Source organism: Mycobacterium interjectum (assembly GCF_900078675.2).
Classification (GTDB): Bacteria; Actinomycetota; Actinomycetes; order Mycobacteriales; family Mycobacteriaceae; genus Mycobacterium; species Mycobacterium interjectum.
Genome location: NZ_LT546237.1, coordinates 11,143 through 64,958 on the forward strand (window position 1 = coordinate 11,143; position 53,816 = coordinate 64,958).

Below are 53,816 nucleotides of genomic sequence, written 5' to 3' on the forward strand. Positions count from 1 at the left end.
GCCGGGCCGTCAGCGGCCGCCGCCGGACTGGCGCGCCAACGCCGATGCGGTATCGCCCACAGTGCCGCAACCCCCGCCCACCAAGCCCGCCCCGGCGCGGCGCGTCCCACCGCGGCCTCGCCCCGAGTTGGCGGTCGGCGGGATGGCGCTCGACGGCCTCGACCAGGCGGAGCCTGACGACTCCGCGAGGTTCAACTGGCGCGACCTGATCCGCCGGCTTACCGGGATCAACGTCGGCCCGGGCAAAGCCTCGGCGTACGAACGGGGGTTGCGGGACCGCATCCGCACGCCCGTCGGCGGTGCGTTCCCTATCGCCGTGCTCAACCTCAAGGGCGGTGTCGGCAAGACCGTGGTGGTCGAGGCGCTGGGCTCGACCTTCGCCGCCGTGCGCGACGACCGGGTTGTCGCCGTGGACATCGACGCCGGCGACTTGGCGGAGCGCCACGGTCGCCGGAACCCGCTGAGCATGGCCGATCTGCTCCGAAACGACGCCGCCACGCGGTATTCGGACGTGCGGGCACACACCTACAAGAACAGCTTCGGGCTCGAAGTTCTCGGGCTGCCGGACTATGCGCGCACCGACTGGCGGCTGGAGCGGCACGACGTGGGCAAGGCATTTTCGGTTCTGCGCAAGCACTATTCGGTGTTGTTGGTGGACTGCGTCAAGGCGGTCAACTCGGCCGTGATGGACGCCGTCCTGCCGGAGGCCCGGGCGCTCGTGGTGGTCACCAGCACGTCCATCGACGCGATACGGAAGACCAAGACGACGCTTGACTTGTTGCGCAACAACGGTTATCAGCGATTGTTGAGCTCGACAGTGCTCGCGATCAACCACGTCGAGGCGGGCAGGGTCGGCGTGGTGGCCGCCAAGGAGCTCGATCTGTTGTCCAACCGCGTCGCGGCGACCGTCGTGCTGCCCTTCGACCGGCATGTGCACGACGGCAAGGAGATCGGTTTGGATCGCCTGAGCAAGGACAGCAGGCGCAGCTACCTGGAGATGGCGGCCGCGATCGCCGACATGTTTCCCGACCAAGGCGCGCAGCCAAACCTCCGGTTAGGGGCCCGGCGAGCGCCACACGGGCGCTGAGCGGCGCCCTCGCGATCACCACTACGATCGACGGCATGACTGTTGCCGCCGCGGACCTGATGGAATACGACGAGGTCATCGCGCGCTTCGACCCGGTGCTCGGCCTCGAGGTGCATGTCGAGCTGTCCACCGCGACCAAGATGTTCTGCGGCTGCTCCACCACGTTCGGCGCCGAACCCAATACCCAGGTCTGCCCGGTGTGCCTCGGGCTGCCCGGTTCGCTGCCGGTGCTCAACAGGGCGGCGGTGGAGTCGGCGATCCGGATCGGGCTGGCGCTGAATTGCGAGATCGTGCCCTGGTGCCGCTTCGCGCGGAAGAACTACTTCTACCCGGACATGCCGAAGAACTACCAGATTTCGCAGTACGACGAGCCCATCGCCATCAACGGCTACCTGGAGGCGCCGCTGGAAGACGGCAGCAGCTGGCGGGTGGAGATCGAGCGGGCGCACATGGAAGAGGACACCGGCAAGCTGACCCACATCGGCAGCGAGACCGGCCGCATCCACGGCGCGACGACGTCGCTGATCGACTACAACCGTGCCGGCGTTCCGCTGATCGAGATCGTCACCAAGCCGATCGTGGGTGCCGGTGCGCGGGCCCCGCAGATCGCCCGGGCCTATGTCACCGCGCTGCGAGACCTGTTGCGCGCGTTGGACGTATCGGACGTCCGGATGGATCAGGGCTCGATGCGTTGTGACGCCAACGTGTCGCTGATGCCGACGGGGACAACGGAGTTCGGAACCCGCACCGAAACCAAGAACGTCAACTCGCTCAAAAGCGTCGAGGTCGCGGTGCGCTACGAAATGCAGCGCCAGGGCGCCGTCCTGTCCTCCGGCGGCCGGATCACCCAGGAAACCAGGCACTTTCACGAATCCGGCTACACCAGCCCGGGCCGCACCAAGGAGACCGCCGAGGACTATCGCTACTTTCCCGAGCCCGACCTGGAGCCCGTCGCGCCCAGCCGCGAGCTCGTCGAACAATTGCGGCAGACCATCCCCGAGCTGCCGTGGTTGAGCCGCAAGCGGATCCAGGAGGAGTGGGGCGTGTCCGACGAGGTGATGCGCGACCTCGTCAATGCCGGCGCCGTCGATTTGGTGATCCAGACGGTCAAGCACGGCGCGTCGAGCGAGCAGGCCCGCGCCTGGTGGGGAAACTTCTTGGTGCAGAAGGCCAACGAGGCGAGCGTCGAGTTGGACGAGCTGGCCATCACCCCGGCCCAGGTCGCCGCGGTGATCGCGCTGGTCGACGAGGGCAAGCTGTCGAACAAGTTGGCCCGCCAGGTGGTCGAGGGCGTGCTCGCCGGGGAGGGCGAACCCGAGCAGGTGATGACCGCGCGCGGTCTGGCGCTGGTGCGCGACGACTCGGTGACGCAGGCCGCCGTCGACGAGGCCCTGGCCGCCAATCCTGATGTCGCCGAAAAGATCCGTGGCGGCAAGGTGGCCGCGGCCGGCGCGATCGTCGGCGCGGTGATGAAGGCCACCCGCGGACAGGCCGACGCGGCGCGGGTGCGCGAACTCGTCCTGGCCGCCTGCGGCCAGGGCTGACCGGCACCGCCGCGAGCCGACCCCACGGAAATAGGGGGGGCAAAAAGTGTTTTNGTGCGGACCCATGATGGTGATGTGTTCGACGACCTGATGGCAATACTGGACGGCCCGGTGTTCGTCGTGACCACCCAGACCGAGGGTCAGCCCTCGGGTTGCCTGATCAGTTTCGCCACTCAGACCAGCGTGCGGCCCCCGAGTTTCATGGTGGTGATCCCGCGCAGCAGCGCCACCTGCGACGCGGCGCGCCGATCCGGGCACCTGGCGGTGCACGTGCTGGCCCAACACCAGGTGGCCCTCGCCGAGCTGTTCGACCGCGAGACGGACGAGGGAACCGACAAATTCGGCCACTGCTCGTGGCGCGCCGGCCCCAACGAGATGCCGATCCTCGACGAGGCGATCGCGTGGTTCGTCGGGAGGACCGCGCACTGGATCGATATCGCGGATCACGTGGCCTACATCGTGGAACCCGTCGCCGGATGGGTACCGGAGGCCTACGAAGACGTGCTTTACCTTTCCGACCTGGACGACCTCGAACCCGGCCACGAGGCGCCGGAGCGGTTCGTCCTGCACAGGCCGGCCGCCGAGCCGCGCAAGTACGGCATCAGGTTCACCCTCGACGGGCCCGTCTAGGTCTTGTCGTCGTTGTTCCGCGGGAAGCCGCCGCCCTGCGGGAACAGCGGGAACACCACGTCGTCGAACTTCTCGGCGTCCCCGGCGGTCTTGTTCACCGTTGCGCCCCAGACGTTTCCGTCCGGCGACATCCGCAGCGCCCACGCGTGGGCGTGGGTGTCCTTGCGGACGACGTCGGGTTCGCCGGTGACCGCGCCCGTCGACGGCGCGAGCCGCACCGCGACCGTCAGCTTGGTGTTGATCAGGTTCACCAGCACGGTCCCGTCCATCGCCGCGCAGCCGGCCACGCCGGGCTTGTCCGGCCACGTCCACACCGTGGAGACCTCCGAGGTCTTGGTGATGCGCTGCAAGCGATCCGCGGTGGGGGTGCGGTCGGCGACGTAGAGCGAGCCGTCGACGGGGTCGATGCACATGCCGCCGGCGGAGCCGACGCCGGACAGCGCGGTCGTCGGCGGCGCCTGGCCGATGGTGGTCGGCTGCTCGATGCGCAGCACCTTGCCGGCCAGCGACTTGGGGTCGGCGGCCAGCGCCGGGTTGCCGGCGTCGCCGGTCATCACCACCAGCGTGGTGGGGCTGGTGAAGATCAGGGCACCGGTGTTTCCGGTGGCGCCCTTGGGGATCCCGGTCAGGATGTCCTTCGGGATGTCCCCGTCGGCCACCCGGATCACCCGATTGTCGGTGGGCGTGCTGATGTAGGCGTACATCAGCCGGTCTTGCTGATAGGTCGGCGACAGCACGATGTCCATCAGGCCGCCGTCACCGGAAGGGTCGACCGGGATGACCGTCTTCACCTTCGGCTCGGCGCTGACGGAGATGTCCTTGACGGCGCCGGTGGTGCGCTCGGCGACCAGCGCGGTTTTGCTGTCGGGGCCCATGATCAGGCCGCTGGTGCTCTCCAGGCAGCCCTGCATGACCCCCGGCGCCGGGCAGGCCTTGGGGAACGGCGTCGGCGGCAGCGGCGGGGGCGGGGGCGGCGTGGAGCTCGGCTGGGGCTTGAGTTCTGGGTTGGTCGTGAACGGTTGGGACTGGGCGTCGTTGAACCGCGCGCACCCGCTCGCGACCAGCACCAGCGCGGAGAGCGCGGCCACCACGCCGCGAACCGAGCCCCGTATCCGCATGATCGACAGGCTACGGACTGTGCGCGCACCGCCGCCACACGCCTGCCCGTGTCCGGCTGCGCACGCGCCGCCGGTGGAGCGCCGATTTCACCGTTTTCGCCAGTTGCGCACGCGCGGGAAGGCCATTTTTGACCGATTCGGGCCGATTTGGCGGACTAACCGGCGAAAGCGCCGCTCAAATCCCCGATTCGGGCCCTTTTGCCCTTACCCTGACACCCGTGACCAGTCAATCGAATGACGCACCTTGGCAGCGGCCGGGCGAAGCCCCGGAGCCGATCCCCGGGCGCCCCGCTTCGGCGCGCCTGGTCGACCCCGAGGATGACCTGACGCCGGTCGGGTACCCGGGCGATTTCGGAACCACCACGGTCATCCCCTACCAGGACCCCAACCAGCACGCCGGGCCGGGCGCGGGCGGATACCACCTGCTCGACCAGCAGGAACCCCTGCCGTACGTCCAGCCGGCGGCGGTGGCGCAGGCGGCGCCGATCTCGGCCACCGAGCCGGCCCAGATCGACGCGGAGCCCGACGACGAGCGGCATCGCGAGGTCGGCAGGCGCGGCACCCAACACCTGGGTTTGCTGGTGTTGCGGGTCGGGCTGGGCGTGGTGCTCGGCGCCCACGGGCTGCAGAAGCTGTTCGGCTGGTGGGGCGGCGGGGGATTGACCGGGCTCAAGAATTCGCTGTCCGACGTCGGCTACCAGCACGCCGACATCCTCGCCTACGTGAGCGCGGGCGGTGAGATCGTGGCCGCCGTGCTGCTGATATTGGGACTGTTCACCCCGATAGCCGCGGCGGGCGCGCTGGCGTTCCTGATCAACGAACTGCTGGCCACCGTTTCGGGAGGCTCCCGTTCACACGCGTTCTCGTACTTCCTGCCGCAGGGACACGAATACCAGATCACCCTGATCGTCCTCGCCGCCGCGGTCGTGCTGTGCGGACCGGGCCGCTACGGCCTCGACGCGAACCGGGGTTGGGCGCACCGGCCGTTCATCGGGTCGTTCGTGGCCCTGCTGGCCGGCATCGCCGCCGGCGTCGCGGTGTGGGTGCTGCTCAACGGGGTCAACCCGATCGCCTGACCCTCATCGGTAGGGATTGGGCACCCGCCCCGAGCTGGCCTCGGTCAGCTGCGGCAGCGTCGCGAAGGTGACGGCGGGCAAGCGCAGCTCCGCGCCGCTTTTGAGGCGTGCGCGCGCCCAGGACCCGCGGGAAAAGCGCAGTCCCTCGATCTCTTCCCAGCGCACCGCCCGGCTGCCGAGCAGGGTCCGGACGGTCACGCCCTGCCCGTCGGCGACCGTCCGCAGCCGGATGATCAACGCGGACAACACGACCGGGATGATCAGCAGCGGCGCGCACACCGGCCAGGCCAGCACCGGTATCAGCAGGCCGAGGGTGAAGAACCCGACGGCGAATTGGGCCATCGGCGACACCTTGATCACCACGGGGGAATCGGTAGGCACCCGAGCATCCTTTCACCGGCGGCCCGGGCCGCACACCGGACCCGGATTTGACTCCTGAGCTGTGCGAAGGCTACCGTCGGACGCTATGGACACCGCCGGAAAGCCCGGAATGCTCGTAGTACTTAGTCAGCGCGTTGGTGGCTGACCAGCTCTTCGGCATGTGAAGCTATCCGGCACCAACGCGCAACCCTCGTTCAGCGGCCGAGCTGACGGGGGTTTTTTCTTGCGCGGCAACCAGACATAACGAAGCGTGACCAGACGGGACAAGAGGGCGAGGACGACAGTGAGCGCACCCACCAAGCCACAATCACCGAGGCCGCCTGACGCGGCCAGCGTCGCCACCGACGCCGTGAAACCCGCCGCAAAGGCGCCGGCGGCACAGCCGAAACGCGTTGGGCCGGAGCAACTTACCGGTGCGCAATCGGTGATCCGGTCGTTGGAGGAACTCGACGTCGAGGTGATCTTCGGGATTCCCGGCGGCGCTGTGCTGCCGGTGTACGACCCGCTGTTCGACTCGAAAAAGCTGCGCCACGTGCTGGTTCGCCACGAGCAGGGCGCCGGCCACGCGGCCAGCGGGTACGCGCACGCCACCGGCAAGGTCGGGGTCTGCATGGCGACCTCGGGTCCCGGCGCCACCAATCTGGTGACGCCGCTGGCGGACGCCCAGATGGACTCGATCCCCGTCGTCGCCATCACCGGTCAGGTCGGGCGCGGGCTGATCGGGACCGACGCCTTCCAGGAGGCCGACATCTCGGGCATCACGATGCCGATCACCAAGCACAACTTCCTGGTGCGTTCCGGCGACGACATCCCGCGGGTGCTGGCCGAGGCGTTCCACATCGCCGCCTCGGGCCGTCCCGGAGCGGTGCTCGTCGACATCCCCAAGGACGTGCTGCAGGGCCAGTGCACGTTCAGCTGGCCGCCCCGCATGGACCTGCCCGGCTACAAGCCGAACACCAAGCCGCACAACCGGCAGGTCCGCGAGGCCGCCAAGCTGATCGCGGCCGCGCACAAACCGGTGCTCTACGTCGGCGGCGGGGTCATCCGCGGCGAGGCGACCGAGCAGCTGCGCGAGCTGGCCGAGCTGACCGGCATCCCGGTGGTCACCACGCTGATGGCGCGCGGCGCCTTCCCGGACAGCCATCCGCAGCACATGGGCATGCCCGGCATGCACGGCACGGTGGCCGCGGTGGCGGCCCTGCAGCGCAGCGACCTGCTGATCGCGCTGGGCACCCGATTCGACGACCGGGTGACCGGAAAGCTCGACTCCTTCGCCCCGGAGGCCAAGGTCATCCACGCCGACATCGACCCGGCCGAGATCGGCAAGAACCGGCACGCCGACGTGCCGATCGTCGGCGACGTCAAGGCCGTCATCACCGACCTCATCGGGATGCTGCGCCACCACGACATCCCCGGCAACATCGAGATGACCGACTGGTGGGCCTACCTGAACGGCGTCCAGTCCACCTACCCGTTGAGCTACGGGCCGCAGAGCGACGGCAGCCTCAGCCCCGAGTACGTCATCGAGAAGCTGGGCGAGATCGCCGGCCCGGACGCCGTGTACGTCGCCGGTGTCGGTCAGCACCAGATGTGGGCCGCGCAGTTCATCTCCTACGAGAAGCCGCGCACCTGGCTCAATTCCGGCGGGCTGGGCACCATGGGCTTCGCCATTCCCGCGGCCATGGGCGCCAAGATCGCCCGCCCCGACGCCGAGGTGTGGGCGATCGACGGGGACGGCTGCTTCCAGATGACCAATCAGGAGCTGGCCACCTGCGCGATCGAGGGCGCGCCGATCAAGGTGGCGCTGATCAACAACGGCAACCTGGGCATGGTGCGCCAGTGGCAGACGCTGTTCTATCAGGAGCGCTATTCGCAGACCGACCTGGCGACGCACTCGCACCGCATCCCCGACTTCGTCAAGCTCGCCGAGGCGCTGGGTTGCGTCGGATTGCGTTGCGAGCGTGCGGAAGACGTCGTCGACGTGATCAAGGCGGCGCGCGCGATCAACGACCGCCCGGTGGTGATCGACTTCATCGTCGGTGCCGACGCGCAGGTGTGGCCGATGGTGGCCGCCGGCACCAGCAACGACGAGATCCAGGCCGCCCGCGGCATTCGCCCGCTGTTCGACGACGAAACCGAAGGGCACGCCTGATGCACACCAGAACGCACACGCTGTCGGTGCTGGTCGAGGACAAACCCGGTGTGCTCGCGCGGGTGGCGGCGCTGTTCTCCCGGCGCGGCTTCAACATCGAGTCGCTGGCGGTCGGCGCGACCGAGCAGAAGGACATGTCGCGCATGACGATCGTGGTCTCCGCCGAGGAGACGCCGCTCGAGCAGATCACCAAGCAGCTCAACAAGCTGATCAACGTGATCAAGATCATCGAGCAGGACGACGACAACTCGGTGTCGCGAGAGTTGTCCCTGATCAAGGTGCGCGCCGACGCCGGCAGCCGCAGTCAGGTGATCGAAGCGGTGAACCTGTTCCGCGCCAAGGTGATCGACGTGTCACCGGAATCGCTGACCATCGAGGCCACCGGTGACCGCGGCAAGATCGAGGCGTTCCTGCGCGTGCTGGAGCCGTTCGGCATCCGCGAAATCGCCCAATCCGGAATGGTGTCGCTGTCCCGCGGTCCGCGCGGCATGGGCACCGCCAAGTAGACAAAGGAGATATTCAACCGTGGCATTAGAGATGTTCTACGACGACGACGCGGACCTGACGATCATCCAGGGCCGCAAGGTCGGCGTCATCGGATACGGCAGTCAGGGGCACGCGCACTCGCTGAGCCTGCGCGACTCCGGCGTGCAGGTGCGCGTCGGGCTCAAGGAGGGTTCCAAGTCGCGGCCCAAGGTGTCCGAGCAGGGCCTGGACGTCGACACCCCCGCGGAGGTTGCCAAGTGGGCCGACGTCATCATGCTGTTGGCGCCCGACACCGCTCAGGCCGACATCTTCAAAAACGACATCGAGCCCAACCTGAAGGCCGGCGACGCTTTGTTTTTCGGTCACGGGCTCAACATCCACTTCGGCCTGATCAAGCCGCCCGCCGACGTCACCATCGCGATGGTCGCCCCCAAGGGACCCGGCCACCTGGTGCGCCGCCAGTTCGTCGACGGCAAGGGCGTGCCCTGTCTGATCGCGGTCGAGCAGGACCCGACCGGGCAGGGCGAGGCGCTGGCGCTGTCGTACGCCAAGGCGATCGGCGGCACCCGGGCCGGCGTCATCAAGACCACCTTCAAGGACGAGACCGAAACCGACCTGTTCGGTGAGCAGGCCGTGTTGTGCGGCGGCACAGAGGAACTGGTGAAGGCCGGTTTCGACATCATGGTCGAGGCGGGCTACCCGCCGGAGATGGCGTACTTCGAGGTGCTGCACGAGCTCAAGCTGATCGTCGACCTGATGTACGAGGGCGGCATCGCCCGGATGAACTACTCGGTGTCCGACACCGCCGAGTTCGGCGGCTACCTGTCGGGTCCTCGCGTCATCGACGAAGGCACCAAGGACCGGATGCGGGAGATCCTGCGCGACATCCAGAACGGCGACTTCGTCAAGAAGCTGGTCGCCAACGTCGAGGGCGGCAACAAGCAACTCGAGCAGCTGCGCAAGGAGAACGCCGAGCACCCCATCGAGGTCACCGGCAAGAAGCTGCGCGACCTGATGAGCTGGGTGGACCGCCCGATCACCGAGACGGCGTAAGGGTCAGCCGCCTGCCTCGAAACATAAACCGCTGCTACGGTTTTCGTGTCGTCGCAAACGTTTATGTGTCGCGGAGGCGGCCGGCCGTACGGACCACCCGGCGCGCCAGGTGGTCCAGGGCGTTGTTGGTGGCGTCATCGAATTCGTGGATGTTGTCGTGGGTGGACACCAGGCTCACGCCGTACGGGTTGCCGTCGACGAACTTGACCGGATCGGTGTAACCCGGCGGCACGATGATGCCGCCGAAATGCATCAAGGTGATGTACAGCGCCAGCAGGGTGGTCTCCTGGCCGCCGTGCAGCGTGTTGGACGACGTGAAGGCCGCGTACACCTTGTCCGCGAGCTTGCCCTGCGCCCACAGCCCACCCAGCGAGTCGAGGAAGGCGCGCAATTGCGCTGCGGGCGAACCGAAGCGGGTCGGGGAGCCGAAGATCACCGCGTCCGCCCACACGATGTCGTCGGCGGTGGCCGCCGGGAGGTCCTTGGTCGCTTCGTAGTTAGCGGTCCACGCCGGGTTGTGGGCGAACGATGCCGGGTCGTGGGTTTCGGCGACGTGCCGAAGGCGGACCTCGGCGCCGGCCGACTCGGCCGCCGCGGCGACGCGCTGGGCCATCGAGGTGCCATGACCGGTGGCCGAGTAGTAGATGATCGCGAGTTTGGTCATGGAGCCAGCGTAGGCATGCCCAGGCCGAATTCGCGGCGCAGCATCGTGCGGGCGGCGTAGTAGCCGCACATGCCGTGCACACCGCCGTTGGGTGGGGTCGCTGCCGAGCACAGGTAGACCTTCGGGATCGGGGTGCTCCACGGGTTCAACCGCAGCGTCGGCCCCGCCACGGCGCGCCAGGCGCTGTTGCCGCCGCCGGTGATGTCGCCGCCGACTAGATTGGCGTTGTGCTCGGCCAATCTGGAAGCGGGCACGCACCGAACAGCGGATACGACATCGCGGAACCCGGGTGCGGATCGTTCAACGATCCCCAGCACTGTCTCGGTCTGATCCTGCGATGAATCGTGAGGCACGTGGACGTACGTCCAGAACGGTCTATGCCCTTGTGCGTCAACTCGATTCGGGTCCGCCACGTGGGGCGTCGCCGCCAGGATCATCGGCCATTCGGCATGCCGCCCCGCGGCGACCTCGGCTTCGGCAAGCGCCATCCGTCCGCGCGTCCCGCCGAGGTGGAACATCGCCGTCGCGGACAGGCGATCGTCCGTCCAGGGGATGGCATCGGACAGCACGAAGTCGACCTTGGTGACACTGGCACCGGTTCGCAAGCGTCGCAACGTCTTTACATACCTCGGGGGCAGTGCGTCGCAGTAGATGTCCAGCAGCGCCCTGGCCGGCGTGTCGTAGATCACCACTCCCGGCGGGGGGCTTGTGACCGGCTCGTTGAGCACCAATTCGCCACCGTGGGAGGTGAAGTCGTGCAGCAGTGCGTCGGTAATCGCCTGGCTGCCACCGACCGGAACGGGCCAGCCACCGGCGTGGGCCAGGATCGCAAGCATCATGCCGAGCGCAGAGGTGGTTACCGACGGCATCGGCGCAACTGCATGGGCGGCCACGCCGCTGAGCAACGCGCGGGCGTCCTCTCCGTGCAGCATCCCCCAGAGCGGCGTGCCTTGCTCGAGCATCCGCAACACCACTCGCAGGGCGGTGACGGGATGTCCGGGCACCGAGCGCTTGTCGCTCAACACGAAGTCGACTACGCCGGCGGGATCCTCGACGAACGGGCCCAGCAGCCGCCGCCAGGACGCGCCGTGCTCCAGCTCGGCGCAGGTGCGCGCCAGATCCCGGTAGGCGATGGCGGCCGGGCGGCCCGGCAGCGGGTTGGCATAGGAAATCTCCGGGACCGCCAGCCGCACGCCCCGCGCGGGCAGGTCGAACTCGGCGAAGAACGGCGACGCCAACGCCAGCGGGTGAACCGCCGAGCACACATCGTGTGAGACTCCTGGGAATTCGCTGTCGGCGGCGGTGCGGGCGCCGCCGCCGAACGTCGGCTGCGCCTCGACGACCTGCACTTTCAGGCCCGCGCGGGCGCAGATGACGGCCGCGGTGAGGCCGTTGGGCCCGCTGCCGACGACGGTGACGTCCACCGGTCAATTACAGCCGATAGGCTGGCCGCGTGACTCTGCCTGTTGTACTCATTGCCGACAAACTCGCCGAATCAACCGTCGCCGCCCTGGGGGACCAGGTCGAGGTGCGCTGGGTCGACGGGCCCGACCGGCCGAAGCTGCTGGCGGCCGTGCCCGAGGCCGACGCGCTGCTGGTGCGGTCGGCCACCACCGTCGACGCCGAGGTGCTGGCCGCCGCTCCCAAGCTGAAGATCGTGGCCCGCGCCGGGGTCGGCCTGGACAACGTCGACGTCGACGCCGCCACGGCCCGCGGGGTGCTGGTGGTCAACGCCCCCACGTCGAACATTCACAGTGCCGCCGAACACGCGATGGCGCTGCTGCTGTCCGCCGCGCGTGAGATCCCCGCGGCCGATGCCACGCTGCGCGAGCACACCTGGAAGCGGTCGAAGTTTTCGGGCACCGAAATTTTCGGCAAGACGGTCGGTGTCGTCGGGCTGGGTCGGATCGGGCAGTTGTTCGCGCAACGGATCGCGGCCTTCGGCACCCACGTGGTCGCCTACGACCCGTACGTGGCGCCCGCCCGGGCCGCGCAACTCGGCATCGAGCTGCTGTCCCTGGACGACCTGCTGGCTCGGGCCGATTTCATCTCGGTGCATCTGCCGAAGACGCCGGAGACCGCGGGCCTGATCGACAAGGAGGCGCTGGCGAAGACCAAACCGGGCGTCATCATCGTCAACGCGGCGCGCGGCGGCCTGGTGGACGAGGCGGCGCTGGCCGAAGCCGTGAACGGCGGGCAGGTGCGCGCCGCCGGCCTCGACGTGTTCTCCACCGAACCCTGCACCGACAGCCCGCTTTTCGAGCTGCCGCAGGTGGTGGTCACACCGCACCTGGGGGCGTCCACCGCCGAAGCCCAGGACCGGGCCGGCACCGACGTCGCCGAGAGCGTGCGGCTGGCCCTGGCCGGCGAATTCGTTCCCGACGCGGTCAACGTCGGCGGCGGCGTGGTCAACGAGGAGGTGGCACCCTGGCTGGACCTGGCGCGCAAGCTCGGCGTGCTGGTCGCCACGCTGTCCGACTCGCCGCCGGTGTCGTTGTCGGTGCAGGTCCGCGGCGAGCTCGCCGCCGAAGACGTTGAGGTGCTGAAGCTTTCGGCCCTGCGCGGGCTGTTCTCGGCCGTCGTCGAGGGCCCGGTGACGTTCGTCAACGCGCCGGCCCTGGCCGCCGAACGCGGCGTTTCGGCCGAGATCTCGACGGCCTCGGAAAGCCCCAACTACCGCAGCATGGTCGACGTGCGGGGCGTCGCCCACGACGGTGCGGCCGTCAACGTCGCCGGCACGCTGGCCGGGCCGCAGCAAGTGCAGAAGATCGTGCAGATCAACGGGCGCCACTTCGACCTGCGCGCCGAAGGCACCAACCTGATCGTCCACTACGTCGACCAGCCGGGGGCGTTGGGCAAGATCGGCACCCTGCTCGGTGGAGCCGGGGTGAACATCCACGCGGCCCAACTGTCCGAGGACGCCGAGGGCCCGTTCGCGACGATCCTGCTGCGAGTCGACCAAGACGTGCCCGAGGATGTGCGGTCGGCGATCGCGGCCGCGGTGAGCGCCAAGAAGCTCGAAGTGGTCAACTTGTCGTGAAGCTCGCGGTGATCGGCGGCGACGGCATCGGGCCGGAGGTGGTGGCGCAGGCCGTCAAAGTCCTTGACGCCGTGGTGCCGGGCGTGGAGAAGACCGGCTACGACCTCGGCGCCCGCCGTTTCCGCGCCACCGGCGAGTTGCTGCCGGACTCGGTGCTCGCCGAATTGCGTGCGCACGACGCCATCCTGCTCGGAGCCGTCGGCGATCCCTCGGTGCCCAGCGGCGTGCTGGAGCGAGGTCTGTTGCTGCGCCTGCGTTTTGAGCTGGATCACCACGTGAACCTGCGGCCGGGTCGGTTGTATCCCGGGGTGAGCAGCCCGCTCGCGGGAAACCCCGACATCGACTTCGTCGTGGTCCGCGAGGGCACCGAGGGGCCCTACACCGGCAACGGCGGCGCGATCCGCGCCGGAACGCCGCACGAAGTGGCCACCGAGGTGAGCCTGAACACCGCGTTCGGCGTGCGTCGGGTGGTGCAATACGCGTTCGAACGGGCGATGTTGCGCCGCAAGCACTTGACGCTGGTGCACAAGAACAACGTGCTGACGTTCGCGGGGAAGCTGTGGTCGCGGATCGTGGCCGAGGTCGGCGAGGAGTATCCCGACGTCGAGGTGGCCTACCAACACGTCGACGCGGCCACCATCTTCATGGTCACCGACCCCGGCCGCTTCGACGTGATCGTCACCGACAACCTGTTCGGCGACATCATCACCGACCTGTCCGCGGCGGTGTGCGGCGGAATCGGCTTGGCCGCCAGTGGAAACATCGACGCCACCCGCACCAACCCGTCGATGTTCGAGCCGGTGCACGGCAGCGCACCCGACATCGCCGGCCAGGGCATCGCGGATCCCACCGCGGCCATCATGTCGGTGGCACTGCTGCTCGCCCACCTCGGCGAGGACGATGCCGCCGCCCGGGTGGACCGTGCCGTCGAGAATCACCTGGCGACTCGCGGGAACGAACGGCGCGCCACCAGCGAAGTCGGCGAACGGATCGCAGCCGCGCTCTAGTTTCCAAGCCGGGCGGCAACAACCGGATCGGCACCAACGGCACGGCCGCCAGGGGGAACAGCCCGCACAGCGCCCATGCCGGCGGATACTTCGCCGCGCTGATCAGCACACCGAACAGCGGGGGGCCGACGGCCGCCACCACCCGCTGGGTGGTGTTCTGGATGCCCAGCGCGCGCCCGCTCCAGAACGATCCGGCGAATTCGGTGATGGCGGTCGCCTCCAGCCCGTTGTCGAGCACCGCGATCACCGAGATCGCGACCATGAGCGCGATGTCGAACCGCGAATCCACCAGGTCCGAAAGCGCCAGCAGGAACAGGGTCAACGCGGCGGCCGCGGCGATGACGGCGACGGGTTGCATGCGCGAGCCGATCCGATCCGACCAGCGGCCGACCGCGACGCGGCCCGCCGCGCCGAGCAGCTGCGAAAGGGTGACCAGGCCGCCTGCCGCCGCGACCGACCAGTGGTGGTGGTTGATCAGCCAGACCAGCATGAAAGTGACCGTCACCGTCTGCGGCATCATGAGCAGGCCCGCGACCGCGTGGATGCGCCATAGCACCGAGGATCCGCGATACGGGCTGGCCAGCTCCGATCGAGTGGCCGTCTTCCGGGATTTGCGCGGCGGGTTGACGACGCCGACCGTGCTGGCCACCGCCGCCGCGCTGCACACGAACGCCGGAAACATCAGCCCCCCATGGGGACCGCGCTCGGCCAACTCGGGCATCACCAACGCGCCCACGGCGATCCCCAGCGGTTGTGCGGTCTGGCGGATGCCCATCGCCAGCCCCCGTTGCTGCGGCGGGAACCAGCCCGCCACCAAACGACCACCGGCGGTGTTGCAGCTCGCCGCGGCCATGCCACCGACAAACAGGTAGACGCCCATCCAGACCATCGAATGGACCGATGCCGCCGCGTAGGCCGCACCCGCGGTCAACGCCGAACCCGTGGTCAGCACGACCCGCTCGCCCACGCGGTCCAGGACGTAGCCCCATCCGATCAGCGTGACCACCATGCCCAAGCTGGGCATCGACGACAGCAGACTGGCCTCGGTCAGTTGAATTCCGCGCCGGTCCTCGAGCGACGGGATCAGGAAGGCGATGCCGTTGATGAAGAGGAAGGAACTGGCCGTCACAAACAGCGCGACGAGCATCACCGTCCAGCGCGCTCCCGCGCTGAGCGTGGCGTCGCCCGTCGGCATCAATCCATGCTTGCACAGGGCCGACACCGGCCGCGGTAACTCTGAAAACGGCTACTAGGCTGCAACGAATGCGCCTTGGTCGAATCGCCAGCCCGGACGGTGTCGCCTTCGTCAGCATCGAGGGCGAACTGCAAGATCCCGCCGGGATGATCGCGCGGGAGATCGCCGAGCACCCGTTCGGCACGCCAAACTTCACCGGCCGCTCGTGGCCGTTGGCCGACGTGCGGCTGCTGGCGCCGATATTGGCCGGCAAGGTGGTCTGCGTCGGCAAGAACTACGCCGATCACATCGCCGAGATGAGCGGCTTCGCGACGGGCCCGGCGGCGCCGGATCCGATCATCTTCCTCAAACCCAACACCGCGATCATCGGGCCGAATGTGCCGATCCGGTTGCCCGCCAACGCCTCACCCGTGCACTTCGAGGGCGAGCTGGCCGCGGTCATCGGCCGCCCGTGCAAGGACGTGCCCGCCGCCCAGGCCGCCGACAGCATCCTTGGCTACACCATCGGCAACGATGTGTCGGCGCGCGACCAACAACAGGCCGACGGCCAATGGACTCGCGCCAAGGGCCATGACACCTTCTGCCCGGTCGGGCCGTGGATCGTCACCGACGTCGATCCGGCGGACCTCGAACTGCGCACCGAGGTCAACGGCCAGGTGAAGCAACACAGCCGCACCTCGCTGATGATCCACGACGTCGGCGCCATCGTGGAGTGGATCTCGGCGGTGATGACCCTGCTGCCGGGCGATCTCATCCTCACCGGAACACCGGCCGGCGTCGGTCCCATCGAGGACGGCGACACGGTCTCCATCACGATCGAGGGCATCGGCAGCCTCGTCAATCCCGTTGTCCGCAAAGGAAAGTCGTGACAGTACGAGTCCGATTCTGCCCGTCGCCGACCGGCACCCCGCACGTCGGGATGGTCCGCACCGCGTTGTTCAACTGGGCCTACGCCCGACATACCGGCGGTACCTTCGTCTTTCGCATCGAGGACACCGACGCCCAGCGCGACACCGAGGAAAGCTACCTGGCGCTGCTCGACGCGCTGCGCTGGCTCGGCCTCGACTGGGACGAGGGACCCGAGGTCGGTGGACCCTACGGCCCATACCGGCAGTCGCAGCGCACCGAGATCTACCGCGACGTGGTGGCCAGGCTGCTCGAGGCGGGGGAGGCCTACTACGCCTTCTCGACGCCGGGGGAGGTCGAGGCCCGCCACATCGCCGCCGGGCGCAATCCCAAACTGGGCTACGACAACTTCGACCGGCAGCTCACCGACTCACAGCGCGCGGCGTTTCTGGCCGAGGGCCGTCAGCCGGTGGTGCGGCTGCGGATGCCCGATCAAGACCTCAGCTGGGACGACCTGGTGCGCGGACCGACCACGTTCGCGGCGGGCAGCGTGCCCGACTTCGCCCTCACCCGCGCGACGGGAGATCCGTTGTACACGTTGGTGAACCCGGTCGACGACGCGCTGATGAAGATCACCCACGTCCTGCGCGGCGAGGACCTGCTGCCGTCGACTCCGCGCCAGCTCGCCCTATATCAGGCGATGATCCGGATCGGGGTCGCCGAGCGCACCCCGCAATTCGCACATTTGCCAACGGTATTGGGGGAGGGCACCAAGAAGCTCTCCAAGCGCGACCCGCAGTCGAACCTGTTCGCCCACCGCGACCGGGGCTTCATCCCGGAGGGTTTGCTGAATTACCTTGCGCTGCTGGGCTGGGCGATCGCCGACGACCACGACCTGTTCAGCCTCGACGAAATGGTGGCCGCTTTCGACGTCGTCGACGTCAATTCCAACCCGGCCCGGTTCGACCAGAAGAAGGCCGACGCGCTGAACGCCGAGCACATCCGGATGCTGGACGCCGGCGATTTCGCCGCCAGGCTGCGCGAGTACCTGGACACCCATGGCCACCGGGTTCCGCTCGACGACGCTGGATTCGCCACGGCCGCCGAGCTGGTGCAAACGCGCATCGTGGTCCTCGCCGACGCGTGGGACCTGCTGAAGTTCCTCAACGACGACGAATACGCGATCGACCCCAAGGCCGCCGCCAAGGAGCTGGGCGCGGACGGCATCGCGGTGTTGGACGCGGCACTGACCGCGCTGGACGGCGTGGCGGGCTGGACCACAGCAGACATCGAGCACGCCCTCAAGACCGCGCTCATCGACAACCTGGGGCTCAAACCGCGCAAGGCGTTTGGTCCGATCCGGGTCGCCGCGACGGGAACGACGATCAGCCCACCGTTGTTCGAATCACTGGAACTGCTGGGCCGCGACCGCAGCCTGCGGCGGTTGCGGGCCGCGCGCGACGGTGCGGTCTAGGTTTTTGGTAGTCTGCACTGCGGTTTACAAAGGCCGTCCACGGTTGGCCGCAGCGGTTGCAGGACACTCTGCAAAAACGTTGTGACCAGCTGTTTTAGGTCGCCAATGGGGTATGGTGTAATTGGCAACACAGCTGATTCTGGTTCAGCCATTCTAGGTTCGAGTCCTGGTACCCCAGCAATATCGCAGCACGATCAGCGATTAGGTCGCCTTTCTGGCGTGAGCTATGCTGGCAGCTCGGATCGGTTCTGGCCCCGTCGTCTAGCGGCCTAGGACGCCGCCCTCTCACGGCGGTAGCGTGGGTTCGAATCCCATCGGGGCTACAAATCTATTGGCCGGTCCGTAGCGCGGCCGGCGCGGTCGATCCGCCCACCGGCATCTGCGGCAACCCGAGCTTGCGATGATCCCACGAGCGGGCGCGGCGGGCGACGATGCGCACGCAGACCCGCTTGTTCATCATCTGCTCGACGAAGGGCTTCATGTCGTCGGTGTAGGGCCCGGTGTAGCGCTCGAACACGCTGACCCCCACCCGGTGCGCGACGTCCGGATCGTCGACGATCTCGGCGACGCCCTCGAAGGACACTCCACGCAGCGTGTCGTAGGTGTCGCCGTCCTCGATCAAGAAGCTCACCCGGGGATCCCGGGTGAGGTTGACCGCCTTCTGCGACTTGGCCTTGGTCTCGAGCCAGATCTCGCCGTCGACGACGGCGTACCACATCGCGGTCAAGTGTGGCTGGCCGTCGGGCCCGACGGTGGCCAGCGTGCCGGTGCGGCTCTTCACGACGAAGTCGGCGATCTCGTCTTCGGACATGACGATGCTCGCGCGCTGATTGGTTCCCATGGCGGTCAGTGTGTCAGGCCCGCTGCAGCGCCCCGCGAGCAGCTACAGCCGGCGGGTGAGCGCTTCCGCGGCGGACAACAGATCGGCGGCCCAGCGGGCCCCGGGGCGCCGGCCGATCCGGTCGACGGGTCCCGACACCGATATCGCCGCGACGACGACACCACGGTTGTCGCGCACCGGCGCCGACACGCTGGCCACACCGGGCTCGCGCTCGGCCACGCTTTGCGCCCAGCCGCGCCGGCGCACGTCGGCCAGTGTCCGGTCGGTGAATTTCGCGGCCGGCAGCACCGCCTTCTGAGTGGCGGCGTCGGCATAGGCGAGCAGCACCTTGGCCCCGGAACCCGCCGTCATCGGTAAGCGTGCGCCGACCGGAACCGTATCGCGAAGACCCGCAGCCGGTTCCAGGGCGGCCACGCAGACCCGCGAGGTGCCCTCGCGGCGATACAGCTGGATGCTCTCGCCGGTGGTCTCGCGCAACGCGGGCAGCACCGCCGCGCTCGCGGCCAGCAGCGGGTCGTTGACCCGGGCCGCCAGTTCGGTGACCGCCGGGCCCAATCCCCAACGCCCCGCGTCGTCGCGCGTGAGCAGCCGATGGACTTCCAGGGCGGCGGCCAGCCGGTAGGCGGTGGCCCTCGGCAGTCCGGTTCGCTCGCACAGTTCGGCCAATCCGCAGGGGGATTCCGCGATCGTGTGCAGCACGACCACCGCTTTGTCCAGGACGCCGATGCCGCTATGCTGTCTCATAACGAGATACTAGCGTCTCATATTCTGAGATACTGCGAAAGACCGAACAGAGGCGAATGCGAGATGGGATCCGACAGACCGCGCACCCTGGCCGAAAAGGTCTGGGACGACCACGTTGTGGTGAGGGGGGGCGAATCAGAACAGGCGGGCGCCCCGGACCTGATCTACATCGATCTGCATTTGGTGCACGAGGTCACCAGCCCGCAGGCTTTCGACGGGCTGCGCCTGGCCGGCCGGGGAGTGCGACGCCCCGACCTGACGCTGGCCACCGAGGACCACAACGTGCCCACCGTCGACATCGACAAGCCGATCGCCGACCCGATCTCGCGCACGCAGGTCGAGACGTTGCGGCGCAACTGCGCCGAATTCGGCGTCCTGCTCTACCCGATGGGCGACATCGATCAGGGCATCGTGCATGTCGTCGGTCCGCAATTGGGCCTCACCCAGCCGGGCATGACGATCGTCTGTGGCGACAGTCACACGTCAACGCACGGCGCATTTGGCGCGCTGGCCATGGGAATTGGCACCTCGGAGGTCGAACACGTGCTGGCCACGCAGACCCTGCCGTTGCGCCCCTTCAAGACGATGGCGGTCAATGTCGACGGCGCGCTGCCCGCCGGTGTGACCGCCAAGGACGTCATCCTTACGCTGATCGCAAAGATCGGCACCGGCGGTGGGCAGGGTCACGTCATCGAATACCGGGGCAGCGCCATCGAATCGCTGTCGATGGAAGGCCGGATGACGGTCTGCAACATGAGCATCGAGGCCGGGGCCCGGGCGGGCATGGTGGCGCCGGACGAGACCACCTACGAGTTCCTGCGTGGGCGCCCGCACGCGCCCACCGGCGCGCGATGGGATGCCGCCGTCGAGTACTGGCGGCAGCTGCGCACCGACCCCGGCGCCACCTTCGACACCGAGGTCTATCTCGACGCGGCCTCGCTGAGCCCGTTCGTCACGTGGGGGACCAACCCCGGCCAGGGGGTGCCGCTGGACGCCGCCGTGCCCGACCCCGACCTGATCGGCGATGATGGCGAGCGACAGGCCGCCGAGAAAGCCTTGGCGTACATGGACCTTCGACCCGGGACGCCGATGCGCGACATCAGCGTCGACGCGGTGTTCGTCGGCTCGTGTACCAATGGTCGCATCGAAGACCTGCGCGCGGTGGCCGAGGTGTTGCGCGGGCGCAAGGTCGCCCCGGGGGTGCGAATGCTGGTCGTGCCCGGCTCCATGCGGGTGCGCGCGCAGGCGGAGGCCGAAGGGCTGGGCGAGATCTTCACCGCCGCCGGCGCGCAGTGGCGCCAGGCGGGATGCTCGATGTGCCTGGGCATGAACCCCGATCAGCTTTCGCCGGGGCAGCGATGCGCCGCGACGTCCAACCGCAACTTCGAAGGGCGGCAGGGTAAAGGCGGGCGCACGCATCTGGTGTCGCCGGCCGTCGCCGCCGCAACGGCGGTGCGGGGCAGGCTGTCCGCGCCGACCGACTTGCACTCCCACTGACTTCGAAGCGAGGATGAAAATGGAAGCCTTTCGCACCCACACGGGTATCGGCGTGCCGCTGCGCCGGTCCAATGTCGACACCGACCAGATCATTCCCGCCGTGTTTTTGAAACGCGTTACCCGAACCGGTTTCGAGGACGGTTTGTTCGCCACGTGGCGTTCCGATCCCTCATTCGTGCTCAACCTCAGCCCCTTTGACCGCGGCTCGGTTCTGGTCGCCGGGCCCGATTTCGGCACGGGTTCGTCGCGTGAGCACGCGGTGTGGGCGCTCATGGACTACGGGTTCCGGGTGGTCATCTCGTCTCGATTCGGCGACATTTTTCGGGGCAACGCCGGCAAGGCCGGCCTGCTGGCCGCCGAAGTTTCTCAGGACGGCGTGGAACTCCTTTGGAAGCTCATCGAGGGCAGCCCGGGCTTGGAAATCACTGCCAATCTTCAAGATCGAAATATCACCGCCGGAACGGCGGTGCTGCCGTTCAAGATTGACGACCATACGGCCTACCGTTTGCTTGAGGGACTCGACGATATAGCCCTTACGCTGCGCAAACTCGACAACATTGAGGCCTTCGAGGCGGCACGCCCGGAGTGGAAACCGCGCACTTCGCCCGCCTCCTGAACGCTCGATCGGGACGGATTTTCTTCTCGGTCGGCTAACTAAACCCCGCCGATTTCCGGTCCCGCCACCGGTCAAGGGCGGCAACCGGATTGCGAAAAGTTTCGCCGTTCGGTCGGCGAAATTGCGCGTGGCTCTTGGAAATTTGCTGGGTGAGGGTTTACCGTGTCCTCTAGTCGGTTCCCAAAACGAGGACCACTAGCTTCGGAGGGTTTGGATGAACAAAGCAGAGCTCATAGATGTGCTCACACAGAAATTGGGCTCGGACCGTCGACAGGCGACCGCTGCCGTCGAGAATGTCGTCGACACCATTGTGCGTGCGGTGCACAAGGGCGACAGCGTCACCATTACCGGGTTCGGTGTGTTCGAACAGCGGCGGCGCGCGGCGCGCGTGGCTCGCAATCCGCGTACCGGCGAGACGGTAAAGGTAAAGCCGACATCGGTTCCCGCGTTCCGGCCCGGTGCCCAATTTAAAGCGGTTGTGTCTGGCGCGCAGCGCCTCCCGTCGGAAGGACCAGCAGTGAAGCGTGGTGTTGTGGCAGGCGGTGCTGTCAAGAAGGCCGCGGTGAAGAAGGCTCCGGCCAAGAAGGCCGCGGTGAAGAAGGCTCCCGCCAAGAAGGCCGCGGTGAAGAAGGCTCCCGCCAAGAAGGCCGCGGTGAAGAAGGCTCCCGCCAAGAAGGCCGCGGTGAAGAAGGCTCCCGCCAAGAAGGCCGCGGTGAAGAAGGCTCCCGCCAAGAAGGCCGCGGTGAAGAGGGCGCCGGCCAAGAAGGCCGCGAGCAAGGCTCCGGCTCGGAAGGCCCCGGCCAAGAAGGCCGCCGCGCGGCGCGGCCGCCGGTAACAGGTTCCGATACGCGGATACCCTTCGGGGTGGCAGCAACGCCACCCGGAGGGTATTCGTGTGTCAGGCCCGCACGTTGGCGGCCAGTGCGCCGCCGATGTGGTCGGCCGACACCAGCCGGCCGCCGGACAGGGACAGCACCCACGTACTGCCCTTGTGGTTGCGGGATTTATCGGCGCGCACTCCGTCGCGTTCGCACCACCAGGCGATCAGGTCCGGAATCACCTTGCCCTGCGTGCAAATCACCGGGGTGCCGCCCTCCTGGGCGATGCCGAGCATCCGGTGGCGGGCGCGCTTGGGGTTCTTGGCGTAGGACTCCTCGGTGAGGGCGGGCTCGTTGTGCACGCTCACACCGAGCTCTGCGGCGAGCGGCTCGACCGTCTGGTGACAGCGGAGCCGGTCGGCCGCGTACACGGCGGAGGCGCCGAAGGCGAGCAGTTGTGGCACCAGGGCTTCCGCCTGCGCGCGTCCCCGCTTATCCAGCGGTCGTTTGGTGTCGTCGCCTTTGAAGCGTGACTTTCTGCCGGCGGTGCCGTGCCGGACCACCAACACGGTTTGCGTGTCGGCGGGCTGTTTTGCGAAGTGGCGCAGCATCTTTCGGTCGTGTGGGTAGGTGAGTCTGTCCTTGGCTTCGACGAGCGGCAACCAGAGGAGTTCGTCGACCTCGCTGCCAGGTGTGAATTCGCCGCCGGTGCTGCGCGCCGACCAGTAGTGCACTTTCTTGACGCCCTGCTCGATCGGGTAGCTCACCACGTCCAGCCGCCGGCCGAGGACGGCGCCGTGACCGGTCTCCTCGAACACCTCTCGCACCGCCGCCACGGGCGCCGTCTCGCCGGGATCCACCTTGCCCTTGGGCAGCGACCAGTCGTCGTATCGGGGGCGATGGATGACGGCGACCTCGAGGCCGGGGTTGCCGGAATCCGCGGGTCGCCACAGCACAGCGCCCGCGGCGTACACGACCCGACTCCCCGAGCGCCGATTGGCGGACGAGTTCTGGGTTGGCAACTCAACTCCTGCAGGTCAATTCGGCGAGTACGCACGGCCGGGGGCACGACCAGGAAAGCTACCACAGTCCTCAGGCGCTCCGATGCAGCTCCATCAGCGATTCCTGATGGTCGCGCACCGTGTGACCCTCCCGCGGCGACGCGATCCACTGCCCGTCGGCGCCGAGCTCCCAGCACCGGGTGGACGGGTTCAGCGCGGACTCGAACAAGTCGTCCAGGTACGCGGTGAGCCTGGGATCCTTGACCTGAACCAGCGCCTCGACGCGTCGGTCGAGATTGCGGTGCATCATGTCGGCGCTGCCGATCCAGAACTCGTTGATGCGGCCGAAATGCATGATCCGCGAATGCTCCAGGAATCGGCCGAGGATCGACCGGACCGAGATGTTCTCCGAAAACCCTTCCGCGCCCGGGCGCAACGCGCAGATGCCGCGCACCACGATCTCCACGCGCACGCCGGCGCGGGACGCGCGGTACAGCGCGTCGATGACCTGCTCGTCGACCAGAGCGTTCATCTTCATCCGGATCCGCCCCCCACCGCTTTCGCGGTGGGCGGCGATCTCGCGCTCGACGCGCTCGATGATGCCGGTGCGGATGCTGTGCGGGGCCACCAACAGGTTGCGGTAGGACACCTTCCGCGAGTAGCCGGTCAGCGAATTGAACAAGTCCGTCAGGTCGGCCCCGATTTCGGGGGAGACGGTGAGCAGGCCGACGTCCTCGTACAGCCGCGCCGTTTTGCCGTTGTAGTTGCCGGTCCCGATGTGGCAGTACCGCCGGATCGTTGGGCCCTCGCGGCGCACCACCAGGCAGGTCTTGCAGTGCGTCTTGAGCCCGACGTACCCGTAAACCACGTGTACGCCCGCCTGCTCCAGCTCGCGCGCCCAGCGGATGTTGGCCTGCTCGTCGAAGCGCGCCTTGATCTCCACCATTGCCACCACTTGCTTTCCGGCCTCGGCGGCGTTGATGAGCGCGCGCACGATCGGGGAGTCGCCGGAGGTGCGGTACAGCGTCTGCTTGATCGCCAGCACGTTGGGATCGGCGGCGGCCTGCTCGATGAATCGCTGCACGCTGGTGGAGAACGACTCGTACGGATGATGAAGCAGCACATCGCCTTCGCGCAGCGTCGCGAAGATGCTCCGCGGTGTTTCGCGGTCGACGAAGGCGGGGCTGGTGGACGGAACGAACGCCGGGTCTTTCAGTGCCGGCCGGTCCAGTCCGTAGACCTGCCACAGCGACGACAGATCGAGAAGTCCGGGCACCTCGATGACGTCACCGGGATTCACGTCGAGTTCGCGAAGGAGCAACTCCAGCATGCTCTCGGTCATGTCGTCGGCGATCTCGAGTCGGACCGGCGAACCGAACCGGCGGCGCGCCAGCTCTCGCTCCAGCGCTTGCAGCAGGTCTTCGTCGCGGTCCTCTTCGACCTCGTAATCGGCGTTGCGGGTGATGCGGAACGCGTGATGCTGCACGATCTCCATGCCCGGGAAGAGCACCGGCAGGAAGGCCGCGATCAGCTCTTCCATTGGCAGGTAGCGGATTATGGCCGGCCCGTCGGCGCCACCCTCCGCATCGCCGCGGGTCTGGAGTTCGACGAAGCGATCGACGTTGTTGGGCACCTTGACGCGGGCGAAGTGCTGGCCGCCGTCCTCGGGCTGGCGGACCATGACCGCCAGGTTCAAACTCAACCCGCTGACGAAGGGGAAGGGGTGGGCGGGGTCGACGGCCAACGGCGTCAGGACCGGGAAGACCTGCTCGTTGAAGTACGTCGACAGTTCGTCGCGCTCATCGGTATCCAGATCGGCCCACGTGACGATGTGGATGCCTTCGGCGGCCAGCGCCGGCTCCACCGAATCGAGGAACACGCGGGCGTGCCGGGTCGCGATCCGCTGCGTGTGCTCGCCGATGAGGGCCAGTTGCTCGCGCGGCGTCAGGCCGTCGGCCGAGCGCACGGACAGCCCCATCTCGTCGCGGCGCTTGAGGCCGGCCACCCGAACCATGTAGAACTCGTCGAGATTGGAAGCGAAGATCGCCAAGAACTTCGCGCGTTCCAGCAAGGGCAGAGAATTGTCGTCCGCCAGCGCCAGCACGCGCGCGTTGAAATCCAGCCAGCTCAGCTCGCGATTGAGGTAACGGTCCTCCGGCAACACGTCATCGATCGCGGCCGGGGTTGCGGCGGGCGGTGCGCCCACGGTCGAGTCGTTGGTTTGCCACGCGGATTCTTCGAGGCGCGCCTCGGCTTCGATTTCGGTCACCCTGCGATCATTGCTCATTCCCGCTGGTGCGGCTAGCGCCCGACGGACATCCATCGGCCGTTGGCGCGCAGTTCACCGGTCGTACAGGTTTGCGTCGCGGGCCCGGATCAGTGCTGCGCGACGGCCCGCGCCGTCGCGGACCCGACCCCGAGGCGGCGGGCGGCCGTCAGGTCGGCGGGCGNGGCGATCGCGCTGTTGAGCGGGTCGCCATTGCCCTCGGGCGTCGGATCGGCCAGCACACCGGCGCCCAACTCGGCGGCGGCGGCGGCCGCGGCGTCGTCGGGCGTGATGACGGTGATCGAGCCCAGCGCGGCGACGCCGGACGCGGCGGTCAGCGTGTCGATCAGCATGGCCAGCACCACCCGCTCCCGGGTCCGCGCCGAGAACACCGGTGCCAGCCGGGTCTTGGCGGCGGCCAGCCGCTTGACGGCGATGATCAACGCCACGTCGCCGGCGCCGTCGCCCGCACCGTCGGGCCGTGTGCCGCTCATGGGGCCATCCTGCCAGCGCGACGGTGGCGGCCGGGCGCCACGGTAGCGTGACGGCACAGTGCCGATGCGGACGGGACGACACCGACAGGACGACACGGACAGACGGGGATGGCAGATGGCCGGTTCAGAGGGCGCCATTGCGGTGATGGGCGCCGGCGCCTGGGGCACGGCGCTGGCCAAGGTGCTGGCCGACGCCGGGCAGGAGGTTGTGCTGTGGGCCCGGCGATCCGAGGTCGCCGACGAGATCAACGCCACCCGGTACAACCCCGACTATTTGCCCGGCACCCCGTTGCCGCCTCGCATCCGTGCCACCGCGGACGCCGGTGACGCCCTGGCCGGCGTGACGACGGTGCTGCTCGGAGTACCGGCGCAGACGATGCGCGGCAACCTCGAGCGCTGGGCGCCGCTGGTGGCCGACGGCGCGACCCTGGTCAGCCTCGCCAAGGGCATCGAGCTGGGCACGCTGATGCGCATGAGCCAGGTGATCATTTCGGTGACCGGCGTGGACCCGGCGCAGGTGGCGGTCATCTCGGGGCCGAACCTGGCCAGCGAGATCGCCGAGTGCCAGCCCACCGCGACGGTCGTGGCGTGCAGCGACTCCGGCCGGGCGGTCGCGGTGCAGCGCATGCTCAACAGTGGGTACTTCCGTCCCTATACCAACAGCGACGTGGTCGGCACCGAGATCGGCGGGGCGTGCAAGAACGTCATCGCGCTCGCCTGCGGGATGGCGGCCGGCGTCGGGCTCGGCGAGAACACCGCGGCGGCGATCATCACCCGGGGATTGGCGGAGATCATGCGGCTCGGAATCGCCCTCGGCGCCAAGGGCGCGACGCTGGCGGGGCTGGCGGGCGTGGGTGATCTGGTCGCCACCTGCACCTCGCCGCATTCGCGCAACCGGTCCTTCGGCGAACGCCTGGGCCGTGGCGAGACCATGGAGTCGGCCACACAGGCGGGACACGGGCACGTCGTCGAGGGGGTGACGTCGTGCGAGGCGGTGCTCGCGTTGGCATCCAGTTACGACGTCGAGATGCCGCTCACCGACGCTGTGCACCGGGTATGCCACAAGGGGTTGTCGGTGGACGAGGCGATGGCGCTGCTCCTGGGTCGCAGCACCAAGCCCGAATGAGGCGCCCCGGCCACCGAAACCGCAGCTAGCGGCCCGGCGCCCGACCCGCAGGCGCCGCACCCGGTAGCCTCTGAAGGTTGTGAGTCCCAGCGAGCGCGTGCGCGTCGCCGTCGTCTTCGGCGGGCGCAGCAGCGAGCACGCCATCTCCTGCGTGTCGGCGGGCAGCATCCTGCGCAATCTCGACCCGCGGCGCTTCGAGGTGGTCGCCGTCGGCATCACGCCGGAGGGCTCGTGGGTGCTCACCGACGGGGACCCGGACGCGTTGGCGATCAGCAACCGGCGGCTGCCCGAGGTGACCGCCGAATCGGGCACCGAGCTGGCCCTGCCGGCCGACCCGCGGCGCGGCGGTCAACTGGTGTCGCTAAAGCCCGGCGCGAGTGATGTCCTGGCGTCGGTCGACGTGGTGTTCCCGGTGCTGCACGGCCCCTACGGCGAGGACGGCACCATCCAGGGCCTGCTCGAACTCGCCGGTGTGCCGTACGTCGGTGCCGGCGTGCTGGCCAGCGCCGCGGGGATGGACAAGGAATTCACCAAGAAGCTCCTTGTCGCCGAGGGACTTCCGGTCGGTCCGCACGCGGTGCTGCGGCCCCCGCGATCGGACCTGAATCTCGAGGAGCGCGAGCGGCTCGGCTTGCCGGTGTTCGTCAAACCCGCGCGGGGCGGTTCCTCGATCGGGGTCAGCCGGGTTGCGAGCTGGGACGAGCTGGCCGCGGCGGTGGCCCATGCGCGACGGCATGATCCGAAGGTGATCGTCGAGGCGGCGATCAACGGTCGCGAGCTCGAGTGCGGCGTCCTCGAAATGCCGGACGGCACAGTCGAAGCCAGCACGTTGGGCGAGATCCGGGTGGTCGGGGTGCGGGGGCGCGAGGACTCCTTCTATGACTTCGCGACGAAATACCTCGACGACGCGGCCGAACTGGACGTGCCCGCGAAGGTCGACGACGACGTCGCTGATGCGGTGCGCCAGTTGGCGATTCGGGCGTTCCAGGCCATCGATTGTCAGGGTCTGGCCCGGGTCGACTTCTTTTTGACCGAGGACGGCCCCATCATCAACGAGATCAACACGATGCCGGGGTTCACCACCATCTCGATGTTCCCGAGGATGTGGGCGGCCAGCGGCGTCGACTATCCCACCCTGCTGGCGACCATGGTGCAGACGGCGTTGGCTCGCGGCGTGGGCCTGCGCTAGCGGCGATCGCAAGCGCGGCATGGCCGGGCGTGGCGGGTCGCCGCCATCGGGTTAGCGGCGATCGCAAGCGCGGCATGGCCGGGCGTGGCGGGTCGCCGCCATCGGACNCGCCGGCACCTGGTGCCGCAACCACCCTACGGGCAGGGGGCGGCGGCCGCGGCGGCGGGGGCGCAGGCGATGATCGACGTCTCCGACGGTCTGGTTGCCGACCTGCGGCACGTCGCCGAGGCGTCGGGCGTGGGGATCGATGTGTCCAGCGCGGCGCTGACCGCGGACCGCGAGGCGGTGATCGCGGCCGCGATCGCGGTCGGCGCCGACCCTTTGGCGTGGGTGCTGGGGGGCGGCGAGGACCACGCCCTGGCGGCGTGTTTCGCCGGTCCCGCGCCGGCAGGGTGGCGCGTCGTCGGCACGGTGCTCGACGGGCCGGCCCGCGTGCTCGTCGACGGCGCGGAGTGGAGCGGCTACGCGGGGTGGCAGTCGTATTAGTGTGACGCCGTGACCGTCTACGCGATCGCCCAGCTGAGGTTCACCGATCGGGCCGCCTACGACCGGTACCAGCGAGGTTCATCGACGTCTTCCGGCTGCACCGGGGAACGCTGCTGGCCGCCGACGAATCGCCCGAGGTCGTCGAGGGGGCGTGGGACCGCGAGAAGGTGGTCCTGATGTCGTTTCCCGACGAGGCGGCATTTCGGGAATTGGTGCAATCGCCCGAGTATCGGGAAATCTCCGCAGACCGGCGGGCGGGCGCCGACACGGTGGTGCTGCTGGTGCAGGGACTCGGATGACCGCGCGCCCGTTGAGCGAACTCGTCGAGCCGGGTTGGGCGACGGCACTCGAGCCGGTCGCGGACCGGGTGACGGCGATGGGGCAGTTCCTGCGTGAGGAGATCGCGGCCGGACGCAAGTACCTGCCCGCGGGGCCGAACGTGCTGCGAGCCTTCACCTTCCCGTTCGACGGCGTCCGCGTTTTGATCGTCGGGCAAGATCCCTACCCGACGCCCGGGCACGCCGTGGGCCTCAGCTTCTCGGTGGCCCCGGACGTGCGTCCGCTGCCGCGCAGCCTGGAAAACATCTTCGGCGAGTACGCGTCCGATCTCGGCTATCCGCCGCCCTCGTGCGGCGACCTGACACCGTGGGCGCAGCGCGGGGTGATGCTGTTGAACAGGGTGCTGACGGTGCGCCCCAGCAACCCGGCGTCGCACCGGGGCAAGGGCTGGGAAGCGGTCACCGAGTGCGCAATCCGCGCGCTGGTCGCGCGGTCGCGGCCGTTGGTGGCCATTCTGTGGGGCCGTGACGCTTCAACGCTCAAACCCATTCTGGCCGAAGGTAATTGCGTGGCCATCGAGTCCCCGCACCCGTCGCCGCTGTCGGCGTCCCGCGGGTTCTTCGGTTCGCGGCCGTTCAGCCGCGCCAACGAACTGCTCGCCGGACTCGGTGCCGATCCGATCGATTGGAAGCTGCCGTGACCGAGATGACGGCCCTGCGCGCGCACCACCGGGGCGGCCCCGAGGCGCTGGTCGTCGAGCGGGCGCCCGTCCCGTTCCCCGCCGCCGGCGAGGTCTTGATCGAGGTACACGCGGCCGCCATNGGCGACTTGGTCAGCGGACCCCAGTGGGTGTTGTCGGTGACGGTGCTGGGTGACCTCGACGGTCGAGCGCCGGTGTTGCGGTCGGGCGCGAAGGCCGGTTCGGTGCTCGCTGTCGCCGGCGAACTGGGCCGCTCCGCGGCCGGATACGCGTTGTGGGACAAGGGTATTGGTGGCTTCGATGAGCTGCGGCGCCGGCACCTGGTGCCGCAACCACCCTACGGGCAGGGGGCGGCGGCCGCGGCGGCGGGGGCGCAGGCGATGATCGACGTCTCCGACGGTCTGGTTGCCGACCTGCGGCACGTCGCCGAGGCGTCGGGCGTGGGGATCGATGTGTCCAGCGCGGCGCTGACCGCGGACCNGTTCGGCGTGCTGCGCCCAGGGGGACGGCTGGTCACGCTGTCCGCGCCACCCCCGGCGGGGAAGGCCGACGAACGCGGCGTGACCGCCACCTTCTTCGTCGTCAGGCCCAATCGGGATCAGCTCGCCGAACTGGCCGCTCTCGTCGACGACGGCCGGTTGCGGGTGCAGATCGCGCGGACCTTTCCCCTCGACCGGGGACGGGAGGCGTTCGAAAGCGGTCGGCGGCCCGGCCGGCGGCCGGGCAAGACCGTGATCGTCGTGCGGGACGCTAACCGGGGAAGTTGACGTCCTTGGTGACGGACTTCCATTCCTCGATCGACGCCGACGTCGCGGCGATCTTGTCGCGCATCGCCTTGAGCACGTCGCGGCCCAACAGCAGCCGCAGCGGTGGATCGTCGAGCTCGGTGACCATGAGCACGGCCTCGGCGACCTTGCGCGGGTCGCCCGGTAGGTGATCGGCGAACTGCTTGATCAGGTCTTTGCGCGCGGCCACGTCGGAGTAGTCGGCGATCGGGGCGGCCGACTCCTTCATCGACCGCGTCGCCCAGTCGGTGCGGAAGGCGCCCGGCTCGATGGCGGTCACCTTGATGCCCAGTGGCCGCACCTCGGTGGCCAGCGCCTCGGTGATCGCTTCCAGTGCGAACTTCGTCGACGAGTAGTAGGCGTTGGGCGGGTTGGCCACCAGACCGGTCATCGACGACATGTTGATGATGTGCCCGGATCCGCGGGCGCGCATCGCCGGCAGCACGGCCTTGATCATGTCGACCGCACCGAAGTAGTTGACGTCGAACAGCTTTCGAACCTCGGCGTCCTCGCCCTCTTCCACCGCTGACAGGTAGCCGTGACCGGCGTTGTTGACCAGGACGTCGATGCCGCCGAATGCGTCGTAGGCCGCCGACACCGCGGCCGCGATCTGACCGGCGTCCGTCACGTCGAGCGCGACGGCCACGGCGCGCCCCCCGAACTCGGCGGCCAAATCCTGCACCGCTTCCGCCCGTCGCGCGGTCACCACCACGCTGTGGCCGGCTTCCAGTGCGGCGCGGGCGATCTCGCGGCCGAAGCCGGTGGAACATCCGGTGATCAGCCAGCGCGCCATCTCAGGCCGTCCCTTCCGGCAGGCGCCGCAGGTAGGCAGCACGCCGGTCGGCGAGTTGGGCCGCCCGCTGCGACGGGCTCACCCGCGGCAGGTGGGGCACCTCGGTGTCGAGCCGGTCCAGCTTGACAACGCGCCCGCGGGCGCCGAGGTCTTCGCGCGGACCGGTTTCGCCGAACTCCGCCATGCGCAAGGTCAGGATGCCCTCGGCCAGCCCGTCGGAGTCGATCCAGTTCGCCACGCCGGGGTCGGCCGGGCAGATCACGTAGGTGTAGGTGCCGTCGTCGTTGGCGACCGACTGCGCCTTGTTGAGGCTGCCGGTGCGGTCGACGATGTCCAGCGTGGTGCCCCAGATGTTGCTCAGCGGCACGGTGAAGTATTCGGCGCCACCGTCGTTGAGGTCGACCACGAACGCCTCGTCTTCGGCGAGGTCGAAGCGGCCCATGACGTAGACCTGGTTGCGCATCGCGCCGGCCTTGTCGGCCGACCACGCCAGGTTGAAATGGTTGGCCGGCATCTTGTACACGCCGTGGCTGAGCTTTCCGGTGAAGTCGGCGAAATACGCCATCATCGCCGCCGTCGCCTCGGCCTGCTCGTCGAGCGTGCGCGCCGGCGTCACCGGTGCACCGCCGAGCCGTTGCACCTCAAGATGATTGGGGTCGTCGCGGGCCCAGTCCAGCAGCACGTCGCGGATGTAGAACTCGTGCGCCTCGGGGGTGGTCCGCACGTGGTTGGGCCGCCCGTCGGCGGGCCCGGAGTCGACGGTGATGGTGAAGCTGCCGTCGGCGTCGACCTGCATGGTGCGGCCGTTGAGCACGTCGACGGTGCCCATGTGCGCGTCCCACAGCGTGAAGTAATTCTCGGTCATGCGGTGCTCGCCGACCCGGCCGTGGATCTCGTAGCGTTCGTCGCCGGAGATCGGGATCACCCGGTACACGCTGTCGGGATTGTCGATGCCCCACCGTGATCCGGGGATGCGGCGGCCGTCCACGGGATGCGCCAGCCTGGTGATGCAGCTGACTTTGGGCCGCAGCTTGTCCTGGTTGGACGACCAGACCGCCGCGGAGAACATCACCTCGGCGAACGCGTCGTCGAACCGCTCGCGCATCGCGTCGGACGCCTTGGCGCGGCCCAGCCAGGTATCGGCCACGGACGCGTAGGCGGCCTTGACGGTGGGGTGCTCGATCAGGTCGAGGGCGGCCAGCTCCTGTTCGCGTTGCGACGCGGTCGAGACGGGGTCGTCAACCATCAACTGCTCCTCAATGTCCGATGTGCTGTCGAAAACGCTTGTCGTACAATGCGAATCGCTCGTCGACCTGGTCCGGGCGCAGGCCGAAGTCCGTCAGCCGGTACGGCGGGCGCGGCGGCTCGCGGGGACGCTCGCCCAGCCAGCGTCGCATCGCGTCCTCGGCCTGCGCGGTGAGCGGCAGGCCGACGGCGTCGTAGACGCGGGCCACCTGCCCGATCGGATCGGCCACCGCCTCGTCGAACCCGATGTCGGTGACCAGGGCAGCCTGGTCGGTCCAGCCGTCCCGAGCCGCCATCGCCCGGTCATTGGTCCAGCCCATCCGCTCCAGCCACTGCGCGCCGACCCGCGGCAGGTCGACGGCGTCGGCGTGCATCGCGTGCAGGGTGGCATTCAGGCTGGCCCCCGAAGCGATCGTGGCGCGAGGGTCGCGATGCATGTGGACGATGTGCAGATCGCCGAACCGCGCCCGCAGCAGGTCCAGGTAACCCAGGTGCGCCGGTGACTTGAGCACCCAGCGCTGCGGCGGCCGGCCCTCGCCAGAATGTCGCTGCCGCTTCTGCCACTGCAGGAATTGCAGCATGCGGTGCAGGTGGTCGTAGGCCGCGGAGAAGTCCTGTTCGTCGAGCCAGGCCCGGTAATGCGGAAGGTGGGCCCCGGATTCGGGCACGTGCGACAAGAAGGCGTCGGCCAAAAAGACGATCTCCTCCTCGGCCTCGCGCGCGTACATGGGGTGGATGGCGAACAGTTCCGGTGCGAGTTCGCGCGATTTGGCCTCCCGCGCCTCGCTGATGGCAATGCGCGGGTCGACATCGGTGAATTGGTGGTCCAGCCGCGGGGCGACCTCGACCACCTCCCAGCCGTAGGCGCAGACGAAGCGCGGGTCGGCGGCCAGCAGTCGCTGTAGCAGCGTGGTGCCGCTGCGCATCATCCCGACGACGACGATCGGCGCGGTGAGTCGCTCCTCGAGGATCTCCGGGTGGCGGCGGATCCACTCCTGCGCCCGCAGCCGCATCCGCAGGCTGTGCACGATGCCCGACCGCAGGATGTGAATTCCGATCGCGTTGAGGTCGGCGCGCTCGTAGTCGGCCAGCAACACGCGCAGCGGACGTTCGAACTCGCCGGGACCCCAGTCCTGCAGCGCTTCCTTGCGTTGCGCGTCGGCCATGACGGCCGCGACGTCGAAATGTCCCACCGGGTCAGAACTTCAGGTGCTGGCTGACGTCGCCGACCTGGTCGACGAACATGGTGCGGCTGTCGAAGCGCCAGACGCCGTCGACCCGGTGGAAGGTGTCCTTGTAATGCCCGGTCACGATCACCTGCAGCGGCAAATCGGGGGTGGCCTGGGTGACGCAGTAGTACGACGTGCTGTCGGCGGTTCCCTCGGCATCGTCAATGTGCAGCTGCACGTTGGTGGTGTTGTGTTTGGTCTTCGGGGTGCCGTCCTCGTAGAGGCGAGTGGCCATTTCGTACATTTCCCGCACCCGCGCGGCCCCGGCGAACACCGTTTCCGGTGGACCGTTCTCCATCCCGCAGATGCGGCCGTGCTCGAAGAGCCGTGCCACGCCGTCCAGGTCACCGCGGTCGAGGAGCTCAGCGTAGGTGTAAATCAGGTTGCTGATTTCCGTCGCGCTGTCACTCACGCCGACCATGTTGGCAGACCCGCGCTCATTTACATAGAACCCCCCACTATTCTTGGTCGCCGTGACGTCACCATGGACACCGAGCCGGCTGGGCGACCTGACCGGCAGACGAGTCATCGTGACCGGCGCGACCAACGGCGTCGGGCTGGGCACGTCGCGCGCTCTCGCCCGGGCCGGCGCCCATGTGATTCTGGCCGTGCGCAACACCGAACTCGGCGAGCGGCGCGCGGCCGAGATCGGGGGCGACACCACCGTGGCGAAGCTCGACCTCGCCGACCTGTCTTCGGTGCGCGCTTTCCCCGACCTGATCGACGGGCAGGTCGACATCCTGATCAACAACGCCGGCACCCTTACCGATCGGCGCACCGACACCGTCGACGGCTTCGAGATGACGCTGGGCACCAACCTGCTCGGGCCTTTCGCGCTGACCAACTTGTTGCTGCCCCGGGTGCGTTCGCAGGTCATCAACGTGGGCTCCGACGCCCACCGGCATGCGGCGTTGCACCTCGACGACCTGCATTTGCGCCGGCACAAGTGGACGAGGCTGGGGGCCTACGGCCAGTCGAAGCTTGCGGTGATGTTGTGGGGGCTCGAGCTGGACCGCAGGCTTCGCGCCGCGGGATCGCCGGTCGTCACCCACCTCACCCACCCCGGCTGGGTGGCGTCGAACCTGTCGCATCTGTCCGACTCGCCGCTGATGTCGTTGTCGCACAAGGCGGTCAAGATCGTCGCCGACCGGCTGGCGAACGATATCGACGAGGGCGCCGCGCCCACGCTGTATTGCATCAGCGAACCGGTGCCGCCCGGCAGCTATGTGGGTGTCAGCGGCAGGCTGGGCCTGCGCGGCGGGCCCGTGCTCATCGGCCGCTCGGTCCTCGCCTGCGACTATGACGCCGCCGCCCGCCTCGTCGCGTTCGCCGAACAGGAGACCGGCACGAAGCTGGAGGTGCCCGGTCATGGGTGAACTCGACGACACCGTCGCGGTCATCACCGGCGCCGCGCGCGGCCAGGGCCGCAGCCACGCCGTCGCGCTGGCCGAGCAGGGCGCCGACATCATCGCCGTGGACATCTGCGCCGACATCGACGCGATTCCCTACGCGCTGGCCACCGAAGCCGACCTCGACAAGACCGCGCGCCTGGTCCGGGACGCGGGCCGCAACGTCGTCCCCGTCATCGCCGACGTCCGCGATCTGGCGCAGTTGCAAGCCGGGGTGCGGGCGGCGATCGACGAGCTCGGCGAGATCGACATCGTCATCGCCAACGCCGGGGTGGTGGCGATGGGCGACACCGACACCCACTCCGAACCGGTGTTCACCACGATCGTCGACACNACATCGACGAAATCAACCGGCTCAACGTTTTTCCGGTCGCCGATTCCGACACCGGCGCCAACATGCTGTTCACCATGCGTTCCGCGTTGGCGGAGGCGAACGCGGGAGCCGCTGCCGAGGGCTGCGTGGCCCGGGTGGCGGCCGCCCTGTCCTCCGGTGCGCTCAACGGCGCCCGCGGCAACTCCGGGGTGATCTTGTCGCAGATCCTGCGCGGGATCGCCGATGTCACCGCGGCCGCGGCGGCCGAGTCCGGTGGTGAGCTGCGTCACATGAACGCGGCCATTCTCGGGGCCGGGCTGCAGCGCGGCGTCGAGCTGGTCATCGCGTCGATGGGCGGCGCCGAGGTCCCGGGGACCATCGTCTCGGTGTTGCGGGCCGCCGCCGACGCCATCGAAAAATGCGCCGACGAGGGGCTGCCCGCGGCGATCACGGCCGCCGGCGACGCCGCGGTGGTGGCGCTGGAAAAGACCCCCGAGCAGCTCGACGTNACCGAAGCCGACCTCGACAAGACCGCGCGCCTGGTCCGGGACGCGGGCCGCAACGTCGTCCCCGTCATCGCCGACGTCCGCGATCTGGCGCAGTTGCAAGCCGGGGTGCGGGCGGCGATCGACGAGCTCGGCGAGATCGACATCGTCATCGCCAACGCCGGGGTGGTGGCGATGGGCGACACCGACACCCACTCCGAACCGGTGTTCACCACGATCGTCGACACGAACCTCAAGGGCGTCTGGCACACGATGCTGGCCACGGTGCCGTCGATCATCCGCAAGGGGAGGGGCGGTTCGGTCGTTCTGGTCAGTTCGGCGCAGGGCCTGACCGGTCGGGGCGGCGACGGCAGCGCCGCGATGTTCGCCTACGCCGCCTCCAAGCACGGCGTGGTCGGGCTGATGCGCTCGGCGGCGAACGCCTACGCGCAACACAGGATCCGGGTCAACTCGGTGAACCCCAGCGGGGTCGCGACGCCGATGATTCTCAACGACTTCGTGGCGAACCGGATGATCGAGAATCCCAACCCGGCCGTCTCACAGACGCTGCTGCCCGACGTGCCGCTGGTGGAGGCGCGCGACGTCACCGAAGCGGTGCTGTGGCTCGTCGGCCCGCGGTCTCGCTACGTCACCGGCGTGTCGATACCGGTCGATGCCGGCCACGTCGTGATGTGAGCGCGGTGGGCGCTTAGCCGCGGACGACCTTGCCGGCCTTGATGCAGGACGTGCAGACGTTCAGCCGCTGCCGGTTGCCGCCGGGACGGGTCACGACGTGCACGGTCTGGACGTTGGGGTCCCACCGGCGGCTGGTGCGGCGGTGGGAGTGCGACACCGACTTGCCGAAGCCGGGGCCTTTCCCGCAGATATCGCACACAGCGGCCATTGTTCAAGCTCCTCAAGTGTTCTTAGGGTCCGGCAGGTGGCCAGGACGGCCCGCAGTGACTCGGGCCAGCCCAGGATACCGACTGACATGGGCAACCACCAAAACGATCAACACCCGCCCGGCGACGCAGCCCGGGACTGTCGCCCGCGCTGGCTAGGCTCAATGCGCCGGTGCAGTCAAGGCCGCGGGTGCGCCGCCGTGGCCGGCCGCCGCACGTGTCGCCGCCGGGCTACGCTGGCGCCCACCGGGGGCCGGCAGCGGGAGGCTCCGAGGGAGGTGGGTCGCTTGGGCATGCCGGACGCGCTGCTGGACGCCGCGACCCTGCGGGACTGGGCCCACACCGCCGTCAGCGATTTGATCACCCACATCGACGAAATCAACCGGCTCAACGTTTTTCCGGTCGCCGATTCCGACACCGGCGCCAACATGCTGTTCACCATGCGTTCCGCGTTGGCGGAGGCGAACGCGGGAGCCGCTGCCGAGGGCTGCGTGGCCCGGGTGGCGGCCGCCCTGTCCTCCGGTGCGCTCAACGGCGCCCGCGGCAACTCCGGGGTGATCTTGTCGCAGATCCTGCGCGGGATCGCCGATGTCACCGCGGCCGCGGCGGCCGAGTCCGGTGGTGAGCTGCGTCACATGAACGCGNCATCGAGGACGAGGCCGCGGCGACCGCCGTGGGCGACATCCTGCAGGACCACGTGCACGACCATCACCCGGGGACCGAGCTGATGACCTACCGCACCGGCCACCGCGGCGACGTTCTGCTGATCGGGGTCGAGTAGCCGTGGCGTCGCTGTCCGACCGGCTGGACTACGTCGTGGGCGGCAAGATCGTGCCCCTCCTGGACGAATTCTTCGGCATCCAAACGGTCGACGACCTGCTGCGCCACTACCCGCGCAGCTACACCGAGGGGGCGAGCCGCTGGGGCGCCGACGAGGAGCGGCCCCCGGCCGGTGAGCACATCACCCTCGTCGACACGATTGCCGCCACCAAGTCGTTTCCGATGAAGAAGAACCCGAGGAAGATGTGTCACCGCATCACGCTGGGCTCCGGGCGCGGTGGGGTGACCGCCACGTTCTTCAACGCGAACTACATCATGAAGGACCTCACCAAGGGCACCAAGGTGATGCTTTCCGGGGAGGTCGGGTTCTTCCGGAACGAGATGCAGCTGACGCACCCCGCCTTCCTCATCGTCGAGTCGCCCGACGGGAAGAACCGCGGGACCGCATCGCTCAAGAGCATCGCCGACGCCTCAGATGCCACCACCGGCGAGGAGCTCGCGGACGCATTCCAACACCATTTCTTCCCGATCTATCCGGCCAGCGCCAAGCTGCAGAGCTGGAACATCTTCGCCACCGTGCGCCAAGTGCTCGACGTCCTCGATCCGGTGCCCGACCCGCTGCCCCCGGAGTTGCGTGAGCGGCTCGACCTGATCCCCGAGGACGAGGCGCTGCGCGCGATCCATCTCTCCGAGGACGAGCGCGAACGGCAAAGGGCGCGTGATCGATTGACCTTCGACGAGGCCGTCGGCCTGCAGTGGGCGCTGGTCGCCCGCCGGCACGGCGAGCTGTCCGAGTCGGGGCCGCCGGCGCCCCCGCGGCCGGACGGCCTGCAGGCGGAATTGTTGCGGCGGTTGCCCTTCGAGCTGACGGCGGGACAGCGCGAGGTGCTCGACGTGCTTTCCGATGGGCTGGCGGCGACGCGCCCGATGAACCGCCTGCTGCAGGGTGAGGTCGGCTCCGGCAAGACGATCGTCGCCGTGCTGGCGATGCTGCAGATGGTCGACGCGGGCTATCAGTGTGCGCTGCTCGCGCCAACGGAAGTGCTTGCCGCACAACATCTCCGGTCGATCCGCGGCGTTCTGGGCGAGTTGGCGATGGCGGGCCAGCTGGGCGGAGCGGAAAACGCGACCCGGGTGGCGCTGCTCACCGGCTCCATGACGGCCGCGCACAAGAAGCACGTCCGCGACGAGGTCGCCGGCGGTCAGGCCGGCATCGTCATCGGTACCCACGCGCTGCTGCAGGACGCGGTGGACTTCCACAACCTCGGCATGGTGGTGGTCGACGAACAGCATCGCTTCGGTGTTGAACAGCGGGATCAATTGCGCGCCAAGGCCCGTGCCGGCATCACGCCGCACCTGCTGGTGATGACGGCGACGCCGATACCGCGCACCGTCGCGCTCACGGTGTACGGCGACCTGGAGACCTCGGCGCTGCGCGAACTCCCGCGCGGACGCCAGCCGATCGCCACCAACGTGATCTTCGTCGCCGACAAACCCACCTGGCTCGATCGTGCCTGGCACCGCATCATCGAGGAGGTCTCCGCGGGCCGCCAGGCGTACGTGGTGGCGCCCCGGATCGACGAGACCGACGACACCGAAAAAAGCGAGGAGGGCCGCCGGCCTTCGGCGACCGCGGTCGGACTCTTCGACCGGTTGCGCTCGGGGGAGCTGGCGGACCTGCGGCTGGGGCTTATGCACGGGCGGCTCTCCGCCGACGACAAGGAGGCCGCGATGGACGCCTTTCGCGCGGGTGAAATCGATGTGCTGGTGTGCACCACGGTCATCGAGGTCGGAGTCGACGTCCCCAATGCCACCGTCATGATGGTGATGGACGCCGACCGGTTCGGCATCAGCCAGCTGCACCAGCTGCGTGGGCGCATCGGCCGGGGCGAGCATCCGAGCCTGTGCCTGCTGGCCAGCTGGGTCCCCCCGGACTCGCAGGCCGGCCGGCGGCTGCGCGCCGTCGCCGAGACCATGGACGGGTTCGCCCTCGCCGACCTTGACCTCAAGGAGCGCCGCGAAGGGGATGTGCTGGGCCGCAACCAATCCGGCAGGGCGGTCACCCTGCGCCTGCTGTCGCTGGCCGAGCACGGAACGTACATCGAAGCCGCCCGCGAGTTCGCGGCCGAGGCGTACGAGCGGGACCCCTCGAACCCCGAATTACGCTTGTTGGCAGCGCGTTTCACCGACACCGACCGGATCGACTTCCTGGACAAGGCATGAGTCGAAAGCTGCTGCTGTGGTTGTCGGCGATCGCGGTGCTCGCGGTGCTGGTGGCCTATCAGACGCTGGGGTTCCAGGCCGCCAAGCGCGCCGAGGTGGCCGCTCGCGCTGACGTGCCCACCGTGCAACCCGGCTCCGACGTGCTCGCCGGTGTCGCGGTGCTTCCCGAGCGGGCCCACCGCTATGACTACCGGCGCCCGGCGTTCGGCGACGCCTGGGACGACGACAACGACGCACCGCTGGGGCGCAACGGGTGTGACACCCGCGACGACATCCTCAACCGCGACCTCGTCGACAAGACCTACGTGTCGATCAAGCGCTGCCCGGACGCGGTGGCCACCGGCACCCTGCACGACCCGTACACCAACACCACGATCGCGTTTGCGCGCGGCGCCAAGGTCGGCGAGGCGGTGCAGATCGACCACATCGTCCCGCTGGCCTACGCCTGGGACATGGGGGCCTACGCCTGGCCGCCGCCGGAGCGGCTGCGGTTCGCCAACGACCCGGCCAACCTGCTGGCCGTCGAGGGGCAGGCCAACCAGGACAAGGGCGACTCGCCGCCGGCCCAGTGGATGCCGCCGAACACCGCGTTCGCGTGTCAGTACGCCATGCAGTTCATCACCGTGCTGCGCGGTTACCAGTTACCGGTGGACCAGGCCTCCGCGGGCGTGCTGCGGCAGGCGGCGGGCACCTGCCCGGCGGGCTGAATCGCCCGATCGGCGTTACGGGCCTTCGTACGTGTCGGGATCCGGGCGCAGCCGGGTGCCGTCGTTGAGACCGTTGATCGCGTCCATGTGCTCGCCGGCCAACTCGAAATCGAAGATGTCGAGGTTGGTGGCGATGTGCTCGGGTTTGCTCGAGCGGAAAATCACGGAATTGCCCAATTGCACGTTCCACCGAAGCAGAACCTGCGCGGGCGTCTTGCCGTATTCGGCGGCGACCGAGTTCAGCGTCGGGTTATCCATCAGCTTGCCGAGAACCAGCGGCGTGTAGGACTGCGTGACGACGTTGTGCTGCGCGTTCGCTTTGCGCAGATCGGCCTGGTTGAGCAGCGGGTGCAGCTCGACCTGGTTGACCGCGGGGGTGACGAAGGTCAGGTCGATGACCGTCGAGAGCTGATCCTCGGTGAAGTTGGACACCCCGATCGAGCGGGCATGGCCTTCCCCGCGGGATTGGATTATGCCGCCGAACGCGTCGACGTATTTGCCCTGGGCCGGCGCCGGCCAATGAATGAGGTAGAGGTCGACGTAGTCGAGGCCGAGTCGCTCCAGGCTGGCGCTGCAGGCCACCGGGGCCTTGGAAAAACCATGGTCCGCGGTGGCCAGCTTGGTGGTGACGAACAGCTCCGCGCGCGGGATGCCGGACGCCGCGATCGCGCGACCGACGCCGGCTTCGTTGCCGTAGGCGGCAGCGGTGTCGATGAGCCGGCAGCCGATCTCGAGGGCGGCCGCGACGGCGCGCTCGGCCTCGTCCTCCGATAGGTCGGCGACGCCGAGGCCAAGCACCGGCACGGTGTTTTCGTCGTTAAGAGCTATCGACGGTATGGCGGCGCCCGACTCGCCAGTCAATGTCATTCACCTACCTGTGAATTGAAGGTTCGTAGCTCCGGACCGGGTCGTGTTCCCTCGCCGCGCGGGAGGCCGACGCATTTCGGTGCTGATCCGAGATCGAACACGTCGAAGTTGCTCGCAATCCGTGTGGGGTTCACCGACTTGGGGACCACGATATTACCCAGCCGCTTGTGCGCCTAATCAATGCCTGGTCGGGGGCGTGCCGCGTCCCGCACACCCGGTGGCCGAAATGCGGCCAACGCGCGACGACGTAGAGTTGGTCGCGCGGCACGCCGGAGTGGGTATCCCCGCTCTGTCGCTCAGCGTGGCGATGAATTTCAGGGGGAGCAGGAGCAGCCATGACCAGAAGCCTGCCGAGGACGCCCGACCTCGATCTCGGCGCCAAACGCGCACCGATGCGCTGGCTCAGTCGCGTGCAGGGCGTCGTCACCACCGCCGGCGTCAAGGTCATTCCGTGGATCCCGACCGCCGCCAAGCGGGTGCTGTTCCACGGCCGTTCGGTCATCATCGACGGCAACACCCTCGATCCCACGCTTCAGCTGATGCTGTCGGGGCTGCGCGCCGTCGGCATCGATGGCCTCGTCGTCGACGACGAACCGGCCGCGTCTCGCGCCCAGATGCGGGAGACGCTGGTGGGTCTACCCGGGCCGCAGATTCACGTCGAGGTCCAGGACCTCTCGCTGCCCGGACCGGCCGGCGAGATCCGCGCGCGGCACTACCGTCCCGCCGGCGGGGCCGCCGCGCCCCTGCTGGTCTTCTACCACGGCGGCGGCTGGGTGATCGGCGACCTGGACACCCACGACTCGCTGTGCCGGCTGACATGCCGTGATGCCGGCATCCACGTGTTGTCGATCGACTACCGGCTGGCCCCGGAGCACCCCGCCCCGGCCGCCGTCGAGGACGCCCACGCGGCCTTCAAGTGGGCGCACGAGCACGCCGGTGAGCTCGGCGCGACCCCCGGGCGGGTCGCGGTCGGCGGCGACAGCGCCGGCGGCAACCTGGCGGCCGTGGTCGCGCAGCTGGCCCGCGACGAGGCAGGTCCCGCCCCGGTGCTGCAGTGGCTGATCTACCCGCGGACCGACTTCACCGCGCAAACCCGGTCCATGAGCCTGTTCGCCCGCGGCTTCCTGCTGACCAGGCGGGACATGGACTGGTTCACCGCCCAGTACCTCAAGGCGTTCGACCCGACCGACCCGCGGGTGTCGCCGCTGCTCGCCGAGTCCCTGGCGGGGCTGGCGCCGGCGCTGATCGCGGTGGGGGGCTTCGACCCGTTGCGCGACGAGGGCGAGGCCTACGCGGCGGCGCTGCAGGCCGCCGGAACCCCGGTGGACCTGCGTTACATGGGGTCGCTCACCCACGGCTTCGCGAACCTGTTTCCGCTGGGCGGCGACAGCGCCGTGGGCACGAGCGAGCTGGTTTCGGCCCTGCGCGCACACCTGAGCCGCGCCTGAGCCGTCGGGCGAAACGTCGGTACTCTAGAGGCGCCTCCGTCCGACCGCCGGACGGGCCCGCACCGAAGGATCAGCGAACCTGTGGCCGACAAACCCAAGCGTCCCCCGCAATTCGATGTAAAGTCCGCCACCGGCAAATCCGGCCGACTCGTCCAGATCGGCGGCACCGCCTTCATCGTGATCTTCGCGGTCGCGCTCGTCTTCTACATCGTGACGTCACATCACAAGAAGGGCGGCGCCACGGGGGAGGGCGACACGGTCCGGGTGACGTCGAGCAAGGTGGTCAACCAGCCGGGCACCAGCAATCCCAAGGCCGTCGTGGCGTTCTACGAGGATTTCCTGTGCCCGGCCTGCGGCAACTTCGAGCGGACTTTCGGGCCGACGGTTTCCAAGCTCATCGACATCGGCGCCATCGCGGCCGATTACTCCATGGTGGCGATTCTCGACAGCCAGAAGAACCAGAACTATTCGTCGCGGGCCGGCGCGGCGGCCCTGTGCGTGGCCGACGAATCCATCGACGCGTTCCGCCGTTTCCACAGCGCACTGTTCAGCACCGAAATCCAGCCCGACGAACGCGGCACCAGCTTCCCCGACAACGCGCGGCTGATCGAGATCGCCCGCGTCGACGGCGTCGTGGGCAAGGTCCCCGACTGCATCAACAGCGGCAAGTACGTCTCCAGGGTGGCCGGGGAGGCCGCGAAAGCGAACATCACCGCCACACCGACCATCAAGATCAACGGCCAGGATTACGATCCGTCGACGCCCGATGCGCTGGTCGGCAAGATCAAGTCGATCGTGGGCGACGTGCCGGGCATCGACACCGCCGTCTCTCCCGCGGCCTGATGACGACGCCGGTGTCAACGCACCCCGCCGAGGACGCCGGCGGCGAGACACCGGATGCACCGCCCCGATCGGGCGTACCCGCGCCCAGCGCGTGGTGGGTGCTGATCGCCGGAGTGATCGGCCTGGTTGCCTCCATGACGCTGACCGTGGAAAAGATCGACATCCTGCTCAACCCGTCGTACGTGCCGTCGTGCAACATCAACCCGGTCCTGTCGTGCGGCTCGGTGATGATCACCCCGCAGGCGTCGGTGCTGGGCTTCCCCAATCCGCTGCTCGGGCTGGTGGGCTTCGCCGTGGTGGTCGTCACTGGCGTCTTGGCCGTGGCGAAAGTTCCGCTGCCGCAATGGTATTGGGTTGGCCTGACGGTCGGTGTGCTGGCCGGTTCGGCGTTCGTGCACTGGCTGATCTTCCAGAGCCTGTACCGCATCGGGGCGTTGTGCCCCTACTGCATGGTGGTCTGGGCGGTCACCATCTCGCTGCTGGTGGTGGTCGCGTCGATCGCCTTTCGGCCCTCGCTGCAAACCGGTTCACTGCAGGTGCTGTACCAGTGGCGGTGGTCGATCGCCGCGCTGTGGTTCACCGCGGTGTTCCTGCTGATCATGGCGCGGTTCTGGGACTACTGGTCCACGCTGTTGTGAACGTCGGCGCGTGACCCGGATCATCGGCGGCGTGGCCGGGGGCCGGCGCATCACCGTCCCGCCGCGGGGCACCAGGCCCACCACCGACCGGGTGCGCGAATCGCTCTTCAACATCGTCACCGCGCGCCGGGACTTGGCCGGTCTGGCGGTGCTGGACCTCTACGCCGGGTCGGGCGCGCTGGGGCTGGAGGCCCTGTCGCGCGGGGCCGCCTCGGCGGTGTTCGTGGAATCCGACCCGCGCACCGCGGCCGTCATCGCGCGCAACATCGAGGCCCTGGGGCTGCCCGGCGCGACCCTGCGCCGGGGCGCGGTGGCCGCGGTGCTGGCGGCGGGGACCTCGTCCGCGGTGGACCTGGTGCTGGCCGACCCGCCCTACGACGTCGACGCCGCGGAGCTGGGCGCCGTGCTGGCCGCTCTGAGCACACACGGCTGGGTGCGCGAGGGAACCGTTGCGGCGGTGGAGCGTCCGGCCGCCGGCGCGTCGCTGAGCTGGCCTGCGGGCTGGTCCGTGTGGCCCGAGCGCGTATACGGCGACACCCGTCTCGAGCTGGCCGAACACGCGTAGCCAGGCGTGTAGCGTCATCGCCTATGAGCGGCGCGGTTTGCCCGGGGTCGTTTGATCCCGTGACGTTGGGCCACATCGACGTCTTCGAACGCGCCTCGGCCCAGTTCGACGAGGTGGTGGTGGCGATCCTGGTCAACCCCGCCAAGAAGGGCATGTTCGAGCTCGACGAGCGGATCGCGATGATCGAGGAGTCGACGACGCACCTGGCCAACCTGCGGGTGGAGTCCGGTCAGGGTCTGGTGGTCGACTTCGTCAGGTCGCGCGGAATGACCGCCATCGTGAAGGGTCTGCGCACCGGCACCGACTTCGAATACGAGCTGCAGATGGCGCAGATGAACAAGCACATCGCCGGTGTGGACACGTTTTTCGTGGCCACCACGCCGCGCTACTCGTTCGTGTCCTCCTCGCTGGCCAAGGAGGTCGCGCTGCTGGGCGGCGACGTGTCGGAGCTGCTGCCCGAACCGGTGAACCGCCGGTTGCGCCACAAGCTGCCCGTCCGCCCCTGAGGCGTCGCCGGCGCGGCGACCCGCTCTACCGCGCGCTACGGCCCGTCAGTCGCATTGATGGCTGCGATCGTGGTGACCCTCCGTCGCTGCGGGGGAGCCGCCCATCATGCGTAGCATCGGGCCCCCGCCCGAGGTGACGAACCGCGCGATCAGTACCGCCGCGATCAGCAGGAAGGCGATATTGAGCCAGGTGGTGTAGTTCCACGAGATCGACGCCTCCATCACCGTGGCGGTGCGCTGCTTTGGAATGAGACCCGTTGTGCCAAAGAGCAATTCGACCAGGTAGCCAGCGGCGACCATCGCGGCGTAGAAGGTGCCGAGCAGCGTCAGCATCATCGGAGTGCCGTAGTACTTTCGGTAGATGTTCAGGATCGGCAGGATCACCAGGTCGGCGTAGATGAAGGCGATGACCCCGCCGAAGCTGATGCCCCCGTTCCACAACACCGCGGCCAACGGCACGTTGCCGATCGAGCAGACGAACGACACGATCGCCACGATCGGTCCCACGATCGGACCCCACACCGCCGACCAGCCCGGGTGATCGGTCAAAAAGAAGATCCGCCAGAAGCTTTCGGGCACCCACGCCGCGATGGCACCCGCGATCAGCAAGCCCAAGACGAGGTCCCGCAAGATCGCCAACCACTCCATGACGAACACGTGCGAGACCGAGGTGAAGCCCTGCGGGGACAGCAGCCGCCGCCAAAACGAGCCCTCTTTGTGGATCGACATGTCCATGGCGGCATGGCCTTCCATGGAGCCGGCGATGCCCCGCTCGGCCTGCTCGCGGGCGGCGTCGACGAGCCGGGACCGCACGAACAGCCGGAACAGGACGGCGAGCACCACGATCATCAGCGGGCCGCCGACGAATTCCGCGGCGGTGAACTGCCAGCCCATCAGCAGGGCCAGGATGATGCCCAACTCCACCACGAGGTTGGTGGAACCGATCTCGAACGCCATCGCGGCGGTGAAGTTGGCGCCTTTGCGGAACAGCGAGCGCGCCAGGGCGACCGCGGCGTACGAGCACGACGACGAGGCCGCGCCCAGCCCGGCCGCCACCGCCAGCGTGCGCGGCCGGTCGTCGCCCAGCAGGGACGCGATCGTCGAGCGCCGCACCACGGCCTGCACCACCGCGGACAAGGCGAAGCCGAGGATCAGCGCCCACAGGATCTCCCACGTCATCGACCCCGCCAGCCCCAAGGCATGACCGACCGCCGCCAGCGCCCTCATTGAGTCCTCCCCTTCGGTAGCTCGGGCCGCGTCGTCAGCCAACTTATACCCCCGTGGGGTATAGGTCAAGGGCGCCCGGGGCGGTTTTTCGGGCATGGGCCGCCGTTCTCCCTAGAATGGCTGCACAATCGGTGCGGGGACCGGGCAAAAAAATATGGACTGACGAACCCCGCGCGGCGGCATGGCCCGCGGCATGGCGTGAACGGGCAGAATCGATGGATTTCACTCGCGGCAGGCGGGTTTACCGGGCAAATCTTCGACACACCGGTGTCGCCACCGCTGCCACAGAGGCAACAGCAGGCACACTGGTAACAACAACGACGCCAGGAGGGCATGGCCGTGTACCGAGTTTTTGAGGCGCTGGACGAATTGGGCGCCATCGTGGAAGAGGCGCGCGGTGTGCCGATGACGGCGGGCTGTGTCGTGCCCCGCGGTGACGTGCTGGAACTGATCGACGACATCAAGGACGCGATCCCCGGCGAGCTGGACGACGCCCAGGACGTGCTCGACGCGCGCGATTCGATGCTGCAGGACGCCAAGTCGCACGCCGAATCGATGGTCTCCTCGGCGACCACGGAGTCCGAGTCGATGCTCAACCACGCCCGCGCGGAGGCCGACCGCCTGTTATCCGACGCAAAAGCGCAGGCCGATCGGATGGTGAGCGAGGCCCGCCAGCACAGCGAGCGGATGGTCGGGGAGGCCCGCGAGGAGTCGATCCGCATCGCCACCGCGGCGAAACGCGAGTACGAGGCCAGCGTCGGCCGCGCCCAGGCCGAAGCCGACCGGTTGATCGAGAACGGCAACATCTCCTACGAAAAGGCCGTGCAAGAGGGCATCAAGGAGCAGCAGCGCCTGGTCTCGCAGAACAGCGTGGTGGAGGCGGCGAACGCCGAGGCCACGCGCCTTATCGACACCGCGCACGCCGAGGCCGACCGGCTGCGCGGCGAGTGCGACATCTACGTCGACAACAAGCTGGCCGAGTTCGAGGAATTTCTCAACGGCACCCTGCGGTCCGTCGGCCGCGGTCGTCACCAACTCCGCACGGCCGCCGGTACCCACGACTACGCGACGCGTTAGCGGCGATCGCGAGCACGGCTGCGCACTTTCCTTACGCGCGCCGCGCCGTAGGATTCTTCTATGACGCGGCAGCACAGCAGCATGGCGCAGCGCCATTCGACCTCGCCGATGAGGGTTGACATCACCCGACTCGGGCGGCGCCCGGGATCGATGATCACCCTGCGCAACACCATGCCCAGCCCGGCGCGCATCGGACTGCCGATGATCGCGATCGAGCGGGGCGCCGGGCTGGAGATGGACTTGCAAATCCAGTCGGTGTCCGAGGGCGTGTTGGTGACCGGAACGGTGGGCGCACCGACCGTCGGCGAATGCGCCCGTTGCCTGACGCCGGTCAACGGGCATGTCGAGGTCAGCTTGACCGAACTTTTCGCGTATCCGGACAGCACGACCGAGGCGACCACCGAGGAGGACGAGGTCGGTCGCATCGTCGACGACACCATCGACCTGGAGCAGCCGATCATCGACGCCGTCGGCCTGGAGCTGCCGTTCTCGCCGGTGTGCAGCCCGGACTGCCCGGGGCTGTGCCCCGACTGCGGTGTTGCCCTCGCGGCCGAGCCCGGCCATCACCACGACCGCATCGACCCGCGCTGGGCCAGGTTGGCTGACATGTTGCCGCCTCAGCCGGATACCAAGCGGGACGAGCGGTGACGTCGCGGCAAGCCCTGTTGGACGCGCTCGGGGCCGACCTGCCCGACGACCTGCTGTCGCTCGCGTTGACGCACCGCAGCTACGCCTACGAACACGGCGGGCTGCCGACCAACGAACGGCTGGAGTTTCTCGGTGACGCGGTCCTGGGCCTGACCATCACCGACGAGCTCTACCATCGTCATCCCGACCGGTCGGAGGGCGACCTGGCCAAGCTGCGGGCCAGCGTGGTCAACACCCAGGCGCTGGCCGACGTCGCGCGGAACCTGTCCGACGAGGGCCTGGGCGCGCACCTGCTGCTGGGCCGCGGCGAGGCGAACACCGGCGGGGCCGACAAGTCGAGCATCCTGGCCGACGGCATGGAGTCGCTGCTGGGCGCCATCTACCTGCAGCACGGGATCGACACGGCGCGTGAGGTGATCCTGCGGCTGTTCGGCCCGCTGCTGGACGCCGCGCCCACGCTGGGGGCCGGGCTGGACTGGAAGACCAGCCTGCAGGAGCTGACCGCGGCGCGGGGCATGGGCGCGCCGTCCTACCTGGTGACCTCCACCGGACCCGACCACGACAAGGAATTCACCGCGGTGGTCGTCGTGATGGAAACCGAATACGGGTCGGGGGTCGGCCGCTCGAAGAAGGAGGCCGAGCAGAAGGCCGCGGCGGCGACCTGGAAAGCGCTGGAAACGCTGGACACCGCGGGCAAGACGTCCGCGTAGGTCAATGCCCGAACTACCCGAAGTCGAGGTGGTGCGCCGCGGCTTGCAGGCCCACGTGGTGGGCAAGACGATCACCGCGGTCCGGGTGCATCATCCGCGTGCCGTGCGCCGGCACGAGGCGGGGCCCGCCGATCTCACCGCACGGCTGCTCGACGCGCGGATCGCCGGAACCGATCGGCGCGGCAAGTACCTGTGGCTGCTGCTGGACGGGCCGGCCGACCCGGACACGGCGCTCGTGGTGCACCTCGGCATGAGCGGGCAGATGCTGCTCGGTGGGGGTACCCCCAGCCGCGGAGCGGCGAGGGGGAAGGTGCCGCGCGCCGACCACGTCCGCATCTCCGCGCTGCTCGACGACGGGACAGTGCTGAGCTTCGCCGACCAGCGCACCTTCGGCGGCTGGATGCTGGCCGACCTGGTGAGCGTGGACGGCAGCGTGGTGCCGGTGCCGGTGGCCCATCTGGCGCGCGACCCGCTGGACCCGAAGTTCGATGCCGACGCGGTGGTGAACGTGTTGCGGCGCAAGCATTCCGAGATCAAACGCCAGCTGCTCGACCAGCAGGTGGTGTCGGGGATCGGCAACATCTACGCCGACGAGGCGTTGTGGCGGGCCAAGGTGAACGGGGCGCGGATCGCCGACACGTTGAGCCGGCGCCAACTGACCGCCGTCCTGGACGCCGCCGCCGAGGTCATGCGCGACGCGCTGGCGCAGGGCGGAACCTCGTTCGACTCGCTCTACGTCAACGTCAACGGCGAGTCGGGGTACTTCGACCGGTCCCTGGACGCCTACGGCCGCGAAGGCGAACCCTGCCGGCGCTGCGGAGCGGTGATGCGACGGGAGAAGTTCATGAACCGCTCGTCGTTCTACTGCCCGCGCTGCCAGCCGCGGCCGCGGCGCTGAGTGTGCGCGTAGGGCTTTTGAGTCGTCAGTCGAAGATGTCGCGGCGCGTGGACCCTGCGGGTAGCGCGGGGTCGACGAACCATTCGCGCGGGAATAGCAGGCCAAACGCCTGGGGCGGGAGCGCGAGCAGCACGTCGAACGCGCGCGCGCCCGACCCGGAGCCGGCGATCTGTGAGCGATGGGCCGCCATCGCATCGCGCTTGTGCCGCGCGAAACCGAAGACGTTGATCCGGTGGGTGATGGTCGCCGCCGGCGCGTAGGCCGTGCGGGCGATTTCCAGCTCGTAGGGCGCGGGTAGCCGCAGCCGACGGGCGACATGCCCGATGCGCACCAGCAATTCGCGCGGCATCGTCGCCTCGAGCACTCGCGGCGTCGCCGCGAGCTCGGCGGCCCGCTTGCCGACATGGTGCACCTGCACGTGATCGCGGTGGCCGTAGCCGCCGTTGCGCTCGTAGCTGAGCAGCACATCCGCGGCTTCATCGCGCAGTATCGCCGCGAGGCGCCCCGCCGCCTGCTCGACGTCGGCTCGGCCGAACCTGACGCGTCCCGGCGGATCGGGATAGAAAACGGGCCCGTAGCCGCTGTCGGCGTAGCCGAGGCATTCGACCCGATGCACACCGAGAATGCCTGCGCTCGAGCGCAATTCATTCAGCCGGAGATCACCGTCGTCGTCGTGTACGCGGCCGTCGGTCGCGGTCACCAGGACCACGCGATGCCCGGCCGCCGCCGCCCGCGCGAGCGTGCCGCCGGTGAGAATCACCTCGTCATCCGGATGGGCGTGGAATGCGACGACGGTCGCCATGCAACGCAGTATGCCCGCTGGGCCACAGGGGAGGCCCGGTAGAAAAGAAGCCATGACGGAACTGTGGGTCGAACGCACCGGATCGCGCCGCTACACCGGGTACAGCTCGCGCGGTGCGCAGGTGCTGGTCGGCTCCGAGGACGTCGAGGGCGTGTTCACCCCGGGGGAGCTGCTCAAGATCGCGCTGGCCGCGTGCAGCGGCATGTCCACCGACGAGCCGCTGGCCCGCCGGCTGGGTGACGACTACAAGGCGGTGATCAAGGTGTCCGGGCCGGCCGACCGCGAGCAGGAACGCTATCCGCTGCTCGAGGAGACGCTCGAGCTGGACCTGTCCGGGCTGTCCGAGGAGGACAGGCAACGCCTGCTGGTGGTGGCCAACCGGGCGGTCGACCTGGTCTGCACCGTCGGGCGCACGCTGAAGTCCGGCACCACCGTGAATTTCGGGGTCGCCGATGTCGGATCCTGACGTCCGGCTCACGGCCTGGGTGCACGGCAGCGTCCAAGGGGTCGGCTTCCGCTGGTGGACCCGCTCCCGGGCGCTCGAGCTCGGCCTCACCGGGTACGCGGCCAACCAGCCCGACGGCCGGGTGCTGGTGGTGGCCCAGGGTCCGCGCGCGGCCGGCGAGAAACTGCTGCGGCTGCTGGAAGGCGGCGCCGCGTGGCCGTCCAGGCCGGGTCGCGTCGACAAGGTCGTCGCCGATTGGTCCGCACCGCAACAGCAGTTCGACGGTTTCGTCGAGCGCTGACGCGCACCGCCGCGCAGTGACTGATGCGGCCAATGTGACCAGTGTGTCGAGCCGGTAAACGACAGGCGTATTTCGGGCGCGTCGACACCCCTCGGTGACGGCGGCTCGCGCGATTTGAGCGGTAGTCTGGCTCGCCGTGTACCTCAAGAGTCTGACGCTGAAGGGCTTCAAGTCCTTCGCCTCGCCGACGACTCTGCGCTTCGAACCGGGCATCACCGCGGTCGTCGGCCCCAACGGCTCGGGCAAGTCCAATGTCGTCGACGCCCTGGCCTGGGTGATGGGGGAGCAGGGGGCCAAGACGCTGCGCGGCGGCAAAATGGAGGACGTCATCTTCGCCGGCACCTCGTCGCGGGCGCCGCTGGGCCGCGCGGAGGTCACGGTCACCATCGACAACTCCGACAACGCGCTGCCCATCGAGTACTCCGAGGTGTCGATCACCCGCCGGATGTTCCGCGACGGCGCCAGCGAATACGAAATCAACGGCAGCAGTTGCCGTTTGATGGACGTCCAGGAGCTGCTCAGCGACTCCGGGATCGGCCGCGAGATGCACGTCATCGTCGGGCAGGGCAAGCTCGACGAGATCCTGCAGTCGCGGCCGGAGGATCGCCGCGCGTTCATCGAAGAGGCCGCGGGCGTGCTCAAGCACCGCAAGCGCAAGGAGAAGGCCCTGCGCAAGCTCGACGCGATGCAGGCGAACCTGGCCCGGCTGTCCGACCTGACCACCGAACTGCGCCGCCAGCTCAAGCCGCTGGGCCGCCAAGCCGAGGTGGCCCGCCGCGCGCAGACCATCCAGGCCGACCTGCGCGACGCCCGGTTGCGGCTGGCCGCCGACGACCTGGTCANGTGCTCGAGCAATTCGGCATGGCCCCGACCGACCTGATCGCCGAGTACGGCCCGGAGGTTGCGCTGCCGCCGACCGAGCTGGAAATGGCCGAATACTCCCAGGCCCGCGAGCGCGGCGAGCAGGTGTACGCGCCCGCCCCGATCCCCTATGACCGGCCCACCCAGGAGCGCCGGGCCAAGCGGGCCGAGCGCGAGCTGGCCGAGCTGGGCAGGGTGAATCCGCTGGCGCTCGAAGAGTTTGCCGCCCTCGAGGAGCGCTACAACTTCCTGTCCACCCAGCTCGAGGACGTCAGGGCCGCCCGCAAGGACCTGCTCGACGTCATCGCCGACGTCGATGCCCGCATCCTGCAGGTCTTCAGCGACGCCTTCACCGACGTCGAACGCGAATTCCGGGAAGTCTTCACGGTGCTGTTCCCCGGCGGCGAGGGCCGGCTGCGGCTGACCGACCCCAACGACATGCTCACCACCGGCATCGAGGTCGAGGCGCGCCCGCCCGGCAAGAAGATCACCCGGCTGTCGTTGCTGTCCGGCGGCGAGAAGGCGTTGACCGCGGTGGCGATGCTGGTGGCGATCTTCCGCGCCCGCCCGTCGCCGTTCTACATCATGGACGAGGTGGAGGCCGCGCTGGACGACACGAACCTGCGTCGCCTGATCGGCCTGTTCGAACTGCTGCGGGCCCGGTCGCAGATCATCATCATCACCCACCAGAAGCCCACGATGGAGGTCGCCGACGCGCTGTACGGCGTGACCATGCAGGGCGACGGCATCACCGCGGTGATCTCCCAGCGGATGCGCGGCCAGCAGGTGGAGCAGCTGGTCTCGAGTTCCTCCTAAGGCCGGATCACGCTCGAGTGTGAACCGACCGCTTTCGGCGTGCACTGAGGGCGAGATTTCGGCGATTTCTCCGCCCGGGAAGCACACCCGGCTCCCGGCCGACACACTCGAAGCCCGCGACGCGCACCAATGCCCCGTGAGCGCCGGGTGACCCGCGGCTGGAAGGATTGTCAGCGTGTCACAAGGTCTTTGGATCGCCGTCGCGGTCGTCGCAGCCCTGGTTGTCATCGCCGCGCTGGTCCTGGGCCTGGTGCGCTACCGCCGCCGAAGGATCCGGTTGGCCCGGCCCGAGCCGGGTGCGCTCGACCGCTCGGGGGGCTACACGGCGTCGTCGGGCATCACCTTCAGCCAGTCCGCACCGACGATCGACACCACCGGGCTGCCGGCGGTAGGCGACGACGCCACCGTTCCCCGCGACGCGCCGCGGCGCACGATCTCCGACGTCGAACTGCCGGAACCCCAGACGCCGGCCCCGCCCGCCCC

Annotated in this window: 48 protein-coding genes, 2 tRNA genes and 10 pseudogenes; 41 read left to right on the plus strand and 19 right to left on the minus strand. The window is 68.7% G+C overall.

All coding sequences use genetic code 11. The annotated features are described in order from the left end of the window. The 3 genes from BN4348_RS34325 to BN4348_RS34335 all read left to right on the plus strand — a co-directional run. A partial coding sequence (locus BN4348_RS34325) for a MinD/ParA family ATP-binding protein (protein ID WP_066909277.1) occupies nt 1–1,087 on the plus strand: 1,087 nt, incomplete at its 5' end. A gap of 35 nt (nt 1,088–1,122) precedes the next feature. Beyond that, nucleotides 1,123–2,631, plus strand: coding sequence for an Asp-tRNA(Asn)/Glu-tRNA(Gln) amidotransferase subunit GatB (gene gatB, locus BN4348_RS34330; RefSeq protein ID WP_066909280.1), 1,509 nt, complete (start codon nt 1,123–1,125; stop codon nt 2,629–2,631). A 90-nt stretch (nt 2,632–2,721) separates the two neighbouring features. Further along, a complete protein-coding gene (locus BN4348_RS34335; RefSeq protein WP_066909404.1) occupies nt 2,722–3,261 on the plus strand; it encodes a flavin reductase family protein in 540 nt (179 codons plus the stop codon). Here BN4348_RS34335 and BN4348_RS34340 read toward each other — a convergent pair. After that, nucleotides 3,258–4,379: a PQQ-dependent sugar dehydrogenase gene (locus tag BN4348_RS34340; protein WP_066909283.1), complete on the minus strand. Its 1,122-nt coding sequence runs from the start codon at nt 4,377–4,379 to the stop codon at nt 3,258–3,260. The genes BN4348_RS34335 and BN4348_RS34340 overlap by 4 nt on opposite strands. 218 nt (nt 4,380–4,597) lie before the next feature. Here BN4348_RS34340 and BN4348_RS34345 point away from each other — a divergent pair, with 218 nt between their 5' ends. Continuing rightward, complete coding sequence (locus tag BN4348_RS34345; protein WP_066909286.1) at nt 4,598–5,455, plus strand: DoxX family protein; 858 nt, start codon at nt 4,598–4,600, stop codon at nt 5,453–5,455. A 3-nt stretch (nt 5,456–5,458) separates the two neighbouring features. Here the strand turns inward: BN4348_RS34345 and BN4348_RS34350 are convergent, their stop codons facing one another. Further along, complete coding sequence (locus BN4348_RS34350; protein ID WP_066909408.1) at nt 5,459–5,797, minus strand: PH domain-containing protein; 339 nt, start codon at nt 5,795–5,797, stop codon at nt 5,459–5,461. A gap of 322 nt (nt 5,798–6,119) precedes the next feature. On the opposite strand from BN4348_RS34350, the gene BN4348_RS34355 reads away from it, so the two are divergent. Genes BN4348_RS34355 through ilvC form a run of 3 tightly spaced genes read left to right on the plus strand, consistent with a single transcriptional unit; the run spans nt 6,120 to nt 9,527 of the window. After that, nucleotides 6,120–7,988 (plus strand): acetolactate synthase large subunit, encoded by a 1,869-nt coding sequence (locus tag BN4348_RS34355; RefSeq protein WP_066909289.1) that lies wholly within the window; start codon nt 6,120–6,122, stop codon nt 7,986–7,988. Further along, on the plus strand, nt 7,988–8,494 hold the full coding sequence (gene ilvN, locus BN4348_RS34360) for an acetolactate synthase small subunit (protein ID WP_066909292.1): 507 nt from the start codon (nt 7,988–7,990) through the stop codon (nt 8,492–8,494). The genes BN4348_RS34355 and ilvN overlap by 1 nt, the downstream gene beginning before the upstream one ends. 31 nt (nt 8,495–8,525) lie before the next feature. Then, entirely contained in the window at nt 8,526–9,527 is a 1,002-nt protein-coding gene (gene ilvC / locus BN4348_RS34365; protein ID WP_084453969.1) for a ketol-acid reductoisomerase, read from the plus strand. 61 nt (nt 9,528–9,588) lie between these two features. On the opposite strand, the gene wrbA is transcribed toward ilvC, so the two are convergent. Further along, nucleotides 9,589–10,191, minus strand: coding sequence for an NAD(P)H:quinone oxidoreductase (gene wrbA / locus BN4348_RS34370; protein ID WP_066909298.1), 603 nt, complete (start codon nt 10,189–10,191; stop codon nt 9,589–9,591). After that, the gene (locus BN4348_RS34375) at nt 10,188–11,615 is read right to left on the minus strand and encodes a phytoene desaturase family protein (protein ID WP_066909301.1); all 1,428 of its coding nucleotides are present in this window, start codon (nt 11,613–11,615) and stop codon (nt 10,188–10,190) included. The genes wrbA and BN4348_RS34375 overlap by 4 nt, the downstream gene beginning before the upstream one ends. 29 nt (nt 11,616–11,644) lie before the next feature. On the opposite strand from BN4348_RS34375, the gene serA reads away from it, so the two are divergent. Both serA and BN4348_RS34385 read left to right on the plus strand, forming a co-directional pair. Further along, complete coding sequence (gene serA / locus BN4348_RS34380; RefSeq protein WP_066909304.1) at nt 11,645–13,231, plus strand: phosphoglycerate dehydrogenase; 1,587 nt, start codon at nt 11,645–11,647, stop codon at nt 13,229–13,231. After that, nucleotides 13,228–14,238 carry a 3-isopropylmalate dehydrogenase gene (locus BN4348_RS34385; RefSeq protein ID WP_084453970.1) on the plus strand — a complete coding sequence of 337 codons (1,011 nt, stop codon included), beginning with the start codon at nt 13,228–13,230 and terminating at the stop codon, nt 14,236–14,238. Before serA ends, BN4348_RS34385 begins: the two co-directional genes overlap by 4 nt. Before the next feature lie 133 nt (nt 14,239–14,371). Here BN4348_RS34385 and BN4348_RS34390 read toward each other — a convergent pair. Next, a pseudogene (locus tag BN4348_RS34390) lies at nt 14,372–15,433 on the minus strand (MFS transporter); the annotation flags it as partial. Nucleotides 15,434–15,501: 68 nt separating this feature from the next. Between BN4348_RS34390 and BN4348_RS34395 the strand changes: the two are divergent. From BN4348_RS34395 to BN4348_RS34410, 4 genes are all read left to right on the plus strand, one after another. Next, nucleotides 15,502–16,302, plus strand: a complete 801-nt coding sequence (locus BN4348_RS34395; RefSeq protein ID WP_066909310.1) for a fumarylacetoacetate hydrolase family protein — start codon at nt 15,502–15,504, stop codon at nt 16,300–16,302. After that, complete coding sequence (gene gltX / locus BN4348_RS34400) at nt 16,299–17,753, plus strand: glutamate--tRNA ligase (RefSeq protein ID WP_084453971.1); 1,455 nt, start codon at nt 16,299–16,301, stop codon at nt 17,751–17,753. Before BN4348_RS34395 ends, gltX begins: the two co-directional genes overlap by 4 nt. A gap of 106 nt (nt 17,754–17,859) precedes the next feature. Next, nucleotides 17,860–17,931, plus strand: a tRNA-Gln gene (locus tag BN4348_RS34405). 72 nt (nt 17,932–18,003) lie between these two features. Then, nucleotides 18,004–18,076: transfer RNA gene (locus BN4348_RS34410), tRNA-Glu, on the plus strand. 5 nt (nt 18,077–18,081) lie between these two features. On the opposite strand, the gene BN4348_RS34415 is transcribed toward BN4348_RS34410, so the two are convergent. Both BN4348_RS34415 and BN4348_RS34420 read right to left on the minus strand, forming a co-directional pair. Continuing rightward, nucleotides 18,082–18,594 carry a pyridoxamine 5'-phosphate oxidase family protein gene (locus tag BN4348_RS34415; RefSeq protein WP_066909318.1) on the minus strand — a complete coding sequence of 171 codons (513 nt, stop codon included), beginning with the start codon at nt 18,592–18,594 and terminating at the stop codon, nt 18,082–18,084. A gap of 42 nt (nt 18,595–18,636) precedes the next feature. Beyond that, a complete protein-coding gene (locus BN4348_RS34420) occupies nt 18,637–19,338 on the minus strand; it encodes an IclR family transcriptional regulator (RefSeq protein ID WP_066909321.1) in 702 nt (233 codons plus the stop codon). Nucleotides 19,339–19,401: 63 nt separating this feature from the next. On the opposite strand from BN4348_RS34420, the gene leuC reads away from it, so the two are divergent. From leuC to BN4348_RS34435, 3 genes are all read left to right on the plus strand, one after another. Further along, nucleotides 19,402–20,835, plus strand: a complete 1,434-nt coding sequence (gene leuC, locus BN4348_RS34425; protein ID WP_066909324.1) for a 3-isopropylmalate dehydratase large subunit — start codon at nt 19,402–19,404, stop codon at nt 20,833–20,835. Between the two features lie 19 nt (nt 20,836–20,854). Beyond that, a complete protein-coding gene (leuD, locus tag BN4348_RS34430) occupies nt 20,855–21,451 on the plus strand; it encodes a 3-isopropylmalate dehydratase small subunit (protein WP_066909411.1) in 597 nt (198 codons plus the stop codon). 214 nt (nt 21,452–21,665) lie between these two features. After that, complete coding sequence (locus tag BN4348_RS34435) at nt 21,666–22,286, plus strand: HU family DNA-binding protein (RefSeq protein WP_066909327.1); 621 nt, start codon at nt 21,666–21,668, stop codon at nt 22,284–22,286. A 63-nt stretch (nt 22,287–22,349) separates the two neighbouring features. Here the strand turns inward: BN4348_RS34435 and mutT1 are convergent, their stop codons facing one another. The 3 genes and pseudogenes from mutT1 to BN4348_RS34450 form a co-directional block, all read right to left on the minus strand. Further along, nucleotides 22,350–23,291 carry an 8-oxo-(d)GTP phosphatase MutT1 gene (gene mutT1, locus BN4348_RS34440; protein WP_066909330.1) on the minus strand — a complete coding sequence of 314 codons (942 nt, stop codon included), beginning with the start codon at nt 23,289–23,291 and terminating at the stop codon, nt 22,350–22,352. Nucleotides 23,292–23,361: 70 nt separating this feature from the next. Then, nucleotides 23,362–25,593, minus strand: a complete 2,232-nt coding sequence (locus BN4348_RS34445) for an RNA degradosome polyphosphate kinase (RefSeq protein ID WP_066909332.1) — start codon at nt 25,591–25,593, stop codon at nt 23,362–23,364. Nucleotides 25,594–25,721: 128 nt separating this feature from the next. After that, nucleotides 25,722–26,030 (minus strand): annotated as a pseudogene (locus BN4348_RS34450) (2-phospho-L-lactate guanylyltransferase); the annotation flags it as partial. Nucleotides 26,031–26,145: 115 nt separating this feature from the next. On the opposite strand from BN4348_RS34450, the gene BN4348_RS34455 reads away from it, so the two are divergent. The 6 genes and pseudogenes from BN4348_RS34455 to BN4348_RS34480 form a co-directional block, all read left to right on the plus strand. Continuing rightward, a complete protein-coding gene (locus BN4348_RS34455) occupies nt 26,146–27,156 on the plus strand; it encodes an NAD(P)H-dependent glycerol-3-phosphate dehydrogenase (protein WP_066909335.1) in 1,011 nt (336 codons plus the stop codon). Nucleotides 27,157–27,235: 79 nt separating this feature from the next. Next, the gene (locus BN4348_RS34460; protein ID WP_066909338.1) at nt 27,236–28,345 is read left to right on the plus strand and encodes a D-alanine--D-alanine ligase family protein; all 1,110 of its coding nucleotides are present in this window, start codon (nt 27,236–27,238) and stop codon (nt 28,343–28,345) included. A 105-nt stretch (nt 28,346–28,450) separates the two neighbouring features. Further along, nucleotides 28,451–28,831: pseudogene (locus tag BN4348_RS34465) on the plus strand (thiamine-phosphate kinase); the annotation flags it as partial. 9 nt (nt 28,832–28,840) lie between these two features. After that, nucleotides 28,841–29,130, plus strand: a pseudogene (locus BN4348_RS34470) (DUF1330 domain-containing protein). Then, nucleotides 29,127–29,810, plus strand: coding sequence for a uracil-DNA glycosylase (locus BN4348_RS34475; RefSeq protein ID WP_066909341.1), 684 nt, complete (start codon nt 29,127–29,129; stop codon nt 29,808–29,810). The pseudogene BN4348_RS34470 and the gene BN4348_RS34475 overlap by 4 nt, the downstream one beginning before the upstream one ends. A gap of 122 nt (nt 29,811–29,932) precedes the next feature. Beyond that, nucleotides 29,933–30,577, plus strand: a pseudogene (locus BN4348_RS34480) (zinc-binding dehydrogenase); the annotation flags it as partial. Here BN4348_RS34480 and BN4348_RS34485 read toward each other — a convergent pair. From BN4348_RS34485 to BN4348_RS34500, 4 genes are read right to left on the minus strand one after another with little or no spacing between them, the layout of a single operon-like run. After that, complete coding sequence (locus BN4348_RS34485) at nt 30,561–31,388, minus strand: oxidoreductase (RefSeq protein WP_066909343.1); 828 nt, start codon at nt 31,386–31,388, stop codon at nt 30,561–30,563. The pseudogene BN4348_RS34480 and the gene BN4348_RS34485 overlap by 17 nt on opposite strands. Nucleotide 31,389: 1 nt before the next feature. Continuing rightward, nucleotides 31,390–32,634 (minus strand): hypothetical protein, encoded by a 1,245-nt coding sequence (locus BN4348_RS34490; RefSeq protein WP_066909344.1) that lies wholly within the window; start codon nt 32,632–32,634, stop codon nt 31,390–31,392. A 10-nt stretch (nt 32,635–32,644) separates the two neighbouring features. After that, nucleotides 32,645–33,799, minus strand: coding sequence for a sulfotransferase family protein (locus tag BN4348_RS34495; RefSeq protein WP_066909417.1), 1,155 nt, complete (start codon nt 33,797–33,799; stop codon nt 32,645–32,647). Nucleotides 33,800–33,830: 31 nt separating this feature from the next. Then, nucleotides 33,831–34,274 carry a nuclear transport factor 2 family protein gene (locus BN4348_RS34500; protein ID WP_066909414.1) on the minus strand — a complete coding sequence of 148 codons (444 nt, stop codon included), beginning with the start codon at nt 34,272–34,274 and terminating at the stop codon, nt 33,831–33,833. A 61-nt stretch (nt 34,275–34,335) separates the two neighbouring features. Here BN4348_RS34500 and BN4348_RS34505 point away from each other — a divergent pair, with 61 nt between their 5' ends. The 3 genes and pseudogenes from BN4348_RS34505 (at nt 34,336) to BN4348_RS34515 (ending at nt 36,765) form a co-directional block, all read left to right on the plus strand. Then, nucleotides 34,336–35,238, plus strand: coding sequence for an SDR family NAD(P)-dependent oxidoreductase (locus BN4348_RS34505; protein ID WP_066909347.1), 903 nt, complete (start codon nt 34,336–34,338; stop codon nt 35,236–35,238). Continuing rightward, a pseudogene (locus BN4348_RS34510) lies at nt 35,231–35,602 on the plus strand (SDR family NAD(P)-dependent oxidoreductase); the annotation flags it as partial. The gene BN4348_RS34505 and the pseudogene BN4348_RS34510, both read left to right, overlap by 8 nt. A 5-nt stretch (nt 35,603–35,607) precedes the next feature. Next, the gene (locus BN4348_RS34515; RefSeq protein ID WP_167670491.1) at nt 35,608–36,765 is read left to right on the plus strand and encodes an SDR family oxidoreductase; all 1,158 of its coding nucleotides are present in this window, start codon (nt 35,608–35,610) and stop codon (nt 36,763–36,765) included. A 13-nt stretch (nt 36,766–36,778) separates the two neighbouring features. Here BN4348_RS34515 and rpmB read toward each other — a convergent pair whose 3' ends face one another. Beyond that, nucleotides 36,779–36,973 (minus strand): 50S ribosomal protein L28, encoded by a 195-nt coding sequence (gene rpmB, locus BN4348_RS34520; protein ID WP_007171345.1) that lies wholly within the window; start codon nt 36,971–36,973, stop codon nt 36,779–36,781. Between the two features lie 291 nt (nt 36,974–37,264). Here rpmB and BN4348_RS34525 point away from each other — a divergent pair. The 3 genes and pseudogenes from BN4348_RS34525 to BN4348_RS34535 form a co-directional block, all read left to right on the plus strand. Next, a pseudogene (locus BN4348_RS34525) lies at nt 37,265–37,615 on the plus strand (DAK2 domain-containing protein); the annotation flags it as partial. Between the two features lie 139 nt (nt 37,616–37,754). Continuing rightward, nucleotides 37,755–39,974 carry an ATP-dependent DNA helicase RecG gene (recG, locus tag BN4348_RS34530; protein WP_066909353.1) on the plus strand — a complete coding sequence of 740 codons (2,220 nt, stop codon included), beginning with the start codon at nt 37,755–37,757 and terminating at the stop codon, nt 39,972–39,974. Then, nucleotides 39,971–40,681, plus strand: coding sequence for an HNH endonuclease family protein (locus tag BN4348_RS34535; protein ID WP_066909356.1), 711 nt, complete (start codon nt 39,971–39,973; stop codon nt 40,679–40,681). Before recG ends, BN4348_RS34535 begins: the two co-directional genes overlap by 4 nt. A gap of 15 nt (nt 40,682–40,696) precedes the next feature. Here the strand turns inward: BN4348_RS34535 and BN4348_RS34540 are convergent, their stop codons facing one another. Together BN4348_RS34540 and BN4348_RS61100 are read right to left on the minus strand one after the other, a co-directional pair. Further along, nucleotides 40,697–41,542, minus strand: coding sequence for an aldo/keto reductase (locus BN4348_RS34540; RefSeq protein ID WP_167670492.1), 846 nt, complete (start codon nt 41,540–41,542; stop codon nt 40,697–40,699). A 2-nt stretch (nt 41,543–41,544) separates the two neighbouring features. Continuing rightward, nucleotides 41,545–41,718, minus strand: a pseudogene (locus tag BN4348_RS61100) (aldo/keto reductase); the annotation flags it as partial. 165 nt (nt 41,719–41,883) lie between these two features. On the opposite strand from BN4348_RS61100, the gene BN4348_RS34545 reads away from it, so the two are divergent. The 5 genes from BN4348_RS34545 (at nt 41,884) to coaD (ending at nt 45,548) form a co-directional block, all read left to right on the plus strand. Then, complete coding sequence (locus tag BN4348_RS34545; protein WP_066909362.1) at nt 41,884–42,996, plus strand: alpha/beta hydrolase; 1,113 nt, start codon at nt 41,884–41,886, stop codon at nt 42,994–42,996. Between the two features lie 81 nt (nt 42,997–43,077). Continuing rightward, a complete protein-coding gene (locus BN4348_RS34550) occupies nt 43,078–43,839 on the plus strand; it encodes a DsbA family protein (RefSeq protein ID WP_066909365.1) in 762 nt (253 codons plus the stop codon). Further along, on the plus strand, nt 43,839–44,477 hold the full coding sequence (locus tag BN4348_RS34555) for a vitamin K epoxide reductase family protein (RefSeq protein WP_066909368.1): 639 nt from the start codon (nt 43,839–43,841) through the stop codon (nt 44,475–44,477). Before BN4348_RS34550 ends, BN4348_RS34555 begins: the two co-directional genes overlap by 1 nt. A gap of 10 nt (nt 44,478–44,487) precedes the next feature. Next, complete coding sequence (rsmD, locus tag BN4348_RS34560) at nt 44,488–45,042, plus strand: 16S rRNA (guanine(966)-N(2))-methyltransferase RsmD (protein WP_066909371.1); 555 nt, start codon at nt 44,488–44,490, stop codon at nt 45,040–45,042. A gap of 23 nt (nt 45,043–45,065) precedes the next feature. Next, nucleotides 45,066–45,548 (plus strand): pantetheine-phosphate adenylyltransferase, encoded by a 483-nt coding sequence (gene coaD, locus BN4348_RS34565; RefSeq protein ID WP_066909374.1) that lies wholly within the window; start codon nt 45,066–45,068, stop codon nt 45,546–45,548. A gap of 45 nt (nt 45,549–45,593) precedes the next feature. Here the strand turns inward: coaD and BN4348_RS34570 are convergent, their stop codons facing one another. Continuing rightward, nucleotides 45,594–46,775 (minus strand): permease, encoded by a 1,182-nt coding sequence (locus BN4348_RS34570; RefSeq protein ID WP_066909377.1) that lies wholly within the window; start codon nt 46,773–46,775, stop codon nt 45,594–45,596. A gap of 339 nt (nt 46,776–47,114) precedes the next feature. Between BN4348_RS34570 and sepIVA the strand changes: the two genes are divergently transcribed. The 4 genes from sepIVA to mutM are packed head-to-tail and all read left to right on the plus strand — an operon-like array spanning nt 47,115 to nt 50,108. Next, nucleotides 47,115–47,852, plus strand: coding sequence for a cell division protein SepIVA (gene sepIVA / locus BN4348_RS34575; protein ID WP_066909423.1), 738 nt, complete (start codon nt 47,115–47,117; stop codon nt 47,850–47,852). A 60-nt stretch (nt 47,853–47,912) separates the two neighbouring features. Then, complete coding sequence (locus tag BN4348_RS34580) at nt 47,913–48,500, plus strand: YceD family protein (RefSeq protein WP_211145678.1); 588 nt, start codon at nt 47,913–47,915, stop codon at nt 48,498–48,500. Continuing rightward, nucleotides 48,497–49,210 carry a ribonuclease III gene (rnc, locus tag BN4348_RS34585; RefSeq protein WP_066909383.1) on the plus strand — a complete coding sequence of 238 codons (714 nt, stop codon included), beginning with the start codon at nt 48,497–48,499 and terminating at the stop codon, nt 49,208–49,210. Before BN4348_RS34580 ends, rnc begins: the two co-directional genes overlap by 4 nt. Nucleotides 49,211–49,214: 4 nt before the next feature. Further along, on the plus strand, nt 49,215–50,108 hold the full coding sequence (mutM, locus tag BN4348_RS34590) for a DNA-formamidopyrimidine glycosylase (protein ID WP_066909386.1): 894 nt from the start codon (nt 49,215–49,217) through the stop codon (nt 50,106–50,108). Nucleotides 50,109–50,133: 25 nt separating this feature from the next. Here mutM and BN4348_RS34595 read toward each other — a convergent pair whose 3' ends face one another. Next, entirely contained in the window at nt 50,134–50,910 is a 777-nt protein-coding gene (locus tag BN4348_RS34595; RefSeq protein WP_066909389.1) for a PIG-L deacetylase family protein, read from the minus strand. A 52-nt stretch (nt 50,911–50,962) separates the two neighbouring features. On the opposite strand from BN4348_RS34595, the gene BN4348_RS34600 reads away from it, so the two are divergent. From BN4348_RS34600 to BN4348_RS61105, 4 genes and pseudogenes are all read left to right on the plus strand, one after another. Beyond that, nucleotides 50,963–51,376, plus strand: coding sequence for an OsmC family protein (locus BN4348_RS34600; RefSeq protein ID WP_066909392.1), 414 nt, complete (start codon nt 50,963–50,965; stop codon nt 51,374–51,376). After that, complete coding sequence (locus BN4348_RS34605) at nt 51,363–51,656, plus strand: acylphosphatase (protein ID WP_066909395.1); 294 nt, start codon at nt 51,363–51,365, stop codon at nt 51,654–51,656. The genes BN4348_RS34600 and BN4348_RS34605 overlap by 14 nt, the downstream gene beginning before the upstream one ends. A gap of 136 nt (nt 51,657–51,792) precedes the next feature. Next, a pseudogene (locus tag BN4348_RS34610) lies at nt 51,793–53,333 on the plus strand (AAA family ATPase). Between the two features lie 175 nt (nt 53,334–53,508). Beyond that, nucleotides 53,509–53,816 (plus strand): annotated as a pseudogene (locus BN4348_RS61105) (signal recognition particle-docking protein FtsY); the annotation flags it as partial.

Coding starts and splice junctions, on each gene's coding strand:
- BN4348_RS34490 (WP_066909344.1), bottom strand. CDS start 32,634: ATGGTTGACGACCCCGTCTCGACCGCGTCGCAACGCGAACAGGAGCTG.
- leuC (WP_066909324.1), top strand. CDS start 19,402: ATGGGATCCGACAGACCGCGCACCCTGGCCGAAAAGGTCTGGGACGAC.
- BN4348_RS34595 (WP_066909389.1), bottom strand. CDS start 50,910: ATGGCGACCGTCGTCGCATTCCACGCCCATCCGGATGACGAGGTGATT.
- BN4348_RS34420 (WP_066909321.1), bottom strand. CDS start 19,338: ATGAGACAGCATAGCGGCATCGGCGTCCTGGACAAAGCGGTGGTCGTG.
- ilvN (WP_066909292.1), top strand. CDS start 7,988: ATGCACACCAGAACGCACACGCTGTCGGTGCTGGTCGAGGACAAACCC.
- BN4348_RS34475 (WP_066909341.1), top strand. CDS start 29,127: ATGACCGCGCGCCCGTTGAGCGAACTCGTCGAGCCGGGTTGGGCGACG.
- BN4348_RS34455 (WP_066909335.1), top strand. CDS start 26,146: ATGGCCGGTTCAGAGGGCGCCATTGCGGTGATGGGCGCCGGCGCCTGG.
- BN4348_RS34395 (WP_066909310.1), top strand. CDS start 15,502: ATGCGCCTTGGTCGAATCGCCAGCCCGGACGGTGTCGCCTTCGTCAGC.
- BN4348_RS34605 (WP_066909395.1), top strand. CDS start 51,363: ATGTCGGATCCTGACGTCCGGCTCACGGCCTGGGTGCACGGCAGCGTC.
- BN4348_RS34580 (WP_211145678.1), top strand. CDS start 47,913: ATGACGCGGCAGCACAGCAGCATGGCGCAGCGCCATTCGACCTCGCCG.
- BN4348_RS34335 (WP_066909404.1), top strand. CDS start 2,722: ATGGCAATACTGGACGGCCCGGTGTTCGTCGTGACCACCCAGACCGAG.
- BN4348_RS34445 (WP_066909332.1), bottom strand. CDS start 25,593: ATGGATGTCCGTCGGGCGCTAGCCGCACCAGCGGGAATGAGCAATGAT.
- BN4348_RS34495 (WP_066909417.1), bottom strand. CDS start 33,799: ATGGCCGACGCGCAACGCAAGGAAGCGCTGCAGGACTGGGGTCCCGGC.
- coaD (WP_066909374.1), top strand. CDS start 45,066: ATGAGCGGCGCGGTTTGCCCGGGGTCGTTTGATCCCGTGACGTTGGGC.
- BN4348_RS34535 (WP_066909356.1), top strand. CDS start 39,971: ATGAGTCGAAAGCTGCTGCTGTGGTTGTCGGCGATCGCGGTGCTCGCG.
- BN4348_RS34415 (WP_066909318.1), bottom strand. CDS start 18,594: ATGGGAACCAATCAGCGCGCGAGCATCGTCATGTCCGAAGACGAGATC.
- BN4348_RS34570 (WP_066909377.1), bottom strand. CDS start 46,775: ATGAGGGCGCTGGCGGCGGTCGGTCATGCCTTGGGGCTGGCGGGGTCG.
- BN4348_RS34600 (WP_066909392.1), top strand. CDS start 50,963: ATGACGGAACTGTGGGTCGAACGCACCGGATCGCGCCGCTACACCGGG.
- leuD (WP_066909411.1), top strand. CDS start 20,855: ATGGAAGCCTTTCGCACCCACACGGGTATCGGCGTGCCGCTGCGCCGG.
- BN4348_RS34485 (WP_066909343.1), bottom strand. CDS start 31,388: ATGGCGCGCTGGCTGATCACCGGATGTTCCACCGGCTTCGGCCGCGAG.
- BN4348_RS34555 (WP_066909368.1), top strand. CDS start 43,839: ATGACGACGCCGGTGTCAACGCACCCCGCCGAGGACGCCGGCGGCGAG.
- wrbA (WP_066909298.1), bottom strand. CDS start 10,191: ATGACCAAACTCGCGATCATCTACTACTCGGCCACCGGTCATGGCACC.
- rpmB (WP_007171345.1), bottom strand. CDS start 36,973: ATGGCCGCTGTGTGCGATATCTGCGGGAAAGGCCCCGGCTTCGGCAAG.
- ilvC (WP_084453969.1), top strand. CDS start 8,526: ATGTTCTACGACGACGACGCGGACCTGACGATCATCCAGGGCCGCAAG.
- BN4348_RS34350 (WP_066909408.1), bottom strand. CDS start 5,797: ATGGCCCAATTCGCCGTCGGGTTCTTCACCCTCGGCCTGCTGATACCG.
- mutM (WP_066909386.1), top strand. CDS start 49,215: ATGCCCGAACTACCCGAAGTCGAGGTGGTGCGCCGCGGCTTGCAGGCC.
- BN4348_RS34435 (WP_066909327.1), top strand. CDS start 21,666: ATGAACAAAGCAGAGCTCATAGATGTGCTCACACAGAAATTGGGCTCG.
- gatB (WP_066909280.1), top strand. CDS start 1,123: ATGACTGTTGCCGCCGCGGACCTGATGGAATACGACGAGGTCATCGCG.
- BN4348_RS34545 (WP_066909362.1), top strand. CDS start 41,884: ATGACCAGAAGCCTGCCGAGGACGCCCGACCTCGATCTCGGCGCCAAA.
- BN4348_RS34340 (WP_066909283.1), bottom strand. CDS start 4,379: ATGCGGATACGGGGCTCGGTTCGCGGCGTGGTGGCCGCGCTCTCCGCG.